Source organism: Asanoa sp. NPDC049475 (genome assembly GCF_040676915.1).
GTDB lineage: Bacteria > Actinomycetota > Actinomycetes > Mycobacteriales > Micromonosporaceae > Asanoa.
In genome coordinates this window covers 282,556-339,658 of sequence record NZ_JBFAPY010000009.1, presented here as the reverse complement: position 1 = coordinate 339,658, position 57,103 = coordinate 282,556, and the positions used below count along the sequence as shown (strand labels likewise).

Below are 57,103 nucleotides of genomic sequence, written 5' to 3'. Positions count from 1 at the left end.
ACTTCCCGCAGGCGTTGGCGCCGACGATCGCCGTCACCTTGCCGTCCGGGATGGTCACGTCGAGGTCGCTGACGACATCGCGGGCCTCGTACCCGAGGGTCAGCTCTTTCGTGGCCAGTCGGCTCATCCGCCAGCTCCTTGCCGGTTCGTGGTGGCCAGCAGCCACAGCAGATAGGGTGCGCCGACCGCACCGGTGACGACGCCGGTCGGCAGGGCGGTGGGGAGCAGGTGCACGGCCACCAGGTCGGCGGCCAGCAGCGTCGCGGCGCCGACGAGCGCGGCCGCGACGATGCCGCCGGTGGCCGGGCCGAGCAACCGGTTGGCGATCGGCCCGGCGATCAGGGCGACGAACACGATCGGGCCGGCCACGGACACCGCGAGGGCGACCAGCACCAGCGCGGTGCCGAGCAGGGCGGCCCGGCTGAGCTCGGCCCGGGTGCCGAGCGTGCGGGCCGTGTCGTCGCCGAGATCGAGAGCGCGCAGCGGGCGTTGCAGCAACACGGCCACCGGCAGCAGCACCAGCAGGCCGCCGAAGAGCAGGCGTAGCTCCGTGTCGCTGGCCTGGCCGACCGAGCCGGTCAGCCAGTGCATCGCCTGACGGGCCTCGAACAGCCGGGCGTGCGAGAGCACGAAGCCGATCAGGCCGTCGAAGAAGGCCGCGATGCCGATGCCGATCAGGATGAACCGGTAGCCGGTGACGCCGTCCTTCCAGGCCAGCACGTACATCAGCGAGGCCGCGAGCACGGCGCCGCCGAGAGCCAGGCCGCTGACCACGAGGCCGCCGGTGCCCATCAGCACGATGGCGACGACCGCGGCCAGGCCGGCACCGGAGGTGACGCCGACGAAGTCGGGCGAGGCGAGCGGGTTGCGCAGCACCTGCTGGAAGATCGTGCCGGAGGCGCCGAGCGCGAGGCCGACACCGAGGCCCGACATCGCGGTCGGCAGGCGAAGCTCGCGGACCACGAAGTCGACGCCGGCGTTGTCGGACAGGCGCAGCACGGAGGCGATCACGTCGAACGGACCGATCCGGAAGCTGCCGATCATCATGGTGACGACGAAGAGGGCGCACACCAGCACGGCCAGGGCGGTGAGCACTGTGGTCGCGCGCGCCGCCCGCCGCCGGCGGTTGCCCCGCAGCGCCTTGGCCACGTCGATGGTCGGTGCCTCTACTTTGGACAGCGTTGTGGTCACTCAGACCTCCGACAGCCGGGCATAGCGCACGATCGCGACGAACGCCGGCGCGCAGACGACGCCGAGGACCACACCGACCTGCACCTCGTCCGGTTGGGCGACGACCCGGCCGAGCACGTCGGCCAGCAGCAGCACGATCGGGGCGAGCAGCATCGAGTACGGCAGGATCCAGCGGTAGTCCGGACCGCAGATGAACCGGGCCACGTGCGGCACGACGAGCCCGACGAACACGATCGGCCCGCAGGCGGCGGTGGCCGCGCCGGCGAGCACCGCGACGACGGCGAACGCCGCGACCCGGGTGCGACCGACGTGCTGGCCGAGGCCGCGGGCCAGGTCCTCGCCGAGCGCGAGACCGTTGAGCGCACGGCCGAAGCCGAGCGCGGCGGCCAGCCCGACGAGCAGGAACGGCGCGACCCCGGTCAGGATCGGCGCGTAGCGACCGGCCAGTGAGCCGACCTGCCAGAACCGCAGCTCGTTGAGGGCGGTCACGTTGGTCATGATGATGCCGCTGGTGACCGAGGCCAGGCCGGCGGTGACGGCCGCGCCGGCCAGGGCCAGCTTGACCGGGGTGGCCCCCTCGCGGCCGAGCGAGGCGATGGCGTAGACCAGGAAGAGCGCGGCGATCGCGCCGGCGAAGGCGAACCAGACGTAGACGCCGACGCCGCGCACGCCGAGCACGGTGATGGCGAAGACCACGAAGGCGGCGGCCCCGGAGTTGATGCCCATGATGCCCGCGTCCGCGAGCGGGTTGCGGGTCACGCCCTGCAGGATCGCCCCGGCCACGCCGAGCGCCGCGCCGACCAGGATGCCCAACAGGGTGCGGGGGACCCGCAGCTCGAGCGTGATGGTGCTGCTGATCGAACCGTCGTCGTCGAAGCTGCGCAAAGCGTGCAGCACCTCGGACAGGCCGATGTCGCGCGAACCCTGCGTCACGCTCAGGAACGCGACCGCGGCGAGCACCGCGCACAGCGCGACGAGCCCCGGCCCGAGGGCGGAGGCTCGCCGCGCGACGCGCGTGGTCGCTGGTGGGCTAACCACCGACATTCGGATCCGCGGCCTTGACCGCCTCGGTCAGCTTGTCGAGCTCGGTGGCGAAGTCGCCGTACGTGTGCAGCCAGAACGCCGGCCAGGACACGGTCGCGCCGGCCTTGGCGGCCTTGAGCTTGAACCAGGTCGGCTGCTTCTTACCCCACTCGGCGTTGGCCGTCGCGGTGAAGGAACGGCCGTCCCACAGGATCAGGTCCGGCTGGTACTTGTCGGCGTTCTCCCAGCTGAGGTTCTCCCAGTACGGGAAGCTCGGGTCGGGACTGGCCGGGTCGAGCACGTCCAGGCCGAAGCTCTGGAGGTCGAGCAGCTCGGGCGCGTACTCCGGGTTGGCGACGTAGAGCTTGTCGTCCGCCGGCGACATGGCCGCGACGCTCAGACCGGGCTTGGCCGTCACCGCGTCCTTGAACGCGGTGACCGACTCCTCGAAGCGCTTCTTGTTGGCGGCGATCTCCGGCTTGTCGACGTCGGCGCCGAGGCTCTTCGCCAGCGCCTCGTAGCCCTCCGCCAGCTCCACGATGGACTTGCCCTGGGAGACGCCGGTGACCGGGGCGAGCTCGGCGAGCTTCTTGCTCTTCTCGTCGACGCCCTCCTCCATGCCGCTGTGCGCCTTCTCCGCCGGCCACCAGTCACCGACGATCAGGTCCGGGGCGAGCGACGCTGCCTTCTCCACATCGATCTTGCCCCACTCCTCGCCGAGGATCGTGATGCCGGACAGGTCCAGGTTCTTCAGGTTGGGGTCGGTCTTGACCGACTCGTCCGAGTAGATCCCGACCGGCTTGATGCCGAACGACATCAGCGCCGCGGCCTCGCCGGCGTGCGCGATGATCCTGGTAGGAGCCTTGTCCGCCTTGACGACCTGGCCGGACCCGCCGGTGAACGACCACGGGCCCGCGGCGGCGGCGGGAGCGGTGCCGCCACTGTCGGTGTTGTTGCCACAACCCGCGATGGCGGCGCTGAGCACCGCCACCGCGAGGATCGGACGCCACGCGCGCATGAGGGGTCTTCCGTTCTCTGGATCCGACCAGGCTCCAGCGGCCCGATGGTTAGGTTAGGCTAACCATCGGCGCGCTGCTTGGCTAGTCGGTGAGATCAGATTGATGCCCTCTGATCAGCGCTTCTACGGCCGCACGTTCTCGTTGCGGGCGAACAGGTTGTCCGGGTCGTACTCCCGCTTGACCGCCGCGAGCCGCTCGTAGGTCGCCGGCGGGTAGATGCCGGCGACGTCCTCGTCGGTCGCGGTCGACAGGAAGTTCCCGTAGAGGCCGGCGGTGTGTGGTGCGAGCCTGGCCCAGATCGCCTCGAACCCCGGCCGGGCAGCGTCGACCACCGCCTGCGGACCGCCGGTCGTCGTCACGAACATGAGTTCCGCCTGGCGGTGCGCGTATGCGGTGGCATCGTTCGCAACCCTCGCGACCGCGGCGCCGACGTGCCGCACGGCGATGAACGGAGTGTGCTCCGCGGCGGCCACGTCGGTGAGGATCCCCAGCACCTCGGGCACCTCGGCCCGGTCGACGAAAGCGCTGCGGGTCACCAATCCGAAGCCCGGCGGCGGGACCATGCCGTCCACCAGGATGTCCGCGTACGGCTTGAGTGCGACATCGTCGTCGACCACCGTGCCGAGCGCGCGGATCGGGTCGAGCGCGGCGGCGGTCTCCTTCTCGTCGTCGCCGTCGAAGACGAACTGGACCTCGACCGGGGCCTTGGGTCCGCCGGCCATCGGGTTGGCGAGGTTGACGACCGTGGTGAGCTTCTCCGGCGCGGTGCGCATGTAGTCCGCCCAACCCCGCAAGACCGTCGCCGCCTCCTGGGCCAGGAAGGTGATCCGGCCGTGGAAGACGTCGGTGGTCGGGTGGGCCACGAAGTCGAACGCGGTCACGATCCCGAAGTTGCCACCGCCACCCCGGACCGCCCAGAAGAGGTCGGGATGCTCCTCTTCGGACGCGTGCACGACCTCGCCGTCAGCGGTGACCACCTCGACGCGGACGACGCTGTCGAGGGCCAGGCCGTATTCCCTGACCTTCCAGCCGATGCCGCCGGTCAGCGTCAGTCCGCCGACGCCGACGTCCTTGGTGTCGCCCGCCGAGATCGCCAACCCGTGCGGTGCCAGCGCGTCCGCGACCGGTCCCCACGTCGCGCCACCTCCGATCCGCACGAGGCGGCGTCCACTGTCGACGACCTCGACGTCCGCGAGGTCGCTCAGGTCGATCACGACACCGCCGTCGTTGGTGCCGAAACCCGGAAAGCCGTGCCCGCCACCGCGTACGGACAGCACCTTGCCCTTCGCGAACCGGACCGCGGCCCGCACGTCCTCGACGCTCTTCGGTCGCAGCACCTGCGCGGGACTGCCCGACGCCAGCACCGTGCGGCTCGCCGACTCGTACTCCGTCGATCCAGGCTCGATGATGTCGCCACCGAAGTCGCGGCGCAGGCTCTCGATCGCTGAGCTCATGATTTTCTTCCTCCTACAGCCGGTTACAGCCTTCCGACGTCGTAGGCCGGCGACTTGTCAGGTGGCCGCCTACCCCGACCTGGCGGCACTACGCTGACGACCCATGATCGAGATGGACGGCGGCGCGCTGCTGCGCACGGGGACCTCGGGCACAGGGATCCCGCCGGTCGTCATGCTGCACGGTGGCCCCGGCGTCCCCGACCACATAGCGCCGCTCGCGGACCTCATCGGCGATCTGTGCGTGGTGCACCGCTACGACCAGCGCGGCACCGGCGGGTCGAGCTGGGTGAACGAGCGCGGCCGCATGCGGGCCTGGGACTGGGCACGCGCGTAGGCCATCGCGCTGCGGCAGATCAACTACGCGATGACCGCCGAGATCAACGCCGCGAAGCGGGCCGGGCCGAGGAGCCCGAGCGGTTCGCCACGTCGTTCCGGGCGGCGGTGGCGCGTCAGCTCAGGTAGTGGTCGCGAACCTGAGCGGCGTGGCCCTCGGAGAGGGTGTCACCGACCAACGGCGTGAAGTGCGGCGCGCTGGTGATGGTCTGCTTGGCATGCGGGACGCGGATACCGTCGGCCGCGACGTCGGCGTCCTTGAGGTCGACGAGGTGCATCGAGCGCAGCAGCCGCCCGCTGACCACCGCGGCCACGCCCCACGGCATACCGAACTCGGCCGGATACCGGTAGATGGCCCGTATCTTGCCGGTCGGGCGGTTGTCGCGGTCTCTGAGATCGCGACCGATCATGGGTTCCGCGGACACGGTCATCGTGGCCTCCCAACGCCGGGATGGAGTCCACCCAGCCTTACCGCCGAGGCCCCGACCCCGCATCGGTGCTGACACCCATCCGCCGCGACCCGCCCACCGACCTTCATGGCCACGGCGTCGGTGCTGGCACCCAGCTGGACCGGCGGCCGCGGGCGTGGTTCAGCCTCCGCTGTTGCGGTGTCGGCTCCGCATCGGTGCTGGCACCTCGCCTCGCCCGCGGCCGCTGGCGTAGTTCAGCTTCGTCGTTCCGGCGTCGGCTGCACATCCGTGCTGGCACCCAGACGCGCCGGCGGCAGGCGCAGCCGCACCTCGGTGCCGCCGCCTGGAGCGCCTCCCACCGTCAGGTCGGCGCTCGCCAGCAACGCCCGTTCGCGCATGCCGCGGATCCCGGCTCCTTCCGGTGCGCCGCGCAGACCGCGGCCGTCGTCGCGGACCAGCAGTTCCACGCCGCCGTCAGAGCCCCGGAGGGTCAGCTCGACCTGCTCCGCTCGGGCGTGTCGGGCGATGTTGGTCAGGCCCTCCTGCGCCACCCGGTAGACCACCAGCTCGGCCTCCTCGTCCAGGTCCGGCAGGTCCGGGCCGATCCGGGCGCGGACGTTCAGGCCGCGGGTCGAGTGCTCCGTCGCCAGCGCCCGCAGGGCGCTGGTCAGGCCGAGCTCGTGCAGGACCCCCGGGCGCAGGCGGCGGGCGATGCGGCGGATCTCGTCGAGGCTGTTGCGGGTCGTCTCCTGCACGTCGACCAGTTCCGCGCGGACCTGCGGCGGCGCGTGGTCGGCGACCCTCTTCAGCTCCAGCAGCACCGCCGTCAGGCTCTGGCCCACCTCGTCGTGCAGCTCCTGCGCGATCCGCCGCCGCTCCGCCTCCTGCGCCGACAGCGCCCGGCCGGCGGTCGTCGCGCGTTCGGCCTCCAGGCGTTCCAGCATCGTGTTGAAGGTGCGGATCAGGGTCGCGATGCCCGAGTTGCCCGCCACCGCCAGCCGGCGGCCCGGACGCAGCAGGTCGACCGTCGCCATCGTGCGGGTCAGCCGCGACAACGGTGCCAGGCCGAGCCGCAGCAGTGCGGCGTTGGTCACCAACATGGCCGCCAGGCCCGCGAAGACCACCGCGACCTCGCCAGGGCGCGCCGCGGTGGAGACGGTGGCCGGGGTGAACAGCAGCAGAGCGGTCGCCAGGGACAGCACGGCCGCGTTCAGCAGGAAGATCCGCCAGAACAGGGACACCTGACGAGCTTGCGGGTACGCCGGGCGTGCCGTCCAACCCCGCTCGCGAAATGGGTGTTGCCACCCATAGTCGGAACGCTGTTGATCATCTTTTATGGGTACGGCCATCGCGCGGTGGGCCTGACGAGCCCCCATCTGGAGAATGGAACCGGTGAGCGTCGAAACGATCTTGATTTTCGTCCTTGCCGCGGTCGCGGTGGTCGTGCTGGTCCGGTGGGTCGCCGAGCGCACCGGCCTCCCGGCGGCCGCGCTGCTGCCGCTCATCGGCATCGCGTACTCCGTGCTGCCCGGGCCGAACATCAGCCTCGACCCGCAGATCATCCTGACGTTCGTCATCCCCCCGCTGCTCTACGGCGCGGCCCTGGACTCGTCGCTGATGGCCATCCGCCGCAACCTGCGGATCGTGGTCAGCCTCTCGGTGCTGCTGGTGCTGACCACAGCCCTGGTGATCGGCGTCGGGTTCGCGTGGTTCGTCGCCGGCGCGACCCTGGCCGCCGGCATCGCGGTCGGCGCCGCGATCGCCCCGCCCGACCCGGTCGCCGCGCTCGGCGTCGGGCGCAAGGTCGGGCTTCCGCCCCGCGTGCTCACGATCATCCAGGGCGAGGGCCTGCTCAACGACGCGACGGCGCTGACCATCCTGTCCGTCGCGGTGGCCGCGGCCGTCGGTGACGGCTTCTCCTGGGGCTCGGCGGTCGGCCAGTTCGTGTTCGCCGCGGCAGGTGGCGTCCTGGTCGGCGTCGCGGTCGCCTACCTGGTCCGGCTGCTGCGCCGGCTGCGCGAGGACCCGCTGACCGCCAACGCCATCTCGCTGGCCACCCCGTTCGGCGCGTACCTGCTGGCCGAGGAGATCCACGTCTCCGGCGTACTCGCGGTGGTGGTCGCGGGTCTGATCATCGGTCATCACGCACCGACCTCCTCGGGCGCGAGCCGCCTGCAGACCACCGCGGTCTGGCGCCTGGTCGAGTTCCTGCTCGAAGGCTTCGTCTTCCTGCTGATCGGCCAGCAACTGCCCCGGGTCGTCCGCGGACTCGAGCAGTACGCGGTGTCGACCATCCTCATCGCGGTCGCGATCAGCGTCGGCGTGGTGCTGCTGCTGCGCCCCCTGTGGCTGTTGCTCACCCAGTCGCTGCCCAGCTCCCTGCACACCCGGCTGATCAGCGACGAGGGCGACGAGCCAGAACGCGAGCCCCGGCGTGGCCTGGCCGGCCGCGAGGTGGTGGCCCTGAGCTGGGCCGGCACCCGCGGCGTGATCAGCCTGGCCGCCATCTTCGCGCTGCCGCTGACCACCGACTCGGGCGCGCCGTTCCCCGACCGAGACCTGCTGCTGTTCTGCACGTTCATCGTGGTGCTCGTCACACTGGTCGGCCAGGGACTGACTTTCGCGCCGCTGATGCGGATGCTCGGCTTGCGGGCCAACCGGGCCGACCAGGCCCGGCTGCGCAACGAGGCCCGGTCGGCCTCGGTCGCGGCGGCCCTGGAACGGCTCGACGAGCTGGAGGAGCAGGGCGACGAGGACGAGCTCCGCGCGATCGAGGCCACCCGCGCCCAGTTGCGCGCCCGCCTGACCCGCTATCAGGGCCGGCTCGACCTGCTCCGGGACGCGGACTCGGCCGACGTGCCGGTCTCGCAGCGTTACGAGGCCGCGTTGCGGGTGCGCCGGGCGGCGATCGACGCCCAGCGTGAGGAGGTGGTCCGCTGGCGGGACGCCGGCCAACTTCCCGACGAGGGCCTGCGCGTCCTGCAACGCGAGCTCGACCACGAGGAAGGCCTGCTCCCCGATCGGCGATAGACCTAGAAATAACGCAGCCACACGTACCCCCAGGCGACCACGACCGTCACCGCGGTGGTGACGATGCCGTACTTCGTGAACTCCCAGAACGAGATCGGCTGGCCGTGCTGGGCGGCGATGCCGATGACCACGACGTTGGCGCTAGCCGCGACCGCGGTGCCGTTGCCGCCGAGGTCCGCGCCGAGGGCGAACGATCACCACAGCGACTCGCCGGTCTGCGGGTCGGGCGCGCGGGCCACCAGGTCCTCGACCACGGGCGCCATCGTGGCCACGTACGGGATGTTGTCGAAGAACGCGCCCAGGATCGCCGAGCCGAACACCAGCGCGGTGGCGGCGACGAAGTAGTCGTCACCGATCGCGTCGACCGCCCAGCCGCCCAGCGCGTGGATGACCCCGGTCTCGACGAGCCCGCCGACCATCACGAACAGTCCCATGAAGAAGACCAGCGTCGTCCACTCGACCTCGGCCAGGTAGTCGGCCGCGCTCACGCCGGACACCAGCACCATCAGGCCGGCGCCGAGCAGGGCGATGATGGCCGGCTCCAGGTGCAGCACGCTGTGCAGGGCGAAGCCGACGGTGACCAGCAGCAGCACGGCCAGACAGCGGGCCAGCAGGGCCTTGTCCTTGATAGCGGCGTTGCCGTTGAGTCGCATCACCGCCTCCGCCCGGTCGGGATTGTGCACAAAGGACTTACGGAACATGAAGCGGGCCATGACGACGAACAACACGAAGAGCACGACCACGATCGGGCTCATGTGGACGATGAAGTCGTTGAAGGTCAGGCCCGCCCGGGTACCGACGTCGTCGCCCGGCAGCAGGCCGAGCGCGGCCATCAGCCCGGCGGCACCGAGCACGACGGCGACGCGATGGATCCGTTCGGTGGCGATGAGGACGAACGCGATCGAGAAGATGACGATCGCCGCGACGGGCGCGTACCCGTTCACGGCGGCCCGGTGGGTGTGTTGGCCATGCGACACGATCGCCCGCGGCGCGGCTCCCCGAACATCGGTGCGGCCACCCACAAAAGGGGGTGCGCGACCCTAGGGTTCGATGAGGCCGACCCGGATCGCGTAGCGGGTCAGCTCGAGGCGGTCCCGCAGACCGAGCTTCTGGAGCAGGTTGGCGCGGTGCCGCTCGACGGTCTTCACGCTGATGTAGAGCAGATCGGCGATCTGGCGGGACGAGTGCCCCTCGGCGACCAGCTTGAGCACCTCCTCCTCGCGGTCGGTGATCGCCCGGGCCGGCACGCCCTCGCCGTCCCTGACCCGGTCGAGGTAGTGCCGCACCAGCGCGTTGACGGCGCCCGGATAGAGGAACGGCTCGCCCCGCATCGCGGCCCGGCAGGCGGCCAGCAGGTCGCGGTCGGCGACGGACTTCAGCACGTATCCGGACGCGCCCACCTTGAGCGCCTCGAAGAAGTACTGCTCGTTGTCGTACATCGTCAGGATCAGGATCCGCAGGTCCGGCATCGAGCGTGACAACTCGCGCGCCGCCTGCAGCCCGGTCAGCCGCGGCATCGCGATGTCCAGGACGGCGAGGTCCGGTCGCTCCCGCTGCGCCAGGCTGATCGCCTCGGCGCCGTCGGCGGCCTCGGCCACCACCGTCAGGTCGGGCTCGGCGTCGAGGATCAGCCGCACGCCGCGGCGCACCAGCGCGTGGTCGTCGGCCAGCAGGATCCTGGTCTCGGCCATTCTCAGCGACCTCCCGCGTCGCAGGGCACCCGCAGGCGCACGTCGGCGCCGCCACCCACGGCGGAACCCAGGCTCAGGGCGGCACCGATGAGCAGCGCGCGCTCCCGCATGCCACGGATCCCGGCGCCTTCCGGCGCGTGCCCGAAACCCTTGCCGTCGTCGGTGATCCGCAGCCGCACCTCGTCAGGGCGCCGGCGCAGGCACACCTCGATGGTACGGGCGCCGCTGTGCCGGGCCGCGTCCGTCAGCGCCTCCTGCGCGACCCGGTAGAGCACCAGCTCCCGGTCGTCGCCCAGGTCCGGCAGGTCGGGGTCGATGTGGTGGCGCACCTGGAGGTCGCCGGTGGAGAACTCCGTCGCCAACGACCGGATGGCGCTCTCCAGCCCCAGCCCGGCGAGCACACCGGGGCGCAGGCGGCGAGCGATGCGGCGGATCTCGTCGAGGCTGTTGCGGGTGGTCTCCTGCACTTCGGCGAGCTCCGCCCGGACCCCGGCCGGTGCCTGGTCGCCGACCCGCTTGAGCTCCAGCAGCACGGCGGTCAGCGGTCTTCCATGGTGCGGGTGAGCCGGGACAGCGGCGCCAGCCCGACCCGGAGCAGCACCCCGTTGGCGACCAGCATCGCGACCAGCCCGACCGAGAGCACCACGGCCTCTGGTGAGCAGCACGGGGGTGGAGACCGTCACCGGACCGGCCAGCACCAGCGTTGTGGCCACGGTGAGCACGGCGGCGTTGAGCAGGAAGATCCGCCAGAAGAGGGACACACCGCCAGCCTGGGGTCATCGCGCGTCGGCGTCCATCCGGGCTGGCACCCATTGGGTGTCGACACGGATAGCGTCCACGCGGCGCGCCGGGCGATGGTGGGAGGCCCCGGCGGAAGGAATGTCCCGGGCCTCGACCCCCGGCGACGAGCTCGTGGTGGCGGGATCCCGCGCCGCCGTCGACGAGGTCGCCCGCGCCTTGTCGAACCGTTGCTGACCCCGCGGTGTCGTTTCCGTACAAGACCGGTGGTCGGGGTTCTTCCTAGCATGATCCGAGTACGCCGCCTGACTCATTGGGGGAGAACCAACATGCGTGATCTGGTCTACACGGGCTTCATGTCGCTCGACGGTGTCATCGACTCGCCGGGTGGTGGCCCGGGTGAGGAGCACCGCAGCGGTGGCTGGGTGTGGAAGGACCTCGAGTTCGTTCCCGAGGCCTGGTCGATCAAGGGTGAGGAGCTCGCGGACACGACGGCGCTGATGTTCGGACGCCGCAGCTACGAGTCGTTCGCCCAGACGTGGCCGCAGTCGCAGGACCACGCCGACTACAAGGAGCTGCCGAAGTACGTCGTCTCGACCACGCTGTCCGACGACGCGCTGGTGGACGGCTGGGGTCCGATCACGATCCTGCGCTCGACCGACGACATCGCGGCGCTCAAGGAGACCGAGGGTGGCGCGATCTTCATCCACGGCAGCGCGGACCTCGCGCGGCGGCTGGCGGACGCGGGCCTGATCGACCGATACCACCTGCTGGTGTTCCCGGTGCTGCTCGGCGGCGGCAAGAGCCTGTTCAGCGGCACCGACAAGGACAAGCAGATGCTGAAGCTGCGCGACTCGCACGCCTACTCGAACGGCATCCTCAAGCTGATCTACGACGTCGGCTGAGGCTGGTCCAGCGCGAGGGCGATCGCGCCGCCGGTGCCGGCGTGCAACTGCCCGGGCGTGCGGCCGACGTAGCGGCGCAGTGCCCGGCTCAGGTGGGGCTCGTCGAAGTAGTCGAGCTTCGTGACGACGTCGGCCACCATGGTGCCGGCGGCCAGCAGGAACGATGCCTCCCGGGCACGCTCGATCTGCCGCACCGCGCCCTGGGTGAGCCCGGTCGCGGTGCGGAACCGGCGTTCGAGGGTGCGGGTCGAGACGTCCGGGTCGTGACCGCGGCGGACGTCGGTGACGAGCGGGTCGCGCACCACGGCCCCGGCGCGGACGAGGCGGGCGACCAGGGCCTCGGCGTCGTCAGGACCAGGGGTCTCCCAGCGGACGCCGTCGAGCCAGAAGGCGCGGTGGGTCGCGCCGGGAAGCTGGGTGCCGCCGTCGACGAGGCCCGGGGTGGGAACCGCCCGCAACGACGTGCCCACCGCGAACTCGATGCCGACGAAGCTGGCGCCCTCCGGCACGGGCGCGGTGCCGGTCCTGGTCTCGGGGCCGGTGACCGTCGCGTACGCGAGGCCCTCCTGCTCCCAGAAAACGAGCCCCCAGCACGGGGTCGCGACCGACGTCATCTCCGTGACCAGGCCGCTCGTGCAGGTCCACACGGAGTCGACCCACGAGGAGTCGGACGCGCGTGTTTCGAACCGCAGACCCACCTGAGCAGGATAGATAGTCAGCCGGCGAAGCGGGGGGCGGGCCGGCCGCGCACGCCGGGGTCGAGCAGCAGCACCTGGCCGGCCAGCCACCGGGACCGTCACGTCGTCGGGGGAACCATTCGTGGCCCTCGTCGGACTCATCCGCGCCGAGTGCGAATTTGTGGCGGCGCATGAAAAAGGGCCAGCGCGGCGCTGGCCCCTTTCCTGGGCTTACAGGACGACGACCGACCGGAGTACGTCACCGTGGTGCATCTTGTCGAACGCCGCCTCGACGTCGGCGAGGCCGATCTCCTCGCTGACGAACGCGTCGAGGTCCAGGCGGCCCTGCCGGTAGAGGTCGACCAGCATGGGGAAGTCGCGGCTGGGCAGGCAGTCGCCGTACCAGCTGGACTTGAGCGCCCCACCGCGGCCGAAGACGTCGATGAGCGGCAGTTCGGGGACCTTCATGTCCGGGGTCGGCACGCCGACGAGGACCACGGTGCCGGCCAGGTCGCGGGCGTAGAAGGCCTGCTTCCAGGTCTCGGGCCGGCCGACCGCCTCGACGACGACGTCGGCGCCGTCGGCACCCTCGTACGTCTGGGCGCAGATGGCCTTGATCTCGTCCACCGGGTCTTTCGTCGAGGAGTCGATCGTGTGGGTAGCGCCAAGCTCCCTGGCCTTGGCCAGCTTCTTCGCGTCGATGTCGACCGCGATGATCGGGCTCGCCCCGGCCAGCGCGGCCCCGGCGATCGCGGCCGCGCCGACACCGCCACAACCGATCACGGCGATGCTCCTGCCCCGCGTGATCGCACCGGTGTTGATGGCGGCGCCGATCCCGGCCATGACGCCACAACCGAGCAACCCGACCGCCGCGGGTCGCGCCTCAGGGTCGACCTTGGTGCACTGCCCGGCGGCCACGAGGGTCTTCTCGGCCAGTGATCCGATGCCGAGTGCGGGGGTGAGCGCGGTGCCGTCCTCGAGCGTCATCTTCTGCTTGGCGTTGTGGGTCGCGAAGCAGTAGTGCAGATCGCCGCGCTTGCAGGCCCGACACTGACCGCAAACCGCACGCCAGTTGAGCACCACGAAGTCCCCGGGCGCCACCTCGGTGACATCTTCGCCGACGGACTCGACGATGCCCGCCGACTCATGGCCGAGCAGGAAGGGAAAGTCGTCGTTGATGCCGCCCTCGCGATAGTGCAGATCGGTGTGGCAAACCCCGCAGGACAACACCTTCACCACGGCCTCACCGGGACCGGGATCGGGCACGTTGATCGTAACGATCTCAACCGGCGCGCCCTTCTTACGAGCCACCACACCCTGAACCTGCTGCATGCCGCTGCTCCTACCTGCTCGTCGACCCGGCCGCTTCATTGAACAGGATTTCTCCTACCAGGTGCGACAGCCGCGAGTCAGCTGTCGCCCGCACAGCGATGTCGCGACGGGCGACCAGTGTGTACGGCGCACCCCACCACAGGTTCGGGTCGCAGCTGTGGTTTCCCTCCGGCAGCGGCGCACTGGTGAAGAGGCCTTGGCCCGAGATCGACTCCGAGCGCTCCAGTCGATCAACGTGCCGTTCGCCATCAGGTTTCCGGGCCAGACGTCCCCGTGTACGAAGACCGAGGGACCGTCAGGCGCCCCGGAGATCAGCTCGTCGGCGCGGGCCAGCAGCGGCGTGGTCGGCATCCGCCCCGAGCGACGCTCCAGGGCGAAGTCGTCAACCGCGATGGGTCGGGTCCGCGGCGGCAGGTCGTCCGACGGGGTCAGCGAGATCCGATGGACCCGTGCGATCGCCGCTCCGGCGGCGCCGATCGGAGCCGGCCACCCGCTGGACCCGGCAACGACAGTCTCGACGCTGACCGGCACGCCGGCGATCACCGACGCGCCGAGCAGTCGTGGAGCCGGCAGCGAGTGCCGCTCGGCCATCAGCAGTGCGGCCACATTGGTGGCGATCATGTCGCCGTCGATCCGTGGGGTCGGCGCCCGAAGGACCACCTCGACCAGACCCGCGCGAGCCGAGACCCGCAGCAACCACGGACCCTCGCCTGAGTGGAGCGTGAGCACACCGACGACCCGGGCGGCGCGGTCGACACACGTCGCCGCCCAGGCCAGCGTTTCCTTACCCATCCCGCACAGTCAGCCACCGTGGCAGACGCGACGGGACAAGTCCAGGCCCGCGCTAGTGTCGGCTGTCCACCCGGCACGGCACCTGCTGGTGCCGGAAGGCACCGGCTTCGCGCCCGTTGACGTGCACCGTCAGTCGACCCGACCGGAACCGCTCCTCAGCCGACCGACCCGGCTGCACCGTCAGCAGCCGGCCGTTGCCGAACCGGACCGTGATGTTCACCCGGCCCGTGTTACGCACCGTCACCGTGCTCCACCGGTCGCCGCACCGCGCCGGGGTGAACGAGACCTGCCACGACGGCGCAGCCGGCGCCTTCCAGACCAGCTCCTGGCACACCCGGCCGCCCGCGAAGCGCACGTTGTCGACCAGCGCCACCGTGCCGTTGTTGTACGTGCCCTGCCCGACCGCGAACGCGACCACCCGAGCGTGCGGGTTCGCGGCGCGGATCTGGGCCAGCGTCCGGTTGTTCGCATAGGACCCGCCGCCCTCCGAGACCATGCCCGGGATCGTGGCGCCGGTCCAGAACTTGCCGGCGTCGACGTCCCAGGTGGCGGTCTGGCCATGCGAAGGGTTGCCGATGATCTGGTAGTACGGCTCGTAGACGATCGCGCCGTCCTCGGAGCCGTTGTTGGTCAGGTCGAGGAACAACCGATACGCCGGCAGCGCGGCGTCGTTGCCCGCGGGGATCCTCGCCGTCCCGTCCAGCTTGGTCAGCTCGTAGCTCAGCGCCGACACGTCCGAGAGCCGCACTCGCGTCGGCAGGTTGTAGCGGTACTGCACCGCCGAGTCCTGCACCGGCGTCGCGACCTGAGCCCCGTTCGGCACGACCTTGACCGTGCCGCCGGCCTTGGTCGTCCAGCCCCGCGTGTTCGTCAGCGTCGACGTCGAACACCGGTTCGCCGGTGGGGCCGCCGACGCCGGCGCGGCCGACACCACCGCCAACCCACCCGTCACCACCAGGGCGGCGACCACACCACCCAGCGCACGCTTCAACAAGAGAACTCCTCGGTCGTCCGGCGATCGCATCCCGGCGGGAACGCGACGGGGCGGCAGTGCACCACCCTGCTGGGTCCAACGGCCGATCCACGGCCGTCGAACGGTCACCCACCCAGACGGGGGTAGCCCGACCGGGGGCGTATCTCACGTTCGTGGAGCCCGCCCGCCTAAGTCCTAAATGCCCCTCTTGCGCCTACCCTGGGCGTGTGCTGGTGCTGGTGGGGGTCCACGCCGTGATGGCTGTGGTCGCACCTGGGCTGGTTCGGTGGCTCGGGCGCCGTGCGCTCTACGTCGTCGCGCTCGCGCCCCTCGCCACGCTCTGCTGGGCGCTCGCGCGGACGAACGACACCGTCACCGAGTCGTACACCTGGGTCGCCCAACTCGGCATAGACCTCGACCTGCGGATGGCCACCCTCAACTGGCTGCTGGCCGTGCTCGTCGCCGGCATCGGCGCGATCGTGCTGGCCTACAGCGTCCGCTACTTCCCAGAAGGCCAGCAAGGGCTCGGCCGGTACGCCGCCGTCTTCGTGGCCTTCGCAGGTGCCATGTTCGGGCTGGTGGTCGCCGACAACCTCTTCCTGCTGTACGTCTTCTGGGAGCTCACCACCGTCTTCTCGTACCTGTTGATCGCGCAGGACCCGACCCGCCGCGCGAACCGCTGGGCCGCCACCCAGGCGCTGCTGGTCACCACCCTCGGCGGCCTGGCCATGCTCGCCGGCTTCGTGATCCTGGGCCAGGCAGCCGGCACGTACCGGTGGTCCGAGATCGAGGCGAACCCCCCGCGAGGCGGGCATCTCGCGGCGGCGGTCGTGCTGATCCTGCTCGGCGCGCTCAGCAAGTCGGCGATCTTCCCGTTCAGCTTCTGGCTGCCCTCCGCCATGGCGGCACCGACGCCGGTCAGCGCCTACCTGCACGCCGCCGCGATGGTCAAGGCCGGCGTCTTCCTCGTCGCGCTGCTCGGGCCGACCCTCGGCGCCGACCCGCCCTGGCGGCCCCTGCTGCTGGCCACCGGCGTGCTCACGATGCTCCTCGCCGGCTGGACGGCGCTCCGCCAGCACGACCTCAAACTCATGCTCGCGTACGGGACGGTCAGCCAACTCGGCCTGCTGACGGCGGTCTTCGGTGGCAGCAGCCGCAACGCGGGCCTGGCCGGAGCGGCCATGCTGCTCGCCCACGCCCTGTTCAAGTCGACGCTGTTCCTCGTCGTCGGGATCATCGACGTCACCACCGGCACGCGTGACCTGCGGGAGCTCAGCGGTCTTGGCAGAAGACAGCCCGCGCTGGCCGCGATCGCGATCCTGGCGGGCGCGTCGATGGCCGGGCTGCCACCGTTCATGGGCTTCGTCGGCAAGGAGGCCGCGTTCGACGCGTTCCTGCACGGCCACCGCACGGGGGACCTCGCCGTGCTGGCCGGGCTCGTGATCGGCTCGACGCTGACCGTCGCGTACACGTTGCGGTTCCTCTGGGGTGCCTTCGCCGACAAGGAGGGAAAGACCACGACGGCACCCCCGATCGCCCCCGACTGGTTGGTATGGCCGGGAATCCTCGCGGTCGCCGGGCTCGCCGTCGGCGCGGCCGCCAAACCGCTCGGCGGAAGCCTCGACCGCTACGCCGACCTGTTCCCGGCAGAAGGCGCCGCGTACCACCTCGCGGTCTGGCACGGCTTCACCGGTCCGCTCGGCCTGTCCGTCCTGGTGCTGGTGGCCGGCGGGGCGCTCTTCTACTACCGGCACCGGCTTCCGCGCCTGGGCCTGCCGTTCGACGGCAGCGCCGTGTACCAGCGCGTGATGAACGGCCTCGACCGGCTCGCGGTCGAGCTGACCGGTGCCACCCAGCGCGGCTCGCTCCCGTTCTACCTCGGGGTGATCCTGCTGGCGCTGGTCGCCGGCCTGGGCGGGATCCTGATCGGGCCCGCGCCGTGGCCCGACGACGCCCGCGCCTGGGACACCTCGCTGCAGGTGGTCGTCGCGGTCGGGATCGTCGTCGCGGCCGTCGCCGCGGTGCGGGCGCTGCGCCGGCTGACCGCGATGGTGCTGGTCGGCCTCTCCGGCTACGGCGTCGCGGTGCTGTTCATCCTGCACGGCGCCCCCGACCTCGCGCTTACCCAGTTCCTGGTCGAGACCGCGACGATCGTGATGGTCGTGCTCGTGCTGCGCCGGCTGCCGGCCAAGTTCTCGGAACGGACGATCCGCACCAGCCGCCTCGGCCGGATCGCGCTCGGCATCGCGGTCGGGGTGGTCGCGGCGGGCATGACGTTCGTGGCCGTCGGCGCCCGCGAGGCGACCCCGGTCTCCGCCATCTTCCCGGAGCTCGCGGTCTCGTTCGGCGGCGGCGACAACGTGGTCAACGTCGTCCTGGTAGACATCCGCGCCTGGGACACGATGGGCGAGATCTCGGTGCTGGTCGTCGCGGCCACCGGCGTGGCGAGCCTGATCTTCCGGCGCACGGAGGCGCTCCAACGCCGGCGGGGCGTGCCCGGGCCGGCCGGCGGGCCACCGGGGTGGTTGGGCGCCGGCCCGAGTGGACAGTCGATCATCCTGCAGGTCGTCACCCGCCTGATCTTCCACGCCATCGTCCTGTTCTCGGTCTTCCTGCTGTTCTCCGGGCACAACGCGCCCGGCGGCGGGTTCGCCGGCGGACTGGTGGCCGGGCTCGCGCTGACGGTCCGCTACCTCGCGGGCGGGCAGGCGGAGCTCACCGCCGCCGCGCCGATCGATGCCGGCATGGTGCTCGGCGCCGGGCTGATCGTCTCGGTCGGCACCGGCGTGCTGGCCATGCTGGCCGGCGGCCAGGTGCTGCAGACCGCGATCGTCGACAAGCATCTGCCGGTGCTCGGCGACCTGCACCTAGTCACCTCGATCTTCTTCGACATCGGCGTCTACCTGGTCGTCGTCGGCCTGATGCTCGACATTCTGCGCAGCTTGGGCGCCGAGATCGACCGGCAGGAGGTGGCCGCCGGATGAGCCCGAACCTCACGTACGTCGTCGTGGTCGGGGTGCTCTTCGCCGCCGGGGTGATCCTGCTGCTCGAACGCACCCTGACCCGGGTGCTGATGGGCGTGGTGCTGCTCGCCAACGGCGTCAACGTGCTGATCCTGGCCGGCGGCCGCTACGGCGGCCCGCCGATCGTCGGCACCACACCTGACGACGAGATGAGCGACCCGCTGCCCCAGGCGATGATCCTTACCGCGATCGTGATCACGCTGGGGCTGACCGCGTTCCTCCTGGCGCTGGCCTACCGGAGCTGGCGGCTGGTCGGGCAGGACGAGGTGCAGGACGACATCGAGGACCGCCGGATCATCGAGCTCGCCGAACGGGACGAAGGCCCCGAGGTCGAGGACGTCGACGACGAGGGTACGTCGTGACGGCGCTCGTGCCGCTCCCCGTGGTGATCCCGCTGCTGGGTGCCGCGGTGACGCTCACACTGACCCGCTTCCCGCAGGCGCAACGGCTGGTCAGCCTGGCGGCGCTGAGCGCCGTGCTCGGCGTGGCGATCGCGCTGCTCGTGGTCGTCTGCGTCGACGGCACGCAGGTGGTCGCCGTCGGCGCGTGGCCCGTGCCGATCGGCATCGTGCTGGTGGCCGACCAGTTCTCCGCGCTCATGCTGGTCGTCTCGGCGGCCGTCACGCTGTGCGTGCTCGTCTACTCGATCGGCCAGGGTCTCGCCGACGGGAGCGAGGACACCCCACTGTCGATCTACCATCCCAGCTACCTGGTGCTGACCGCCGGCGTCACCACGGCGTTCCTGTCCGGCGACCTGTTCAACCTGTACGTCGGTTTCGAGATCCTGCTGGTGGCCAGCTACGTGCTGATCACCGTGGGCGGCACCGAGGACCGGATCCGGGCCGGCACCACGTACGTCGTGGTCAGTCTGCTCTCGTCGGTGTTGTTCCTGACCGGGGTCGGCCTGGTCTACGCCGCGGCCGGCACCCTCAACCTGGCCCAGCTCGCCGGTCGCCTGGACGCGCTGCCCGACGGCCTGCGGCTGATGCTCAACTGCGTCCTGCTGCTCGCGTTCGGCATCAAGGCGGCTGTGTTCCCGCTCTCGGCGTGGCTGCCGGACAGCTATCCCACCGCGCTCGCGCCGGTCACCGCCGTGTTCGCCGGCCTGCTGACCAAGGTCGGCCTGTACGCCATCATCCGCGTCGAGACGCTGCTCTTCCCCGGCGGACCGACCCGCGACCTGCTGCTGGTGCTCGCGCTGCTCACGATGCTGGTCGGCATCCTGGGCGCCATCGCACAGTCCGACGTCAAGCGGCTGCTCTCGTTCACGCTGGTCAGCCACATCGGCTACATGCTGTTCGGGATCGGCCTGGCCAACGAGCTCGGCGTGTCCTCCGCGATCTTCTACGTCGTGCACCACATCACGATCCAGACGACGCTGTTCCTGGTCGTCGGCCTGGTCGAACGGTACGGCGGCGCGACCGCCCTGGACCGGCTCGGCGGCCTGGCCGCGCTCTCGCCGCTGCTGGGGGTGCTGTTCTTCGTGCCGGCGATGAACCTGGCCGGCATACCGCCCTTCTCCGGCTTCCTCGGCAAGCTGGGCCTGATCGAGGCGGGCGCTTCCGCGGGAGGCGGGCTGCGCTGGGCGCTCGTCGCCGGTGCGTTGGCGACCAGCCTGCTCACGCTGTACGCCGTCGCCCGGGTCTGGAACCTGGCCTTCTGGCGCAAGCCGGTGACGACGCGCGCCGAGGCCGCGCAGACCGAGGGCGGCCCCGCCTTGCCCAGGCTCATGGTCGGCTCGACGATCGCGCTGGTCGTGCTGGGCGTCGCGCTGACCGGCATCGCCGGCCCGCTGTTCGACCTCACCGGTGACGCCGCGGCCGACCTGCTGGAGCGCGCACCCTACGTTGACGCGGTCCGTGGTGAGGGCATCCGATGACCCGCCGCGACAACACGATCGTCGCGCTGCTCGGGCTCACGCTCGTCTGGATCCTGCTGTGGGGCACGTTCTCCTGGGCGAACCTGCTCGGTGGCCTCGGCGTCGCCGCCGTCGTGCTGATCGCCTTCCCGTTGCCGCCGGTCGAGTTCGGCGGGCGGCTGCGCCCGGTCGCGCTGGCCCGGTTCGTCTACTGGTTCGCCTACGACCTGGTGCTGGCCAGCGTCCAGGTGGCCGCGCTGGCCTGCCGCCCCGGAGACCCACCCCACAGCGCGATCATCGGTGTACGCCTGCGCGTCAACACCGACCTCAACCTGACGCTGACGGCCGAGGCGATCTCGCTCGTACCCGGGAGCCTGATCCTCGAGGTGGACCGGTCCGTCGGTGTGCTCTACGTGCACGTGCTCGACGTGAGCGACCGCGCCCAGGCCGAGCGCTTCCGGCGCCACGCGCTGGCAGTGGAACGGCGGATCGTCGAAGCGATCGGCTCGCCGGACGAGGTGCGCCTCGTCGGCCAATCGGAAAGGTGAGGCCCATGACCGCTGTCTCCATCGCCGTGACCGTCATCCTCTCGGCCGCCGCGCTGCTCGCCCTCGTCCGCGCGGTCCGTGGACCGTCCATCCTGGACCGCGTCGTCGCCACCGACGTGCTGCTGGCCATCATCGTGGCCGGGGTCGCCACGGAGGCGGCATACACGCTGGACGCGACGGCCCTGCCGGTGCTGGTGGTGCTGTCGATCCTCGGCTTCACCGGCTCGGTCGGCGTGGCCCGCTTCGTGCGGACCGATCGGTGAGCGCCCTAGACGTCGCGGCCTCGGCGTGCCTGATCGCCGGGGCGCTGTTCAGCCTGGCGGCCGGGATCGGGCTGACGAGGTTCCCGGACGTCCTGTCGCGCATGCACGCGGCGACCAAGCCGCAGGTCCTCGGCCTGCTGCTGGTGCTGCTCGGATGCGCGCTGCGCTTCCGCAACACGGTCGACATCACGACGCTGGTGCTGATCGGAGTGTTCGCACTGACCACGGCTCCGGTGGCCGCGCACATGATCGGGCGGGTCGCGTACCGGTCGGGCGAGCACCGCGCGGACCTGCTGGTGATCGACGAGATCGCGGACCACGAACCCAGGTGAGTGGCGGGGCCGGCGTACCGTGGCGGGGTGTTGCGAAGTTGGCGCTTGACCGGCCTGGCCCTGGCCATCGGCGTGTTCGCGGTGGGCGCGTCACTCGCGGGCGGCTCGACCGCGGTGGCCGTGGTCGAGATCGTCGTGTTCGCGGCCCTGGCCTTCGTGTGGTCGCCGCTGGCCTTTCCCCGCTCCGGCGGAGCGGCGGACGCACGGCAACGCAGCAGGCTGGACGGGCGGCCGGTGATCTATTGGCGTCCGGGGTGCACCTACTGCCAGCGGCTGCGGCTCCGACTCGGTCGTCAGGGGCGCCGGGCGCACTGGGTCAACATCTGGGCCGATCCGGAGGGTGCGGCGGCGGTTCGGGCGATCACCGGCGGCAACGAGACCGTTCCGACCGTCGAGGTCGACGGCCAGTCACACGTCAACCCCGATCCGTCCTGGGTGCGTGACCGGCTCCGCGCGTAGGTTGACACTGCCATAGCTACCCGCTATCTATTAGCGGTGCAGGACGTGGTGTTGGCCATGCTGGCCAAGGAGCCGGCGTACGGGTATGACCTGCGCGCCCGCATGCGGGACGCGCTCGGCCCGCTCGGCGAGGCGATGAACGCGGGGCAGATCTACGTCGCGCTGGCCCGCCTGGCCAAGGCCGGGCTCGTGACCTCGGAGCACGACGAGGGCCTGCCGGACCGGCCCGACCGCCGGGTCTACGCCCTGACGCCGGCGGGGGAGCAGCGGGTCGCGGGCTGGCTGGCCGAGGTGAGCTGGCCGAAGCCGGACCTCGCGGAGTTCCACCTCAAGCTCGTGGCCGCCGCGGCCGGCCGGTTGGCCGATCCCGTGGCGCTGGTCGACGCGCAACGGCGCGAGGTCATGCGCCGGCTGCGCGACGCCCAACGCGCGGCGCTGGACCGGTCGGTCGACCCGGTCGCGGGTCTGCTGCTGGAGGGCGTCGTGCTGCGGCTGCGGGCCGATCTGGAATGGCTCGAGGCGTGCGAGCGGACGTGGTCGTCATGATGGCGCTGCGGGCCCGCGGGCTGACCAAACGGTACGGTTCGCACAACACGCTGGTGCGCGCCGTCGACGAGGTCGACCTGGACGTCCCCACCGGGCAGACGTTGGCGATCATGGGTCCGAGCGGCTGCGGCAAGTCCACGCTGCTGCACCTGCTCGGCGGGCTGCAACGCCCGACCGAGGGCCAGGTGTGGCTGGGCGAGCACCGGATCGACACGATGAGCGAACGTTCACTGGCCCGACTGCGCCGCGACGACGTGGGTTTCGTCTTCCAGTCGTTCCACCTCATGGACGAGCTCACGGCGGTGGAGAACGTCGAGCTGGCCGCGCTGCTGGCCGGCCGGTCGCCGGGCCGGGCGCGCAGGCGGGCGATGTATCTCCTCGACCGGGTCGGCCTCGCCGACCGCGCCGCGCACCTGCCCTCGGCCCTGTCCGGCGGGCAGCGCCAGCGGGTCGCGATCGCCCGCGCGCTGAGCAACGAGCCACTGGTCGTGCTGGCCGACGAGCCCACCGGCAACCTCGACAGCGCGGCCACGCTCGAGGTGCTGCGGCTGTTCGACGAGCTGCACTCCAGGGGTCAGACGCTCGTGGTGGTCACCCACGACGCCCGCATCGCCGCGGTCGCGGACCGGGTGATCGCGATGCGCGACGGCAGCTTCGCTGACGACACCAGGCTCGTTGGCACCGTCTACGACGGGCGTCGTTGACGTGGTCGGTCGCCTCCTGCTGGTCTGCCGGCTGTTGGTCCGGGACCTGCGCCGCCGCCGGGCCGAGACGGTGCTGCTCCTGGTCGCCGTCAGCGCCGCGACCGCCACGCTGACCGTCGGTCTCACCCTGAACGACGTGGCCGCCCGGCCGTACGAGCAGACCCGCGCCGCCACCGCCGGCCCGGACGTGGTCATGACGCCCCGGGCCACCGGCCAGGCCGCGCTGGACTCGCTCGCGCCCCGCGCGACCGCCGCCGGGGTCGCCGACCACAGTGGACCATTTCCGATCGCCTACCTGACGATGACCGCGGGCGGGGTCACCGCGCACGTCGTCGTCGAGGGCCGGGACACCGCGCCGGTCTCGGTGAACCGGCCGGCGGTGACCGACGGCACCTGGGTGCGACCGGGCGGTGTCGTGGTCGAGCGGGCGTTCGCCGACGCCCTGGGCATCCGCACCGGCGACCCGGTCAGCATCGACGGCGTTTCGCTGCGGGTGACCGGGACGGCGGTCACCGCCGCGCGGGCGACCTACCCGTACGCCGGCTGGCACTACGCGGGCAGCATCCTGGTCGAGCGCGGCGGCCTGGTCTGGGTCGACGCCGGTGACCTGGCCACGCTGGCGGGCGGCCAGCCGCTGTCGTACACGCTCAACCTCAAGCTCACCGACCCGGCCGCCGTCGCGGGCTATCGCGTCGGCGACCAACTCACGACGTGGCAGGAGATCGACACCCTCAACAGCCGGCTGTACGGCGACGCGCGTACGACGCTGCTCGTCGGAAGCTGGCTGCTCAGCGGCCTGGCCCTGGCGGGCGTCGCGGCGATCGTCGCGGGCCGGATCATCGGTCAGCGCCGCCGGGTGGGCCTCCTCAAAGCGGTCGGAGCCGGACCGACCATGATCGCGGCCGTCCACCTGGCCGAGTACCTGGTGATCGGGCTGGCCGCCGCCGGCACGGGCCTCGCGGCGGGCTGGCTCCTCACACCCGTGCTGATCCGCCCGAGCGCCGGCCTGATCGGCTCGATCAACGCCGGGCCACCCGCGCTGCGCACGGTGGTCGTGGTGACGGCCTTCGCGCTGGCCATCGCGGTCGCGGCGACCGTGGTGCCGGTGGTCCGCGCGGCGGCCACGAGCACGGTCCACGCCCTGGCCGACGCGGCCACGCCCCCGCGGCGCCGACGATGGCGCATCCGGCTGTCCCGTCGCCTCCCCGCGGCCCTGTTGATCGGGGTCCGGATCAACGCCCGCCGGCCGCGCCGAGCCCGCCTGGTCGCGGTGAACACCCTGATCACCACGACGGCGATCGTCGGGACCCTCATGCTCAACATCAGGCCGGAGCCGGACTTCGACCTGGGCTTCACGGACCTCGCCAACCCCCGGGCCGAGCGGCAGGACCAGGCGCTGCTGGTCGTCATGGTCGTGCTGACGATCCTGGCGCTCATCAACGCCATCGTGAGCACCTGGACCGCGGTCCTGGACGCCCGGCACCCGCTGGCGGTCGCCCGAACGCTGGGTGCCACGCCAGCCCAGGCGGTACTGGGCCTGGCGGTGGCCCAACTCCTTCCGGCGCTGCCCGGCGTGGCCGCGGGAATCCCGGCGGGCATCGGCCTGCTGATGCTCGTCAGCCGTGACGCCGTGCGGGAACCACCCGTGTCGTGGCTGCTCGCCACGGCTTTCGGAGTGCTGTTCGCCCTGGCGGCCCTGACCGCCATCCCCGCGTTGCTGGCCACCCGCCGCACGGTCGTGGACGGCCTCCGCTCGACACCGGGCTGATCTGCGGCTGTTATCTAGGCGTAAGCGCGGACGAGTCGTAGGGCCGCGTTCCGGTCGCCCGGTGCCGCAGTGGACCAGACCAGGTGTCGGCATAGCCTGACGGGGTGTCGCTCACCCTGAACGAGGCCCGCGCCCGGGCCGCCATGCTCTCCGACGTCTCCTATGACCTCACCCTCGACGTCACCTCCCCGGACGACTTCCGCAGCCAGGTCGCCGTGCGCTTCCACACCAGCGGCGGCGACACCTTTCTCGAGCTCCACCAGGCCACATCGATCGATGTGAAGCTCGATGGCAGGACCATAGCGCCGCCGTACGACAAGAAACGGATCCAACTGGAAGGCCTGGCCCCGGGCACCCACGAGGTCGTCGTCGACGCGCGGCTGCGCTACGTCACCGACGGCGAAGGCATGCACACCTTCACCGACCCGGTGGACGGCGAACGCTACGTCGGCGCCTATCTCGGCCTCGACATCACCCAGCGCCTGTTCGCCTGCTTCGACCAGCTCGACCTCAAGGCGCCGATCACGGTGACCGTCCTGGCCGATCCAGAGTGGACGGTCTTGTCGAACGGGCGGCTCACGAAGGCCGATCAGGGCCGGTTCGAGTTCGCCACCACGCCGAAGATCCCGTGCGACCTGCTGGCGGTCGCGGCCGGCCCGTACCACTCCGTCGAATGGGAGCACCGCGGCCTGCCGATGGGCTGGCACGCGCGACGCTCACTGGCGAAGGAGCTGGACCGCGACGCCGCCGAGCTCCGCCGGGTCACCGAGGTCTGCTTCGACCACTACGCCGAGATCTTCACCGAGCCGTTCCCGTTCGACTCGTACGACCAGGTCTTCGTGCCCGACCTCAACTGGGGCGCGATGGAATGCCCCGGCTGCGTCACGTGGAACGAGCTCATGCTGCCGCGCGGCCGCGTCACCGACGACAACCGCCGCCGCCGCGCGATGGTGGTCGCGCACGAGATGTCGCACATGTGGTTCGCCGACCTGGTCTCCCCGGTGTGGTGGGAGGACGCCTGGCTCAACGAGTCGTTCGCCGACTACATGGGCTTCGAGGTCGCCGAGTTCACGGCCGGGTACGCCGGCACCCGCGTCTCGTTCGAGGCCGCCTACAAGCCGGGCGCGTACCTCGCCGACCGCCGCCGGTCCACCCACCCGGTGGCGCCGAACGCGCAGGACGTGCCCGACGTCGACACCGGAACCACGATCTTCGACCGCATCTCGTACGGCAAGGGCAACGCCGCCCTCCGCCAGCTGGTGACCTGGCTGGGTCGAACCGACTTCCTGGCCGGCGTCAACGCGCACCTGACCCGACACCGGTTCGCCAACGCGACGCTGGAGGACCTGCTGTCGGCGCTCGACGCCGCCTCGCCGCGGGACGTGCGCGCCTGGGCCGAGGTGTGGCTGCGCCGGTCCGGCCACGACACGGTCCGGGTCACGCGGGAAGGCGACATCCCGGTGCTGACCCGCGACGGCGTCCGGCCGCACCGCTTCACCGTCGCCGCGTACACCCCGTCCTTGGAGCCCGTCGGCGAACGACTGGTGGACCTGACCGACGAGCCGGTGGAGCTGCCCGAGTGGGCCGGCCTGGTCGTGGTGCCCAACGCGCACGGCGAGACCTTCGCGAGGATCGAGCTCGACCCCTTGTCGTACGACGTCATCGTGCGCGACCTGGCCGCCATCGAAGATCCGCTGGTGCGGGCGGTGCTGTGGGCGGCGCTGCTCGACCAGGTGCCGCCCGCGGCGCACCTCGACCTGCTGGCCCGCCAGCTCCCGCGCGAGACCTCGTCCACCCTGGTCGCCGCCGCCCTCGACCGCACGCTCAAGGACATGGTGCGCCGGGCACTGCCGCCCGCGGACGTGCCGGCCGCGCTCGAGGTGGTCGCCGCGGCGTGCGCGCCGGGCGGTGAGCTGGACGAGCAGCGCGCCGTCGCCCTGGCCAACGGCCTGGCCTGGAGCACGAGCGACAGCGCGTTGTTGCGGCGTTGGCTGGCGGCGGACGCCACCGACCAGGGTCTCGCGCTCGATCCGGCCCTGCGCTGGGCGGTCGTGCGCCGGCTGGCCGAGCTCGGCGGCATCGACGCGGCGGAGATCGAAGCCGAACGGCTGCGCGACGGCACGGCGGACGGCGACCTGGGCGCGATCACCGCGCTGGCGGCGCGCCCGACCGCCGAGGCGAAAGCGGCGGCCTGGTCGGCGATGACGCAGGACCCCGACGTCTCCGTCAGCCGGTTCCGGGCGCTGGCCGAGGGTCTCTGGACGCTGTCGCAGCGCGAGCTGGTCACGCCGTACGTCGCCGCCTACGTGACGGCCGCACCGGCGCTGGCCCGACGTGGCTCGGCGTTCGCCGCCGCGGTCGGCAGGGCGTTCCCGGCTTTCCCGCTGACACCCGAGGAGCTGACGCTGGTACGCGACGCCCTGCGCGAGGACGTCCCCGCGGTGCTGCGCCGGGAATGGGAGGACGAGCTCGACGACCGCGCGTGACGGACGCTGGTGACTACCGGCATGGAGAGTCTCTAAACCCGCTCCTGCTGGCCGGTTTCCTGGTCCTGGTCACCGGCCACGTGACTTTGCTGGTCTACGACACGTTCGCCGACCGTTGACGGCGCGTTGTGCCGTAATGTCCAGAAAATGCGCGCGGTAGACGCTCGGTGGCGGGCCATGACGGTCGCCCTGATCGCGGCGTTCATGACCCTCCTCGACGTCAGCATCGTCAACGTCGCGCTGCCGTCGATCCAGACCGACCTGGGCCTCAGCTCAGGCGGCCTGCAGTGGGTGCTCTCCGGGTACGCGCTCGCCTTCGGCCTGGTGCTCGTGCCCGCGGGACGCTTCGGCGACGCGCACGGCCGGCGCCGGCTGTTCGTCGTCGGGTTGGCCGGCTTCACCGCGGCCAGCGCGGCCGCCGGGCTGGCCGACAGCGAGCTGTGGCTGATCTGCGCGCGCCTCGTCCAGGGCGCGTCGGCCGGCGTGGTCAACCCGCAGGTCTCCGGCCTCGTCCAGCAGATGTTCAAGCCAGCCGAGCGCGGCAAGCCGTTCGGGGCGCTCGGTGCGACGATCGGCATCTCCACCGCCCTCGGCCCGCTGCTCGGCGGCGCGATCATCGCCATCGCGGGCAACGAGGCCGGCTGGCGCTGGATCTTCTACATCAACATCCCGGTCGGCATCGTCGCGATCGTGCTCGGCACGCGGTGGATCCCCGGCCACACCGGCGAGGAGGCACCCCGGCGGGGCGTCGACCCGATCGGCGTCGCGCTGCTCGGCGCGGGGGTCGCGTTGGTGCTGCTGCCGCTCGTACAGGAGCGGCAGTGGCACGGTCCGATCGTCTGGATCCTGATCCTGGCCGGGCTGGCGGTGCTCGGCCTGTTCGTCGGCTGGGAGCGTCTGCAGATGCACCGCCGCGCGTCGCCCCTGGTCGACCTGCGGCTGTTCCAACGGCGTTCGTTCGCGCTGGGATCGTTGCTGGCCCTGGCCTACTTCGCCGGCTTCACCACGACCTTCTTCATCTTCACGCTGTTCCTCCAGAACGGACTGCGCTATTCGGCCCTGGAGGCGGGCCTGACGGTGACCCCGTTCGCCCTAGGCTCGGCGTCGGGCGCGCTGCTCGGCGGCCGGATCGTCAACCGCTACGGCCGGGCCCTGGTCGTCACGGGCCTGTGCATGGTGATCGGCGGCCTGTCCCTGGTGCTCCTGGCGCTGCACTTCGTCCAGGGCCGTGGCGCGGGCTTCGCGACCGCGCTGCCCCTGCTCTGCGCCGGCATCGGCAGCGGCCTGGTCATCAGCCCGAACCAGAACCTCACGCTGAGCCAGGTGCCGGTGGCCGAAGCGGGCAGCGCCGGCGGTGTCCTCCAGACCGGCCAACGCATCGGCTCGGCCATCGGCATCGCGGCGATCGGCGCGGTCTTCTTCAGCCGCCTGGCCACCACAGGCGGCAACTTCGAAGAGGCCTTCCGAACCGGCCTGTACGTGACGATCGGCTTCATGGTGCTCGCACTGGCGGCCGCGACCACGGACGTGATCGCCGGTCACCGCGAACGCGTCACGCAACGCGCGGAGTGATCGCGTCGTCCGGCATGGCGCGTCGTCATCCGGGTATGCGGCTCGGAAAACCCCTCGAGGGAGGACCACATGGCCGGGCCAGAAGAAGGCCAGGAGAAGACGTCGAAGACCGATGCCATTCTGTTGAAGTCCGTGCTCAAGGACCTCAAGAGCCTCAAAGCCGGCGAGGACCTCGACCAGCCGCAGGCCAAGCAGGGGCCGCCTCGCAAAAAGGACGGCCCGGACAAGAGCGCCTGACTAGGCACGTCCGTACGTTAATCGGAGTCGGCCCGCACCCCGCAGATCACGTTCATCAGCTTGGACTTCGCGGGGCCGTTGTCGCCGGGTAGTCCCAGAACCTTCGCTGTCCAACGTGGAGGTTCAGGTCCAGCACGAACCTGCCGAGCAGCGCACCGATGACCGTGCCGGAGCCGCCGGCCAGCGCGGTGCCGCCGATGTTCGGTTCAGGCCGCAAGGCGTTAGGGCGCAACGCGGCGGGAGGGGCCGCGTTCGGTCAGGCCGCAACGCGGTGGGCGCCGCGACGCGGCGGGGCCGCTTTGCGGGGGTCAGGCTGGTGCTGGTCCCCGGCCGAAGCGGAAGGTCACGTCCGGCATGCGGCGCAGGCTGCGGATGCCCCAGGCCGCGCAGATGCCGACGAACAGGATCGTGAGCGCGGTGCTGAACACCCCGCGCGACAGGATGGCGAAGTCGACGCCCATGTGCAGGAAGCCGATGCTCATCCCGGCGTCGATCAGCCGGCCGAGGCCCCACAGCGCCGCTGTCTGGGCGAAGACCCGGTTCAGGCCGGAGTGATCGCGCAGTTGCACCGGCAGCGCGACGAAGTCGCGGGCCAGGCGTTGGGTGATGGGCCGGCCGAGCAGCGCGCTGCCGAGGAACAGGGCCGCCATGAAGAGCGAGCCGATCACCGGCTGCACGAAGTAGACCAGGGCGCTGGACAGCGCCAGCGCGACGCTCGCGCGAGCGCACAGCGAGCCGGCACAGACCAGCAGTGTGCCCGGCAGGTGGCGGCCGGAGATCCAGCGGATCGCCACCGTGATCGTGCACCAGCCGAGGACCGACAGCAGCGCCGGCAGGAGGCCGGCGGTGTGCAACAGGATGTAGAGCAGGCTGGTGGGGACCAGAACCGTTTCGGCGAACAGCCTCGCCGCACGGACCAGGGCCGGCTTGATGGCGCCGACCTCTATGACGTGCGGGGCTGCGTCTGCGGCTTCCTTACAGAGAGTCATAGTTCCCGGGGGGATCGGGGGCAGGAGCCTCACCGTAACCCAGGTTCCTGAGGCTGGCGAGAGGGGAACTCGCATCTTGACGCGGCCCTGACCAGGCGCGGGACGGTCTCGGCCCGTCTGGGCGTTTCAGCACGCTCCGTAAGCCGAGACCCGCTGCCGATACTCTCGGTGACGGACCCGCGACGTGTCGTCGATCAGGCGCAGGCGGTCTTGTCCTCGCCGCCGCTGATGGCCAGTGCCTGGAGCTCCTCGGTCTTCGTGGTGAAGACCTTCGTGGCCGCCTCGCCCATCTCGACGGCCTCCCTGCACGCCGCCTCGGTCCCGTCGGAACCGCCGGCGGTGGCACTCGGCGCCGCCGCGGACGACGACGGCGCCGCCGCGTCGGCCTTCCCGCCGTCGGACCCGCACGCCGCGGCACCCAGCACGACCAGACCCATCATCACCGCGCCGACAAGGCGTCGCATGACCGCTCGCCAGATATTGATGATCAAAATCGGGGAATGCTAACGCGTCGCCAGAACGCCTTCCTCGGCCGCCCAGCGGGCGCGAAGGGTGGCCAGCTCGGTGCGGTACCGCTCGGCGTTTCCGACCTTGACGTCCTCGTACCCGCGAACCTGGTCGGGCAGCTCGGCGATCTCCACGGCCAGGGCATGGCGAGCCGGAGTGAGCCCGGCGACCAGGTCCGCCACGACCGCCTCGTACTCGGCCAGCAAGGAACGCTCCAGCCGGCGGACCCGGGCGTAGCCGAACACGTCGAACGGCGTGCCGCGAACCGGCCTCAGCGCGCGCAGGGCCACGAACGCCGGCCGGAACCAGCGGCCCAGGGTCAGCTTTCGGCGCATGCCGAGGGCTCGGAACACCGGAGGATGCAGCTTGTACGCGTAGCGCGCGCCCGCACCGAACTCCGCGGCGACCGCCTCGTCGAGGGCGGGGTCGAGGCTGAGCCGGGCCACCTCGTACTCGTCCTTGTAGGCCATCAGCCGGTGGAGCTGCCGGGCCACGGCCCGGGTCAGCCCGCCGTCGGTGCCCAGGGCCGTCTCCCGTTCGCGCACGCGGGCGACCTGGTCGACGTACCGCCGCGCGTACCCGGCGTTCTGGTAGGCGATCAGCTCCGCCACCCGGATCCTCAGCAGCCGGGCGAGCTCGGGGTCGGAGGCCGTGTCGACCCGCGCGACGAGGTCGGCCACGGCGGGGTCGGGTGCGGGCTCGACGCGGGGTGCCGGTGCCAACGCGGCGCGCACCGCGTCCGGGTCGGCGACGACCGCGCGCCCCCAGCCGAACGCCGCCAGCGACGAGTCCGCGTTCCGGGTGTTCTCGCGGACGGCCCGCTCCAGCGACGCCCGGGAGACCGGCAGCAGGCCGCGCTGCCAGGCGGCGCCCAGCACGATCAGGTTGGCCGGCATGCCGTCGCCGAAGAGCCGCTCGGCCAGCGACTCGGCGTCGAGGTAGACGTTGCGGTCCTGGTCGGTGCGCGCGTCGATGGCGCCGACCAACGCCTCCAGCTCCGGGAACCGCTGCGCCGGCGAGATGACCATGGCGCCGGTCGGCACCGCGCTGGTCGAGACCACGGCGACCGTACGCTCCGCGGAGAGCACGGCCAGGTTGTCGGGCGCCGTCGCGCCGAGCAGGTCGAGCGCGAGGTAGACGTCCGCGCCGCCGCGCGCGGCCCGGTTGGAGCGCGGCCGGTCGTCCGCGTGGATGCGCACGTCGGAGACCACCGGGCCGCCCTTCTGGGCCAGGCCGGTCTGGTCGAGACCACGCACGTGCCGCCCGTCCAGGTGCGCCGCCGTGCTGAGCAGCCGGGCCGCGGTGACCACGCCGGTGCCGCCGATGCCGACGAACCGGATCGTCGCGTCCGAAGACACCGGCGCGGTGGGATCCGCGACGGCCGGGGGCGCCAAAGGCCGGCGGGCGACCGGCGCGGCGACTGTCACGTCGACGAAGGCCGGGCAGTCGCCGTGCACGCACGAGTAGTCGGCGTTGCAGGACGACTGGTGGATCTGGGTCTTGCGGCCGAACTCCGTGTCCACCGGCCGCACCGACAGGCACTGGGACTTGTGACCGCAGTCGCCGCAGCCCTCGCACACCCGCTCGTTGATCATGATCCGCCGGGTCGGCGTGGGCAGGTCGCCGCGGCCGCGCAGCCGCCGCTTCTCCGCGGCGCACTGCTGGTCGTGCACGAGCACGGTGACACCGGGCGTCGCGGCGAGCTCCTCCTGGGCGCGCATCAGGTCGGTGCGGTCGCGCACCTCGGCGATGCTGGCCAGGCGTACGCCCCGGTAGCGCTGGGGTTCGTCGGTGGTGACGATCACCCGGCGGACGCCCTCGGCCGCCAGCCACCGGGTCAGGTCCGGCACCGACAGCGCCGGCCGCACCTCCTGGCCGCCGGTCATCGCGACCGCCGAGTTGTAGAGCAGCTTGTACGTGATGTTGGTGCCGGCCGCCACCGACGCCCGCACGGCAAGCGAGCCGGAATGGTGGAACGTGCCATCGCCCATGTTCTGGAAGATGTGCCCGGCCTCGACGAACGGCGCCTGCCCGATCCACTGCGCACCCTCGCCGCCCATCTGGGTCGCACTGACCACCTGGTCGCGCCGCTCCGGGTGCAGGAGCACCATCGTGTGGCAGCCGATGCCGGCACCGACGAGGGCGTCCTGCGGCGCGGCGGTCGAGAGGTTGTGCGGGCAGCCCGAGCAGTAGAACGGCGAACGCGAAGCCAGCATCGGCAGCGCGGTGCGGACCGTCCGCTGACGCACCGGTGCCGCGTCGGGCAGCATGCCGAGCCGCCGCAGCCGGGCGGCGACGGCCGTCGCGATCGTGTCGCTGTCGAGCCCGCCGCCGGTCGGCAGCAGGGGAGCGCCGCTCTCGTCCCGCTTCCCCCGCACGACGGGACGCCGCTCCAGGTCGTACAACAGGTCTCTGATCCCGGTCTCGACGAACGGCCCCTTCTCCTCGACGACCAGGATCTCCTCGAGCCCCTGTGCGAACCCGCGGATCGCGTCGGGCTCCAGCGGCCACACGACGTCGAGCTTGAGCAGGCGGATGCCCCGCCCGGCGTCGGCCAGCCCGAGGCGGCGCAGCGCGTCCCGGAGCTCCAGATAGGCCGAGCCCGACGCGACCAGCCCGATCCGGTCGTCCGGCGAGCTGTGCACGACGCGGTTGAGTCCGTTGTTCCGCAGGTAGCCGAGCAGCAGCGCCAACCGCGGCCCCTGCAGCGTCGCCTCCTTGTCGAGCGACGCCTGGCCGAGCACGTCGGCGCTGGGCCGGTGCACGTAGGGCCGGCCCTCGTGCAGCACCGTCGGCGCGACCGGCTTGACCCGGTCGGGACCCGCGATCACCGACTCGACCGCGTCGGCCACCTGCGTCGTCAGCTTCAGCGCCGCCCAGAGCCCGCTGGCCCGCGACGCGCCGATCGCGTGGCGCCCGAGGTCGAGGATCTCCTGCACGTCCGACGGCTGGAAGACGGGCATGCCCAGCGCGGCGAGCAGGGTCTCGCTCGCGGACGGCAGCGTCGACGACTTGTTGGTCGGGTCGTCGCCGCACAGTGCGAGCAGGCCGCCGAGCGGATGCGCGCCGGTGAAGTTGCCGTGCCGCAACGCGTCCGCGGCCCGGTCGACGCCGGGGGCTTTGCCGTACCAGACGCCGAGCACGCCCTGCCGGCGTGGATTGGGCAGCAGCGGCGCGAGCTGGCTGCCCCAGACCGCCGTCGCGCCGAGCTCCTCGTTCTGCGCGGACTCGTGCACCACGTCGAGGTCGGTCCACTGTTTGCGGACGCGGGCGAGCTCCTGGTCGAAGCCACCCAACGGCGAGCCCGGATAGCCCGACACCAGGGCGGCCGTGTCGAGAGTGGCGGCGGCGTCCGCGCGAAGCTGGTCGGCGACCAACCGGACCATGGCCTGGGTGCCGGACAGAACTTCGGCAACCGGTGGATCGGATTTCACGTCACCATTCCTAGCCCATAGCCGAGCGCGATGCTATTTGAGTAAACGTTAACTACGAAAAGATGAAGATAAATCAATGAGCGTTCCGCCCCGCGGAATTCTACGGGAATCGGGGTACGCGACGCGATTAGCGACTCTACGTTTCAGAAGTGATCGAACCTCTTTCGTACGACGTGCGCGGCACCGGCCCTGGCCTCGTTCTCGTGCACGGCACGGGCAGCACCGGAGCGAAGAGCTGGGGCACGGTGCTGGACGGTCTCGCGGCCCGGCACACGGTCGTCCTGCCGAGCCTGCCGGGCTCCGGAGACACTCCGCCGGCGGCGTCGTTGGACGTGGCCGACCTCGCCGACCGGGTGGTCGCCACCGCCCTCGCCGCCGGGCTGGACACGTTCGCGCTCGGCGGCGCGTCGCTCGGCGCCCCGATCGCGATCACCGGGGCCGCCCGGCATCCTTCGCGGGTCACGAGGCTGGTCAGCGTCGTCGGCTTCGCCCGGGCGCGGCCGACCCTGCGGCTCAACCTGGAGCTCTGGGGTGCCATGTTCGCGCGCGGCGACGCCGACCTGGGCAAGCTGCTGGTCGGGATGTCGTTCGGCGAGGAGTTCCTGGCGAGGCTGACCGACGAGCAGATCGGCCAGTACGCGGCGGTGCTGACCGCGGACCCGGCCCCGGGCACCGTGGCCCAGACGGACCTCGGCGGGCGCCTCGACGTGCGGGCGGACCTCGGCCGGGTCACGGCACCGACGTTGGTGGTCGTCGCCGCGGGGGACCGGTGCGTGGCGCCGGTCCACTCACGAGAGATCGCCGACGGCATCGCCGGCGCCCGGTTGGTCGAGGTGCCCGGCGGACACGCGGCCCGCTTCGAGGATCCAGAGCGGACACTGTCGGTCATGCTCGACTTCCTGCGTGGGGACGGACAGTGACCACAGTGCTCTGACCCCTTACCGATTCACCGCGCCGTGATCTTGGCGTAATCGTACCGTGATCGGCGGATCGCAGATTGGCTCTCACCTATTCATCGGTGCAAGGAGAGCCAATGGCGCCCACCCCGCCGACCGATGCCGAGCTGGATGTGTTCATCCGGACCCGGCTTGCCTCCCTCGGAATCGACCTCGACCAGTTGCCGCCGGGCACCGCCGACGACCCGGAGACCGGCGCGCCCGGACGCGACTCCGTGCTGGCCTCGCTGCGGTCCTTCGTCCGGGGCACGATCACCGCGATCGCCGCCTACCAGTTGCCCGCGCCGGCCGGCACCGACCCCGTTGTCGCCCGCGCGCTGTCGCAGCAGCCCGCGCCGCTGCTCTACCCGTCGATCAGCACCGAGTGGAGCAAGTGATGAGCGTGGAGCCCGCGGACCGTACCGTCGACCGCCGGGCCTTCCTGGCCCGCACCGCGGCCCTGGCGGCCGTCACCACCGCGGGTGCGGTCGCACTGCCCGCCGTGGCCCGCGCGACCGGCGCCAGGAAGCCAGGTCTCGACAACCCGAACGCGTTCGTACGGCCGGAGTCGTTCGACGACCCGACCGAGCTCACCATCGCCGAGGCCGCGTGGCTCATCCGGGAGCGGCGGCTGCGGCCGGAGGAACTGCTCGAGGCCTACCTGGCGCGGATCGCCGCGTTCGACGGCACGTACAAGGCGTTCAACTTGGTCCTGGCGGAGCAGGCGCGGTCGGCTGTCGGCCGGCGGCCCGGTCGCGGTGCGCTGGAAGGCATCCCACTGGCCATCAAGGACAACTACTACACCGCCGGGGTGCACACCACCGCGAACTCCTTCCTGTTCAAGGACTTCGTGCCGCCGTTCGACGCCACGGCTGTGGCGCGGCTCAAGGCGGCCGGCGGGATCGTGGTAGGCAAGACGCAGATGGGTCCGCTGGCCACCACGCGGGCGACCACTCCGGACGGTGTGGTCACCACGGTCAACGCGTGGACGCCGACCAACCCGAACCAGGACCCCGGCGGCTCGTCGACCGGCACCGCCACCGCGGTCGCCGGCCGGATGGTGACCTCGGGCATCGGCACCCAGACGGGCGGATCGATCACCGCGCCGTCCAACGCGCAGAACCTGACCGGCATCAAGCCGACGATGGGCCGGGTGTCGCTGCACGGGATCATCCCGCTGACGTACACCCGTGACCATCCCGGCCCGCTGGCGCGCGACGCCAAGGACGCCGCGATCATGTTGACGGCGATGGCGGGCGAGGACCCGGAGGACCCGCGTACGCAGGGCCTGCCGGACGTGCCGAACCTGATCGACGCGGCCACGCCGGTCCGCCACCGCGGCTCGGTCAAGCTGCGGTGGAACACCCGGATCGGCGTGCCGCCGGGTTTCGCGACCGGCACGTCGGCGACCGCCCTGGCCCGCCAGGCGTTCCTGGCCGCGCTGGCCGCGATTCCCGGCGCCACCGTGGTCGAGGTGCCGCTGCCGGACGAGTGGAACCTGCTCACCGGCAACACCTTCAACAACGTGCGGCTGCCCGAGCGCAGCGAGCCGTTCATGCCGTACCTGCGTGACGACCTGCGCGGTTTCGGCGTCTCGTTGACAGGGTGGCTGCAGGGCGCGCTGTTCGGCGGCAACGAATTCCTGACCGGGCAGCGGGCCAAGGTGCTGCTGCTGGAGCGGGTGCTGGACCAGATCTTCGACAAGTGCGACGTCGTGCTCCAGACGGGCCCGGTCCCGTTCGACATCATCGGCCTGCCGGAGATCGCCTTCCCGATCGGCTTCACGGCCGCCGGTGTGCCGATCGGCACGATCCTGGGCGGTCTGCCGTATGCGGAGGACCGGCTCTTCTCGGTCGTGGCGGCGTACCAGGCGGTCACCGACTGGCACACGCGGCGTCCGGCCGACCCGCCGGCCGGGGCCGCCGCGGTCCGTGGGGCGGCACTGCGGCTCACCGCCGACCAGGTGGCCGAGCTGTCCCAGTAACGGCGGCCGGACCGGGTCTCCACGCGGAGGCCCGGTCCGGTTGTACACTGACCGACATCGATGCGTCCCGCGTGCTCTACACCGGGCCCTTCCACCTGGCGCTGCGGAAGGCGATCCGCGACCGTGGGCTGACCCTCGACCGGGTGCGGGCGCATCTCGCGCGGCGCGGCGTCTCCATCGCACTCTCCAGCCTCAGCGACTGGCAGACCGGACGGTGCCGTCCCGGCAATGAGTCCACAGTGGCCGCTCTCGAAGACGTGCTCTCGCTGCCGCCCGGGGCGCTTTCCCGGTTGTCGTGCGTGCGGAAAGGCCTCGCGGACATCGGTCCCGTCGCCGAGCTGCTCGACGCCGTGGCCGACTCCCGTGCCGACGACCTCGAGCTGGTCAGCGTCCAACAGCGGGTCGACGTCGACGACGAGGGGCGGTTCGCGGCGCTCTGGGTCCGCACCGCGATCCGGGCGCTGCGGGACGGCGTCGACCGCTACGTGGCCCGCTTGTACGGCGACCGCGGTTGCGACCCGCACCTCGTGCGCACCCAGGCAGTGCGCAACTGCCGCCTGGGCCGCCGGCTCGTGCACGGGTCCGCACCGGCGATGGTCTACGAGCTCGTCTTCGAGGAGGCCCTGCGGGCCGGCGACACCTGGGTGTTCGAGAGCCGGCTGGTCGACCCGGGCGCGGCCCGGTGCTCCGAGTTCGCGTTCGGTTTCCGCTATCCGGCCGAGCAGTGCCTGCTGGAGGTGCAGTTCCACCCCGCCGCGCTGCCGGCCGGCACGCACGCGTTCGCCCAGTTCGACCTGGCCGACCAGCGGCACGTGATCGGCGGGCTGGCGCTGAGCCGGCACCACGCCGTGCACCTCATCGCGTCCGGCGTGGACTCCGGCGTGCTGGGGATCGCCTGGGACTGGCGCTGACGGGCGCGGCACCATACGGACCGGCGTGCGACCGGTCAAGGCGCGGAATTCCGACGGTTGCCGCCGCGCCGGGTCCGGTGCGACAAAGACCGGCAGAGCGACCGTCCCCGCTCGTCGAAGGAGTGAGCCACGCCCATGACCTCACGAAGAATCGCGGCCCTGGCTTTTGTCCTGGTGCTCGGCGCCGCCGCGCCCGCTCAGGCTTCCGAAGGCCGCTCCCAGCTGCCGTTGATCGAGGCCGCGACGGTGGTCCGCGCGGCCGCCTCCCCGTCCTCCGGCCTCGCGTCCATCGTCATCGAGGAGAAGTCGGTGACCGTGTGGTGGAAGGGCGCCGTGCCGGCTTCGGTGGCCACCGCCATCGCGCGGGCCAGGACCATCGCGCCGGTACGCGTAGCGAGCGCCGCGCACTCCAAGGTGGAGCTGCTGGCCGCGTCCGCGACGCTGGAGGCGCGACTGCGCTCAGACCCCGGTTTCCACGGCATCAAGGCGCGACCCGACGGCTCGGGCCTGATCGTCAAGGTGGACGCCGTCCGTGCCCGTACCCTCGCGGCGGTCGACGTGCCGGTCACCCTCAGCGTCGAGGACCGGCTGACGCCCGTGTCGCGCGGTGACGACACCACGCCATGGTCGGGCGGTGCCCGCATCATCAACACGAGCATCGGCGCCGGCTGCACCGCCGGCTACGGCGTCAACACTCCGAGCGGCCCGGCCGTCCTGACCGCCGGCCACTGTGGCGAGCCGGGCAACCGGATCACCGACGGCGCCGGCGAGCTCATCGGCACCATCGGCGGCGACGACAACACGTACGACGTGCTGGTCATCCCGAGCAACGCGGTGAGCAACCGCATCTACGTGGGCGGCGGCAACAGCAACCAGCAGCTCACGGTCACCGGCGGCGGTGCGCCCTTCGTCGGTGAGCGGCTGTGCCAGTCGGGCTACACCAGCGCGAACACGGTCGGCGGGCAGATCTGCAACCTCCAGGTCCGGTTCGAGGGCACGGACTCCCAGCGGCTGTGGGAGGCCACGCAGCTCGACGGCCAGATCGCCGCGCGTCCCGGCGACAGCGGCGGCCCGGTCTACCTGGACCGCGGCGACGGCACCGTGACCGCGCGCGGCACCACCACGCGGGTCGCGGGATCCGGCCTGGGCTTCGCCGGTTTCGAGAAGGCGCAGCAGCGGTTCGGCGTCTCGATCCCGGGCGGGGGTCGCACCGGCCAGGTGGTCAGCGCGGCGACGAACAAGTGCCTGGACATCAACGCCAGCGGTACGGCCGACGGCACGAAGATCCATATCTGGGGCTGCAACGGCACGGGCGCGCAGCGCTGGACGATCGGCGCGGACGGCACGATCCGCGGCCTCGGCAAGTGCCTGGACGTGCGCTCGAGCGGCACCGCCAACGGCACGGTCGTGCAACTCTGGGGCTGCAACGGCACGGGCGCCCAGGTCTGGCGATCGGGCACCAACGGCTCGCTGGTCAACCCACAGTCGGGCCGCTGCCTCGACGTGGCGGGGGGCGGCACAGCCGACGGCACCCAGATCCAGATCTGGGACTGCGCAGGCGTAGCCAACCAGCGCTGGACCCTGCCGGCCTGAGGGCGAGCGGGCCGCCGGTCGCACCGACCGGTGGCCCTGCCTACACTCGATGATCGTGGACGCCTTGGATCCGAAGGCGATCGCGGCGAAGCTGATGGGCGAGCCGATCGCCGGTGCCGACGACGCGCGGGTGGCAGACGCCATGCGCCGCTTCGACCGGCACTCGCGCGAGCGCGAAGGCCTGCGCCGGCACACGGAGCCGCCGCCCGACGATCCACCGGGGACGGTCGACTGAACGTGCCCTGGCCACAGCTGCGCGGTGCGGGACCTGTGGGGCACGGACTTCGCTGACGCCATGCTCGACGACGCCGGACCTCACCCGGTCCACCGCGGACGAGACGCCATTGTGGCCTGAGGCGACATCGCAGCATTAGCGGAGAAGCTGCTGGCCGCGCCGGGCTTGCGGAGCCGCGCACTGCGCCCGCCCGAGGAGTGCCGGCGGGCGAAATCCTCGCGCGAGGAGCCTCCAACCCTTGGCGCAAACCCCACCTTTTGGCGCTTTTCAGAGCGCAACGGGCCCTTTCTGCACCTCCTGTCCCGCGTGTCCGTAACACAACTCCAGTCCCACAAGCGGCAAAAGTGAAGTTCACCGATCAAAAGGGAACAAACTTCGCAGACGGGTTAGTGTCGGTCATGGCTCGACTTTCGTCGGGCAAAAGGGGCACTGGGCAAGGGAAGGTACATCGAATCATGTCGAAGAAGTTCTTGGGCAAGGTCATCGCTACCGCCGCGCTCGGCGGTGCGGCGCTGCTCATCGCGCCCGGCGTCGCGATGGCGGACGAGCCCGGCAGCCACGACTGGCCGCAGGCGTGCGCGGCCGCGGGTGGCGAGCACGGCAAGCCGGGCGACGAGGCCAAGCCGGGTGCCGAGGCCAAGCCGGGCGACGAAGCCAAGGGCAAGCCCGAATCGGCCAAGGCCGACGAGCACGGCAAGCCGGGCGGTGGCGAGGACGCGAAGGAGTGCGACGCTCCCAAGGGTTGGGTCGACGGCGGCGCTGGTGGCAGCAGCACCGACGTCAAGCTCTTCACCGCGGGCGGCACCCTGCTGGGCGCGGCGTCGCTCGGTGGGCTCGTTCTCCTGCGTCGTCGCCGGACCGATGGCTCGCTGGCCTGATTTCACGACGGGGAAAACCGGCGGCCGCCACGACAAACTGTGGCGCGCCGCCGGCGCCGTCCTCGTCGCCGTGACAGCCCTGGCCGGAGCGGGCCTGGTCGGCGCGTCCTTCAGCGAGACGCCCACCCCGCCGCAGCCGGCCGCCGCGGACGCACCGATGTTCGATCCCGTCCCGGCACCGACCGGCAGTGCGACCGCCCAGGCCACCAAGACCGCCGAACCCGCCCAGCTCGCGCGCTCGGAGCCCGCTTCGATCCACATCAGCCGGATCGGCGTGAAGGCCAAGATCATGAATCTCGGCCTCAACGAGGACGACACGCTCCAGGTCCCGCCGTTGGACAAGGCCGAGATGGCCGGGTGGTACTCCCTGGGCGCCTCGCCCGGCGAGATCGGCAACGCGGTGGTCGTCGGACACGTGACGACCAAGGAGAACACCGCGGTCTTCTTCCGCCTGGGCGAGCTGCGCAAGAACGACACAATCATGATCAAGCGCAAGGACGGCAGTCGGGTGAACTTCATCGTCGACGGCGTCAAGGCGTACCCGAAGAACAAGTTCCCCACCGACCTCGTGTACGGCCCGAACGAGCGAGCCGGTCTGCGCCTGGTCACGTGCGGCGGCAAGTTCGACGCGAAGGCCCACAACTATCTCGACAACGTCATCGTCTTCGCGACCATTTCCTGAGGGTTTTCTGTCTCCGATGGCTGGGTAGCTCTTGTCTGCGATGAACGAGGAGCGGCGTCTCAACGACCGATACCGGCTCGAGCGCCGGATCGCGATCGGCGGTGCCTCCGAGGTGTGGCGCGGTCGCGACGAGACGCTCGGCCGGCCGGTCGCGGTCAAGGTGATCGCCGGGGACGCCGCGTCACCCGACGAGGTGGTGCTGGCGGAAGCCCGGTCCGTGGCGGCGCTGGGTCACCCGAACATCGCCGAGGTGTTCGACATCGGCGTCTGGAGCGTCCCCGAGGGCCCGGAGATGCGCTACATCGTCATGGAGCTCGCCGAGGGTGAGACGCTCGCCAAGCACCTGCGGGCCGGCGCCCTCGACTGGCAGATCGCGGTGCGGGTCTGCGCCGAGGTCAGCGCCGCGCTCGCCGCCGCGCACCTGGCCGGGCTCGTGCACCGGGACGTCAAACCGGCGAACGTCGTGCTGACCCCGTACGGCGTCAAGGTCCTCGACTTCGGCATCTCCATCACGGCGGGCAGCACCGACGGCCACTCCGACGGCGCGATCGTCGGCACGCCGGCGTTCATCGCACCCGAGCGCTTCCGCGGCCTGCCGGCGGCCCCCGCCAGCGACATGTACGCGCTCGGCGTCCTGCTCTTCCTCTGCCTCTCCGGACGGCTTCCGTTCCCACCGCTGCTCATGTCAGGACGCCGGGTCGCGGCCCCGCCGGTAGTGCCACCGCAACTGCCGGTGATCCCGGGCCTGCCGGCGGAGGTCGCCGACATCTGCCTGTCCTGTTTGGACCCAGACCCGGCGGCCCGCCCGAGCAGCTTCGCGGCCGCCCTGCTGCTGGCCGAAGCGGTCGACGCCCGGGTGCACCTCCCGCCGCTGGCCGCACCGCCACCGGCCGACGAGCCGACCGAGCCACCGTCCCCCTGGACCCGCGCGGCGGCGGAGGCCCCGACGGACCTGGCGGAAGCCGAGGCGGAAACCCAAGCCGCGAACCCGTCCGAAGGGCCGGACTGGGTCTCGGCCAACGAGCGAGCCGGAGCCGAAAGTCCGGCAGGGGCCAACGGCCGTGTGGTGGCCGTGGATCGGCCGGCTACGAACGATCGAGCCGACAGCGAAAGCCCGGTGACGGCCAACGACCGCGCGGCGGCGATCGACCGACCAGAGACCGGCGTCGTCGGTCGGCACCGTGCTTAGGTCGCCTCACATTTGCGCGAGCGCTCTCGTCGGATGGGGGTAGGCATCAACCCCACGGCACAGGAGTGCGCACCATGGAAGCTCGTTTGAACATGTTCGGTAGCCCGGTCGCGGCCAAGGCGTTCAAGTACCTCTCGTCCGCCGGCAAGGCGGCTGCCGACTCGACCCTGCCCGCCGCGACGCAGGAGCTCGTCCGCCTGCGGGCCAGTCAGATCAACGGCTGTGGGGTCTGCGTCGACATGCATACGAAAGACGCCGCGGCCGCCGGTGAGACCGCCCTCCGGCTGCACCTGGTCGCCGCCTGGCGCGAGGCCACCGTGTTCACCGACGCCGAGCGGGCCGCGCTCGAGCTCGCCGAGCAGGGCACCCGCATCGCCGACGCCGGCGGTGGGGTCACGGACGAGGCCTGGGCCAACGCGGCCAAGCACTACGACGACGACCAGCTGGCGTCCCTCGTGCTGACGATCGCCATCATCAACACCTTCAACCGGGTGAACGTCATCACCCAGCAGCCCGCCGGCGACTACCAGCCCGGCCAGTGGGGCTGACCGTCACTGGCGGCGGGGCGCCACCGGCGCCGAGAGGCCCGCGCTGAGCAGCCGGTCGTCCACCTCCTGGAGCGACAGCTTCAACGCACCGAGAGCCACGGAGTCCGCGCCGAGCGTTGAGGCGCGGACTTCCGGCAACCGGATGCACAGCCGGGCGAGCTCGTTGCGCAGCGGGTCCAGCACGAGGTCCGCCGACCGCGAGAAGCCGCCGCCGAAGACGACCACCTGCGGGTCCAGGGTGAGCACGAGCGCCGCGGCCCCCACCGCCAGGTCCTTGACGTAGCGGTTGACCGCCGCTCGCGCCGCCCGATTCCCGTCGCGGGCGGCGTTGAAGACCCACGCCGCCGCGTCGTCCGGGCTCACCGTCGACGGGACGCCCGCGCAGTTCTGCAGGTGCGCCGGCGCGTTGAGCCACTTCACCTGCTTCAGCGCACCGATCTCGCCCGCGGCGCCACCAAAACCCCGGCGCAGGACCCCATCGATGATCAAGCCGGCGCCGGTACGCATGCCGCCGAGGATGTAGACGATGTCGTCCGCGTCGCGGGCCGCGCCTTTCCAACGCTCGGCCAACGCCGCCAACTTACAGTCGTTCTCGACAAGGATCGGGCAGGTGAACCGGGCGCCGAGATGGCTGGCCAGGTTGACCTGCTGCCAACCAGGTAGGGGGGTGAAGAAGCTGGTCTGACCCGACGCGTCCACCGCACCGGTGACCGCGACCGTCACCGCCCAGATGTCGCCGAACGACTTGCCGGCCTCCGACACGCACGCGTTGATCACGCTGTCGAGCTCGGCCAGCCGCTCGTCGGGTCCCGCATCGGGCGAGACGGCGTGCCGCACCGTGCGCAGGATGTTGCCGTCGAGATCGGCCAGCAGAGCCAGTATCTTGTGCGCACCTACGTCGACGCCGAGCACGTGGCCGGCGTCCGCCCGGAACTGATAGCGGCGTGCCGGCCGCCCGACCGCGCTGCTGGCCCCGGGCTCGAGCACGCTGGCCCAGCCGTCCGTTACCAGCCCCTGAGCGATGACGTCGACGGCTGGCCGGGACAGTCCCGTGCGCTGCGACAGCTCGGTGACGGTGGACGGCGGGTGCTGACGCAGCGCACGCACGATGCTCAGCGAGTTGAGCTCGCGCAGCCGCGACAGGTCCGCGCCGGTCGTCGCCAGTTCTGTCACGTTGTATCCCTTTTCCTGGGCGCGGCAGGCCGCGCTAATACGCTTTGACCTTTACAAAATAGCAACCTCACGAAATCGGGTACGCGGCCGACGACGGCAGGACCGCCCCGGTGAAGTCGGCCGCCCGTCCGTCGATCGTGTACTCGTAGCGACCGAGCCGCCGAACCTCCGGCCGCGACGACAGGTAGGACACCATGTCGTCGAGCTCGCCGGGCGTCAGCCAGCTCGGCGGGTCCGACACCGCGCGAAAGCGGCTCACGTCGGCCAGGTCGCGCAGCCACGCGAGCTGCTGGTCGGTGAGCAGGTTCAACCGGCTGCGGAAATAGATGACGTCGGGGTCGACCTCGGCCAACGGCTGGTGCCACAGGCGGTGCAGCGTGTTGACCACCGCGTTGCGGGCCATCGCGTCGGACGGGTCGTCGCTCGCGTAGTTCTGCCACATCGGCGCCACGTCAGGTCCGCTGCGCAGCCCGTCGAGGATCCCCAGCGACGGCAGCAGGATCGCGCCGCTGCCGAGCAGGTAGACGTCGTCGCCGGCGACCTGACGCACGAGGGCCAGGGCAGCCCGGTACGTCTGTTCGCGCTCGGCGTCGTCGAGACGTACCCCCGGCACCGCTCCGGCATTGATGAAGTCGAGCTTGAGATAGCGGAAACCCCACTCGTGGACGACCCGGTGGATCAGCGAGCCGAGATAGTCGAGGGTGTCAGGGCGCGACAGGTCCAGGGCGTGATATCCCGTGCCCCAGTTGTGCCCGGCGATCACCAGATCGCCCCGAGCGTCGCGCAGCAGAAGCGAACGCGGCACCGAAGCCGTGGGCAGCGCGATGAACGGCGCCAGCCACAGCCCCGCGACCATTCCGACGTCGGTGATCCGGTCGACCAGCGCCCGCATGCCCGACGGGAACTTGTGGTTGGGCTGCCAGTCGCCGACGAGCCGCTCCCAGCCGTCGTCGACCTGCACCACGTCGAACGGCAGCCCGCGCAGGTCGTTGATGTCCTTCGCGAGCTGTTGCTCGGTGATGGCCTCGTAGTACGCGTACCAGGAGCACCAGACGTTTCCCGCCCGGCGGGTGCTGCTGCCGAGCCGTGCCGACAGCTGCCGCGTGTACGCGGCGAACACCTCTTCCTCAGGGCCGTAGGCGGCGAACCACGGGGCAGCACCGCGCTCGTACCAGCCGGCCAAGGTGTCGCGGTCGGCGGTCAACCGCGGCGTGCCCAGGCCCAGCCCACCGAGCAGCAGCACGTTGCCGTCGCCGGTGTCGAGCGCGGCCACGGCCGACGAGTGGTGGCGCGCCGGGTCGTCCCAGACGTCGTCGTCGGCCGTGACGCGCCGTTGCGGGTTGGCGATGCGCAGCGGTGGCTCGCTCAGCCGCCGCCAACCGCAGGGGCTCCAGGAGTTCTGCCCGTGCCGGTAGAACAGGGCGTCGCCCAGTCCGTGCAACAGTGCGACGCGTCCAGGCGGGAGGATCAGACCCCCGTCGGCTGCTTGCGGGCTGCCGGTGCCGTCGTGTTCGAGGGCGAAGGTGCGCCCGGCCAGCTCGATCAGCAGTGCCATCGTTCTCCTCGGCGAGGTGAGAGGCGCGGCGGGGCGACCAGCCCCGCCGCACCGGGTCGGGCTACTTGAAAAGCGCGTTGACCTGGTCGTTGGCCTTCTTCAGCGCGGAGGCCGAGTCGGTCTGGCCGAGCACGGCCGACTGGATGGCGTCCTGCACGATCTGGCTGACTTCACTGCCGTGGTCGGTGATGGGCAGGAAGAACGTGCCGCCGGGCGCCGAGGCCTCGTCGATGAAGGCCTGCACGTCGCGTCCCTTGGCCTTGTGGGCGTCGAGCGCCTTCTCGCTGGCGTCCTTGATGGCAGGGAAGACCACGGCGTTGCCGCCGACGATGTTCTGGCAGTCGGGAGAGGCGAGGAACTTGACCCACTTCCAGGCCTCGTCCTTGTGCTCCGTGCCGGTCCAGATCGCGTCCGACAGGCCGTTGATCGCCGACTTGCGGCCCTGCGGGCCGGCCGGCAGCGGCGCGAAGGCGAACTTCACCTTCGCGGTGTCACCGAGGTAGCTGTTGATCATCCAGGAGCCGGTGATGGTGATGGCGCCCTTGCCCGCGTTCATCAGCGCGTCGTTCGCGAGCGTGGAGGCCTTGTCCAGCGCCGGGCTGTAGCCCTTGGCGATCAGCGACTTGTACCAGTCGATCACCTGGGCCAGCCGGGGGTCGTCGTACTTGTACTGCGTCCCCCACGGGTTCTTGTCGAGGTAGGTGAAGCCGAGCGAGGCCGCGAAGTTGCCCCAGCCGTTCTGACCTTGCGACCCGTCCTTGAACTCGGGCAGGAAGCCGAACGTCTTCACCTTCGACTTGTCGAACGCCGGGTCGAGGCCGTTGTGACCCGCGTTGTCCACCGTGGCCTTGGCAATGAGCTGTTCGAACGTACCGCCGTCGGTGGGGTTCCAGGTCAGGTCCTTCAGCGTGGCCGCGTCGACGCCCTGCGCCTTGAGGTGCTCGGTGTTGAAGACCAGGGCCATGGTGTCCCAGTCCTTCGGCAGGCCGTAGCGGGCGCCGTCCTTGACGAACAGGTCGGCCAGGCCGCCCTGGTACTGCGACAGGTCGACCTTGTCGGCGTCGACGTACGGCTGGAGGTCGAGGATCTGACCCGAGGTGACGAACTGCGGGTAGTAGGAGCCCTGGTTGGTCCACACGTCGGGCGCCTCGCCGGCGGCGAGCTGGGTGGTCAGGTTCTGCCAGTACTGGTCCCACGCCGACTGTGTGATCCGGACCGTAATGTTCGGGTTCGAGGTGTGGAAGGCATCGGCGCAGGCCTGGTACGAGGCCTTCTGGTTGTCGTCCCACAGCCAGTAGTCCAGCGTGACGGCGCCACCGGCCTCGTCGCCGGAGTCGCCGCTACCACAAGCGGCCAGGCCGGCGGCCATGGCCAAGGACAGCAGCGCTGCCCCGGCACGTGATCTGCGGATCATCTCGTCCTCTTCTCTGCGGGGGGAGTGGGGGTGGGTCACTTGCTACCGGTGAAGTTCAGGGACTGGACGAGCCGCTTGCCCATGAAGACCAGCAGGATCAGGACGGGCAGCACCGAGAGCGTCGAGGCGGCCATCAGGCCGGTCCAGTCGGGTGCGGTGTTGGGCGACTGCTGGCGGAACACGCCGAGTGCGACGGTGACGAGGCGGTTCTCCTCACCGCGGCCGACCAGCAGGGGCCACAGGAAGTCCTTCCAGGCCCAGACGATCGTCGTGAGCCCGATGGTGATCAGCGGGCCGCGGCTCATCGGCAGCGCGATGCGCCAGAAGATGCCCCACGGGCCGTTGCCGTCGAGGATGGCCGCCTCCTCCACGTCGCGCGGCAGCGACAGGAAGAACTGGCGCAGGAAGAACACCGCGAACGGCGTCATCAGGATCGTCGGCGCGACCATGCCGGCCATCGTGTTGATCAGGCCGAGGTCCTTGACCAGGATGAAGTTGGGCAGCAGCGTGAAGATCGGCGGGACCATCAGCGCGGCGATCAGGATCGCGAAGACCGGGTCGCGGCCCGGGAAGCGCAGCCGGGCGAAGGCGTATCCGGCCATCGCGCAGAACAGCGTCTGGAACCCGGCGATCAGCGCGCAGTAGATGACGGAGTTGAGCAGGTACCGGGCGAAGTCGATCTTCGCGCCGGAGCCGCCGGCCGCGCGGGCCTCGGCCTCCGTGGTCAGGCCGAGCACCCGGAGGAAGTTGACGAACGTCGGGTCGTGCGGCAACAGGCTGCCGTTGTCGGTGAACAGGTCGGCGGCCGGGGTGAGCGCGGTCCGGACCATCCACCAGAACGGGAACACCGTGACCACGACGAACGTGATCATCGCGATCCAGGCGAACACCCGACCGGCACTGAGCTTTCGACGAGTACGCATGCGTGCGGCCCCCTACGCCAGGTCCGACCGGGACGCGCGCAGCAGGCGCATCTGGATCGCGGTGAGCACGCCGAGGATCAGCGCGAGGCAGATCGCCGCCGCCGCGGCATAGCCCATGTGGAAGTAGCGGAACGCCTGCTCGTAGATGAAGTAGTAGATGACCCGGGTCGCCGAGACCGGGCCGCCGAACGTGGTGACCGCGATCGTGTCGAAGATCTGGAACGACCCGATCAGCGAGACCACGAGGACCAGCGCCAGGACCGGCCGCAGCAGCGGCAGCGTGATCCGGCGGAACATCCGCCACTCGTTGGCGCCGTCGATCGCGGCGCTCTCGTAGAGGTACTGCGGTATCTGGAGCATCCCGGCGTAGAGCAGCAGCGCCGTGTATCCGGTGTAGGCCCACGTGTTGATGGCCGCGACCGACGGCATCGCCCAGGCCGCGTCGGTGAGGAACCCGACCGGGCCGACGCCGAGCGAGGTCAGCAGATGGTTGACGAACCCCAGGTTGGTGTCCAACAGCCACATCCAGAGCAGACCCACGGTCACGTTGGGCACGAGCCACGGCAGCAGCAACGCCGCCCGCAGCACCGTCGACCGGGTCAGCCGGTGCATGAGCGACGCGACGCCCAGCGCGAGCAGCGTCTGCGAGCCGATGTTGAGGACGACGTACCAGACGGTGACGAGCAGCGAGTGCCAGAACTCGCCGTCGCGGGCGAGCTCCGTGTAGTTGTCGGCGCCCACGAACGAGGGCTGGTTGAGCATCGTGTAGTCGGTGACCGAGTACCAGGCGCCGCGGAGGGCCGGGTAGCCGTAGAAGACCGCGAAGCCCACCAGCACCGGCAACAGGAACCACCACGCCGCACGACGGTCGTCGCGCCGTTTCGTCGTTCTCATAGATCGCCTCTGATTTCGATCCTCGGCAAGCAGAGCTCGGTTGGCTCTTGCCAGCCGCCCCGTTCTCGAATAATGATGTAGACCTTCGGAATTTTGTCAACACCTCTTCGTATTACTTCAGAAGCTGCCGAGGAGGCCGCGATCATGATCCGTCGCGCCCTGCGCCTGTCCATAGCCCTGCTGGCGACCCTCGTCGTCGCGAGCGGCACGCCGGCCGTCGCCCATCCGCCGTCACATCCACGGTGGACGCAGCTCGCCTACGCTCCCGCGCCCGCCGACAACCCCCTCAAGGGCTTCCTGCCGTACGCCGGCGACTACGAGACGTTCCCGTACAGCATGGAGTGGTTCTACCTGCCCCTGCGCGACGTGATGACCGGCCCGAAGCAGTTCCGCTGGGACGCACTGGAGGCGCAGCTCGACGACATCGCGTCGCGCGGCCACCAGGCCGTGTTCCGCTTCTACCTCGACTACCCGGGCAAGCCGACGGGCATCCCGCAGTACCTGCTGGACCAAGGCCTGGTCACGCGCCCGTACCCCGACTTCGGCAACAACGGCGTCAGCGTCTCGCCGGACTACGCCGACCCGCGGCTCGTGTCAGCGCTGGAGAGCTTCATCACCGCCCTCGGCCGGCGCTACGACGGTGACCCGCGGATCGGCTTCATCACCCTCGGCCTGGTCGGCTTCTGGGGCGAATGGCACACCTGGCCGTACGACGGCTGGACCCAACCCGAGAACTGGATGCCCGGCACCGACGTGCTGACCCGGGTGCTCGGCCGCTACGAGGCCGCGTTCGACGAGACCCGCCTGCTGGCCCGCTATCCCAGCCCCGAGAACAGGACCCTCGGCATCGGCTACCACGACGACTCGTTCGCCTTCGAGACCCTGCCCAACCAGTCGTGGCATTTCGTGCAGCGCCTGATCGACCAGGGCGTGACCGAGAAGTGGCGCGAGGAGCCCATCGGCGGCGAGCTGCGCCCCGAGATCCAGTCGTGCCTGTGGGACGAGCCGGTCAGCTGCGGCCAGTACGAGGACTACGCGGACTCGGTCGCCCAGACCCACGCCTCCTGGCTCATCAACCACGCGGCGTTCGCGGGCGACGGCTACTCCGGCGACAACAAGGCCCGTGCCCTGGCGGCTTCCAACGCCCTGGGCTACGAGCTGACCGTCACCGAGGCCGCGCTGTCCGGCGACCGCGTCTCCGTCAAGGTGGCCAACCGCGGCGCCGCGCCGTTCTACTACGACTGGCCGGTCGAGCTCGCCGCCGTCGACAGCCGGGGCCACGTCGTCAGGCGCTGGCACACCCCGTGGTCCGTCGCGGGCATCCAGCCAGGCGCCGATCCCACCCTGCTGTCAGCCCGGATCGACACCCACGGCCTGCGGCGCGGCCGCTACGACATCGTCCTGCGCGTGCCCAACCCCCTGCGTAACGGCATCCCGTTGCGGTTCGCCAACACCGGCCAGGACAACCAGTCCGGCTGGCTGCACCTAGGTGCCGTCACGACCCGCTGACGGCACGCACCCCCCGCACCTGTTCCTAACTCCGTCCCGAAGGGAACACGGTTCATGGCATCACTACGCAAGCTGCTCGTCACCAGCGCCGCGGTGCTCACCCTGCTGCTGGCGTCGAGCACCGCGGTCGCCGCGCCGGCGGGCCCACCGTCCCGCCCGCCGGCCGGCCCTGGACCCGACACGAGCCTGGCCACCCACACCTACACCTACGCCGACGCTCCGCTCGGACAACCGCTCAAGGGCTTCGCGCCCTATCTCTTTCCCGGCGACAACCTGGGCGCGAAGTACCCCGGCGGCCTGGTCTGGAGCTACTTCGCCCTCAACGAGGTGATGAAGGACCCCACCAGCTGCTCGGTCTTCGACTGGAGCGTCTTCGAGAAGGCGCTCGACGAGGCGGCGGTCTGGGGCCGTCAGGTCGCGTTCCGGTTCTACGTCGAGTATCCCGGCGGCAGCGGAACGCACCCGGGCAACGGCATCCCGCCGTGTCTGAACGGCAGGATGGCGTTGCGTACCAACGGCTTCTGGGGCACCGTCAGCCCGGACTACGACGACCCTGACGTCATCGCCGCGCTCACCAGCTTCATCAACGCGTTCGCGGCCCGTTACGACCGGGCCGGCCCCGGGGGCACGGCGGACCCGCGCATCGGCTTCATGACGATGGGCCTGGTCGGCCTCTGGGGCGAATGGCACACCTGGCCCTACGACCGCGACACGGCCGACGGCTACCCGAACCTGATGCCCACCGACACCACCATCCGCACGCTGGTGGGCGCGTTCGACAGCGCCTTCAGCAACATCCAGCTCGAGGTCCGCTACCCACTGGCCGGCACCGAGAACGCGAACATCGGCTTCCACGACGACTCCTGGCCCTACAAGGAGTGGCGCGGCAACGCGTTGAAGGGGATGACCCTGCCGGTCTCGATGAACGGCTGGGACGACGCGTTCCTCCAACTGCAGCTCAACACCGGCACCGAGAACCGGTGGGTCACCCAGTCGATCGGCGGCGAGGCCAGACCTGAGATCCAGGGCAGCCTGTACGCCAACTGGCCGGGCGGCGGTGGACAGGTCGACGACGTGCTCGCCGCGACCGAGCTCACCCACATCAGTTGGATGATCAACCAGACCGGAGCCGGCGGCTACAGCACCGGCGACGCGAAGGTGGCCGCGGGTGTGCGCAAGATGGGCTACAACCTGCACATCCCGCAGGCCAACTTCAACAGCACCGCCTCGGGTACGTTCAAGGTCGGCGTCACCATGCAGAACAACGGCGTGGCGCCGTTCTACTACCCGTGGACGACGGTCATCGGCCTGCGCAACGCGTCCGGGGCGATCGTCAAGACCTGGGACACCAACTGGGACCTGCGGCAGGTGCAGCCGCTGAAGATCCGGGCGTTCCCCGACTGGAACGTGGGCGGCGACCCGACCTATCTCGACTTCGGCCGTCCAATCACCTTCTCCGCGAACGTCAGCACGGCCGGCGTGCCCGCGGGCTCGTACAGCCTCGTGTTGAAGGTCCGCAACCCCCTCGAGACCGTGACGCCCGAGGTGCTGCGCGCGCGTCCGGCCGCCAGCCGGCTGACCGACTGGATCATCGACCAGTGGCGCCCGGCCCTGCCGCTGTCGTTCGCCAACGCCAACCAGGGCACGGACGGCTGGGTCAACCTCGGGAGCATGACCACCGGCGGGTGTACGGGCGACTGCACCGCGCCCTCGGTGCCGTCGAACCTCGCGGTGTCCGGGGTGACGAACACGAGCGTCTCGCTGTCGTGGTCGGCGTCCACGGACAACGTGGGGGTGACCGGCTACCAGGTGTTGCGCGACGGCGTCCTGGCCGGCTCGCCGTCGGGGACCTCGTTCACCGACACTGGTCGTGCGCCGGGACAGACGTACCAGTACACGGTGCGTGCGGTCGACGCGGCGGGCAACCAGTCCGGTCTGTCGGCCGCGGTCTCGGGCACCACGAGCGGGTGTTCGGGTGACTGCACCGCGCCGAGCACCCCGACCCTGTCGTCGCCCGCGAAGACCGACACCACGGTCTCGTTGTCGTGGACGGCTGCCACGGACAACGTCGGGGTGACCGGTTACGAGGTGTTCCGGGGCTCGGCGTTGGTCGGCAGCCCCACCGGGACGACGTTCACCGACAGCGGTCTGACCGCGTCGACGGCGTACTCCTACACGGTGAAGGCGCGTGACGCGGCCGGCAACCGGTCCGCCGCCAGCAACACGGTCTCGGTGACCACCAACGCGGCGACACCGCCGCCGACCGGGCTGGTGCTGGACAACTTCGACGGGACGCCGGCCTACCCCTCCACGAACGACCTCGGCAAGTGGACCGGCGGGAACTGCTTCCTGGACGGTGGCGGTGCCGGTGTGGTCACGGGTGGGGCGTTGAGCCTGCGCTACAACAACTGTGGCTGGTTCGGTTCCGACGTCGGGGTCGACCTGACCTCGCGGACGTGTCTGGTCGTGCGGGTCAAGGGTGCGGCCGGTGGGGAGCAGGCTCACTTCAACCTAGGGCTCGGTGGGTCGACCAAGGTGTTCGGCGACTTCACTGTGGACGGTGGAGGCCACCCGGTCATCACGACCAGCTATCAGGACATCCGCATTCCCATGGCTGCCAACGGGATCAACCGCAACTCGCCGTCGCAGCTCGCGATGGGCTTCTGGTACGGCGGCAACTCGTCCATCTCCATCGACCACATCTCGTTCCAGTAGGGGAGAGCATCATGTTCGCTCGCACCCTGCGGGTGCTCACCGTGACCACGGTGCTGGCGGCGACGGTGGCGTTCGGCTCCGCGCCGGCCCAAGCCGCCACCGTCACCTACCAGGCCGACCTGGCCACCGCGTTCGCCAACCCGGAACGCGGCTACCACAACCGCTACGAGATCATCAACGACCCGGCGGTCAACGACTACGTCAACGCCGCCACCATTCCCGGGTTCAACCCCGACCTGCTCGACCGCACGTTCGCCCGCGCCAGGACGAACGGCAACACGCTGATCCACAGCTACGTCCACCTCGACAAGTACCGGACGCAGCCGCTGCCACAGGCACTGCTGGACAACCTGGCCTCCGGACTGGCGGCCGTGCGAGCAGCCGGCATGAAGGTCGTGCTGCGGCCCGCGTACACCTGGGACGGCTATGTCAGCGTCGACGAGGCGCAGATTCTGGGGCACATCAGCCAGCTCAACGCCGTCGTCACCGCCAACGCCGACGTGGTCCTGCACCTGGAGACCGGCTACCTCGGCGCCTGGGGCGAGTGGCACACCGGCGGGCTGACCAACCCGTCGTCGGTCGAGGAGGCGCCGGCCCGTTACCGCATCATGAAGCGGATCGCCGACACCACCCCGGTCACGATCCCGCTCGCGATGCGCTATCCCATCTACATCAAGGAGGTCGTCGACCCCACCTCGTGTGTCGTGCCCGGCGGCTGCGGCCTGACCCAGGCACAGAAGGACCGGATCGGCTTCCACAACGACTGCTTCCTGGCCGACTACAACGACATGGGCACCTACGACAACCCGTCCTGGATGGGCTGGTACTACATCGAGCAGAAGAAGCAGTGGATGTACGACCTGGCCACCTCGACCGGATTCAACAAGATGGTCGGAGGTGAGACCTGCGGCGCCGACGGCTACAACGACGCCGCGTGCGTCAACGCGCAGGAAGAGATGCGGAAGCTCAACTTCACCGAGATCAACGAGGACTACGCCGCCGTCAACACCGACAAGTGGAAGGCGGCCAACCTGGCGGCGGGCGGGAACGACCCGGCCGAGACCTGCTTCACGCGCATCAAGCGCAAGTTGGGCTATCGGCTCAGGCTGCTCGACGCGACGTTCCCGACGACCGTCGCTCCTGGCGGTGGTCTGAGCTTCACCGCGCACCTGTCGAACGACGGCTGGTCCGGGCTCGTCAAGACCCGCCCGGTCTACCTGGTGCTCGACAACGGGACCCAGCGCTACAACCTGCCGCTGTCGGGCGTCGACCCGCGCGCCTGGCTGGCCGGCGCGAGCACCGTCACCGCCAACGTCACGGTTCCCGGCGGTGTGGTGGCGGGCAGCTACAGGTTGGCGCTGTGGCTGCCGGATCCGGTCGCCTCGCTGCAGAGCCGACCGGCCTACTCGGTGCGGCTGGCGAACACCGGCACCTGGGACGCGACCAAGGGCTACAACGTCCTGGCGAACGCGGTCACCGTCGGGTCGTGCACCGGCGACTGCACGGCACCGTCGGTGCCGTCGGGTCTGACGGTGTCAGGGGTGACGAACACGAGCGTGTCACTGTCGTGGTCGGCTTCCTCTGACAACGTGGGTGTGACCGGATATCAGGTGCTGCGCAACGGCGTGCCGGCCGGTTCGCCGTCGGGCACGTCGTTCACGGACACCGGGCGTTCGCCGGGCCAGACGTACCAGTACCAGGTGCGTGCGGTGGACGCCGCGGGCAACCAGTCCGCACTGTCGACGACGGTGTCCGGGACCACGAGCGGGTGCTCGGGTGACTGCACCGCGCCGAGCGCGCCGACCCTGTCGTCGCCCGCCAGGACCGACACCTCGGTGACGCTGTCGTGGAGCGGTGCCACGGACGACGTCGGGGTGACCGGTTACGAGGTGTTCCGGGGGTCGACGCTGGTCGGCAGCCCGACCGGGACGTCGTTCACCGACACCGGGTTGACCGCGTCGACGGCGTATTCCTACACGGTTCGTGCCCGGGACGCCGCCGGCAACAGGTCGGCGGCCAGCAATGCGGTCGCCGTCACCACCGATGCGACCCCACCGCCGCCGACGGGGCTGGTGTTGGACAACTTCGACGGCACCCCGGCGTACCCGTCGGCGAACGATCTGGGTAAGTGGACCGGCGGGAACTGCTTCCTGGACGGTGGCGGTGCCGGTGTGGTCACGGGTGGGGCGTTGAGCCTGCGCTACAACAACTGTGGCTGGTTCGGTTCCGACGTCGGGGTCGACCTGACCTCGCGGACGTATCTGGTCGTGCGGATCAAGGGCGCGGCCGGTGGGGAACAGGCCCACTTCAACCTCGGCCTGGGCGGCTCGACCAAGGTGTTCGGCGACTTCACTGTGGACGGTGGGGGCCACCCGGTCATCACGACCAGCTATCAGGACATCCGGATCCCGATGGTCGCCAACGGGATCAACCGCAACTCGCCGTCGCAGCTCGCGATGGGCTTCTGGTACGGCGGCAACTCCACCATCTCCATCGACCACATCTCGTTCCAGTAGCTGTCTCGGCGCTGCCCGCGCCCCTTCGGAAGGCTGGCATGACAACCATCGTTTTCCTCGGCGCGGGCAGCGTCGTCTTCACCCACGAGCTGCTCGTCGACATCCTCGGCTTCCCCGAGCTGACCGACGCGCGGATCGTGCTGCACGACATCGACCCCGAGCGGCTCGCGACCGCTTCTGGGTTGGCTGGCCGCGTCGCCGACGCGTACGGCGTGCGGCCCACGATCGTCGCCACGCTCGACCGCCGGGCCGCTCTCGACGGCGCCGACTTCGTCGTCAACTCCATCCAGGTCGGCGGGTACGCGGCCACCCGAACCGACTTCGACGTGCCGGCCCGGTTCGGCCTGCGCCAGACGATCGGCGACACCATCGGCATCGGCGGCATCTTCCGCGGCCTGCGGACGTTCCCGGTGCTGGCCGGCATCGCCGCAGACATGGCCGCGCTGTGCCCGGACGCGTGGCTGCTCAACTACACGAACCCGATGGCCATGAACGTGACCTACCTGGCCACGATCGCGCCGGAGCTGCGCGTCCTGGGTCTGTGCCACTCGGTCCACTGGACCGTGCACGGCCTCTGTTCTCTCGTCGACGTGCCGTTCTCCGACGTGCGGTTCGCGAGCGCCGGCGTCAACCACCAGGCGTGGATCCTGCGCTGGGAACGGGACGGCGTCGACCTCTACCCGCTGCTCGACGCGGCCATCGCCGCCGACCCTGACCTGCGCCGGCGCGTGCGCGTCGAGCTGTACCGCCGGCTCGGCTACTACCCGACCGAGACCAGCGAGCACTCCGCCGAGTACGTGCCGTGGTACCTGCGCCACGACGCCGAGCTCGCGCGGCTGCGCATCCCGGTCGGGGAGTACCTGAAGGTCAGCGAGGCCAATCTGGCGTCGTACGCGGCGATGCGCGACGGTGCCGTCCCGGTCGACCTGTCGCGCGGGACGACCGAGTACGCGCCGCAGGTCATTCACAGCATGGTGACGGGCACGCCGCGCGAGATCGTCGCCAACGTCGCCAACCACGGCCTGATCGACAACCTGCCCACCGGGTTCGCGGTCGAGGTGCCGACGACCGTGGACGGCACGGGCGCTCGACCGTCGCCGGTCGGCTCGTTGCCGGTGCAGCTCGCCGCGGTCAACCGGCCCTACGTCAGCGTCG

The 57,103-nt window shown here is 70.8% G+C and carries 55 protein-coding genes (2 of these 55 running past the window's edge); 31 read left to right on the top strand and 24 right to left on the bottom strand.

The window, feature by feature from the left end:
• From AB0J88_RS33685 to AB0J88_RS33665, 5 genes are all read right to left on the bottom strand, one after another.
• A protein-coding gene (locus AB0J88_RS33685) for an ABC transporter ATP-binding protein (RefSeq protein WP_364361225.1) crosses the window boundary here: on the bottom strand, nt 1-127 show its beginning. It extends 647 nt beyond the left edge of the window; only the first 127 of its 774 coding nucleotides appear in the window; its start codon is at nt 125-127; its stop codon lies off the left edge, out of view.
• The gene (locus AB0J88_RS33680; protein ID WP_364361223.1) at nt 124-1,191 is read right to left on the bottom strand and encodes an iron ABC transporter permease; all 1,068 of its coding nucleotides are present in this window, start codon (nt 1,189-1,191) and stop codon (nt 124-126) included. The genes AB0J88_RS33685 and AB0J88_RS33680 overlap by 4 nt, the downstream gene beginning before the upstream one ends.
• Entirely contained in the window at nt 1,192-2,229 is a 1,038-nt protein-coding gene (locus AB0J88_RS33675) for an iron ABC transporter permease (RefSeq protein ID WP_364361221.1), read from the bottom strand.
• Nucleotides 2,222-3,232 carry an ABC transporter substrate-binding protein gene (locus AB0J88_RS33670; protein WP_364361219.1) on the bottom strand — a complete coding sequence of 337 codons (1,011 nt, stop codon included), beginning with the start codon at nt 3,230-3,232 and terminating at the stop codon, nt 2,222-2,224. Before AB0J88_RS33670 ends, AB0J88_RS33675 begins: the two co-directional genes overlap by 8 nt.
• 123 nt (nt 3,233-3,355) lie before the next feature.
• The gene (locus AB0J88_RS33665; RefSeq protein WP_364361217.1) at nt 3,356-4,687 is read right to left on the bottom strand and encodes an FAD-binding oxidoreductase; all 1,332 of its coding nucleotides are present in this window, start codon (nt 4,685-4,687) and stop codon (nt 3,356-3,358) included.
• 103 nt (nt 4,688-4,790) lie between these two features.
• On the opposite strand from AB0J88_RS33665, the gene AB0J88_RS33660 reads away from it, so the two are divergent.
• Entirely contained in the window at nt 4,791-5,021 is a 231-nt protein-coding gene (locus AB0J88_RS33660; RefSeq protein WP_364361215.1) for a hypothetical protein, read from the top strand.
• 115 nt (nt 5,022-5,136) lie between these two features.
• Here the strand turns inward: AB0J88_RS33660 and AB0J88_RS33655 are convergent, their stop codons facing one another.
• Nucleotides 5,137-5,451, bottom strand: a complete 315-nt coding sequence (locus AB0J88_RS33655) for a hypothetical protein (protein WP_364361213.1) — start codon at nt 5,449-5,451, stop codon at nt 5,137-5,139.
• 233 nt (nt 5,452-5,684) lie between these two features.
• Nucleotides 5,685-6,671, bottom strand: a complete 987-nt coding sequence (locus AB0J88_RS33650; protein ID WP_364361211.1) for a sensor histidine kinase — start codon at nt 6,669-6,671, stop codon at nt 5,685-5,687.
• Between the two features lie 142 nt (nt 6,672-6,813).
• Between AB0J88_RS33650 and AB0J88_RS33645 the strand changes: the two genes are divergently transcribed.
• Nucleotides 6,814-8,460, top strand: coding sequence for a Na+/H+ antiporter (locus AB0J88_RS33645; RefSeq protein WP_364361209.1), 1,647 nt, complete (start codon nt 6,814-6,816; stop codon nt 8,458-8,460).
• A 2-nt stretch (nt 8,461-8,462) separates the two neighbouring features.
• Here the strand turns inward: AB0J88_RS33645 and AB0J88_RS33640 are convergent, their stop codons facing one another.
• The 4 genes from AB0J88_RS33640 to AB0J88_RS33625 form a co-directional block, all read right to left on the bottom strand.
• Nucleotides 8,463-8,591, bottom strand: a complete 129-nt coding sequence (locus AB0J88_RS33640) for a hypothetical protein (protein WP_364361207.1) — start codon at nt 8,589-8,591, stop codon at nt 8,463-8,465.
• 63 nt (nt 8,592-8,654) lie between these two features.
• The gene (locus AB0J88_RS33635) at nt 8,655-9,404 is read right to left on the bottom strand and encodes an SLC13 family permease (RefSeq protein WP_364361205.1); all 750 of its coding nucleotides are present in this window, start codon (nt 9,402-9,404) and stop codon (nt 8,655-8,657) included.
• Between the two features lie 96 nt (nt 9,405-9,500).
• Nucleotides 9,501-10,151 (bottom strand): response regulator transcription factor, encoded by a 651-nt coding sequence (locus tag AB0J88_RS33630; RefSeq protein WP_364361203.1) that lies wholly within the window; start codon nt 10,149-10,151, stop codon nt 9,501-9,503.
• 2 nt (nt 10,152-10,153) lie between these two features.
• Complete coding sequence (locus AB0J88_RS33625) at nt 10,154-10,912, bottom strand: ATP-binding protein (RefSeq protein WP_364361201.1); 759 nt, start codon at nt 10,910-10,912, stop codon at nt 10,154-10,156.
• A gap of 306 nt (nt 10,913-11,218) precedes the next feature.
• On the opposite strand from AB0J88_RS33625, the gene AB0J88_RS33620 reads away from it, so the two are divergent.
• Nucleotides 11,219-11,794 (top strand): dihydrofolate reductase family protein, encoded by a 576-nt coding sequence (locus AB0J88_RS33620; RefSeq protein WP_364361199.1) that lies wholly within the window; start codon nt 11,219-11,221, stop codon nt 11,792-11,794.
• Here AB0J88_RS33620 and AB0J88_RS33615 read toward each other — a convergent pair.
• The 4 genes from AB0J88_RS33615 to AB0J88_RS33600 form a co-directional block, all read right to left on the bottom strand.
• Nucleotides 11,779-12,492 (bottom strand): helix-turn-helix domain-containing protein, encoded by a 714-nt coding sequence (locus AB0J88_RS33615; protein WP_364361197.1) that lies wholly within the window; start codon nt 12,490-12,492, stop codon nt 11,779-11,781. The two genes, AB0J88_RS33620 and AB0J88_RS33615, sit on opposite strands and share 16 nt — an antisense overlap.
• 210 nt (nt 12,493-12,702) lie before the next feature.
• The gene (locus tag AB0J88_RS33610) at nt 12,703-13,803 is read right to left on the bottom strand and encodes an S-(hydroxymethyl)mycothiol dehydrogenase (RefSeq protein WP_364361195.1); all 1,101 of its coding nucleotides are present in this window, start codon (nt 13,801-13,803) and stop codon (nt 12,703-12,705) included.
• A gap of 54 nt (nt 13,804-13,857) precedes the next feature.
• Complete coding sequence (locus tag AB0J88_RS33605) at nt 13,858-14,595, bottom strand: phosphotransferase (protein WP_364361193.1); 738 nt, start codon at nt 14,593-14,595, stop codon at nt 13,858-13,860.
• 52 nt (nt 14,596-14,647) lie between these two features.
• The gene (locus tag AB0J88_RS33600) at nt 14,648-15,589 is read right to left on the bottom strand and encodes a hypothetical protein (RefSeq protein ID WP_364361191.1); all 942 of its coding nucleotides are present in this window, start codon (nt 15,587-15,589) and stop codon (nt 14,648-14,650) included.
• Between the two features lie 206 nt (nt 15,590-15,795).
• Between AB0J88_RS33600 and AB0J88_RS33595 the strand changes: the two genes are divergently transcribed.
• The 14 genes from AB0J88_RS33595 to AB0J88_RS33530 all read left to right on the top strand — a co-directional run bounded on the left by AB0J88_RS33595 (nt 15,796) and on the right by AB0J88_RS33530 (nt 29,364).
• Nucleotides 15,796-18,552 (top strand): Na+/H+ antiporter subunit A, encoded by a 2,757-nt coding sequence (locus tag AB0J88_RS33595; protein ID WP_364361189.1) that lies wholly within the window; start codon nt 15,796-15,798, stop codon nt 18,550-18,552.
• Complete coding sequence (locus AB0J88_RS33590; protein ID WP_364361187.1) at nt 18,549-18,953, top strand: Na(+)/H(+) antiporter subunit C; 405 nt, start codon at nt 18,549-18,551, stop codon at nt 18,951-18,953. The genes AB0J88_RS33595 and AB0J88_RS33590 overlap by 4 nt, the downstream gene beginning before the upstream one ends.
• Nucleotides 18,950-20,470, top strand: a complete 1,521-nt coding sequence (locus tag AB0J88_RS33585; protein WP_364361185.1) for a Na+/H+ antiporter subunit D — start codon at nt 18,950-18,952, stop codon at nt 20,468-20,470. Before AB0J88_RS33590 ends, AB0J88_RS33585 begins: the two co-directional genes overlap by 4 nt.
• Nucleotides 20,467-20,997, top strand: coding sequence for a Na+/H+ antiporter subunit E (locus AB0J88_RS33580; RefSeq protein WP_364361183.1), 531 nt, complete (start codon nt 20,467-20,469; stop codon nt 20,995-20,997). Before AB0J88_RS33585 ends, AB0J88_RS33580 begins: the two co-directional genes overlap by 4 nt.
• A gap of 5 nt (nt 20,998-21,002) precedes the next feature.
• Nucleotides 21,003-21,260, top strand: a complete 258-nt coding sequence (locus tag AB0J88_RS33575; RefSeq protein ID WP_364361181.1) for a monovalent cation/H+ antiporter complex subunit F — start codon at nt 21,003-21,005, stop codon at nt 21,258-21,260.
• Entirely contained in the window at nt 21,257-21,592 is a 336-nt protein-coding gene (gene mnhG, locus AB0J88_RS33570; RefSeq protein WP_364361179.1) for a monovalent cation/H(+) antiporter subunit G, read from the top strand. The genes AB0J88_RS33575 and mnhG overlap by 4 nt, the downstream gene beginning before the upstream one ends.
• 27 nt (nt 21,593-21,619) lie before the next feature.
• Entirely contained in the window at nt 21,620-22,051 is a 432-nt protein-coding gene (locus AB0J88_RS33565) for a glutaredoxin domain-containing protein (RefSeq protein WP_364361177.1), read from the top strand.
• A 36-nt stretch (nt 22,052-22,087) separates the two neighbouring features.
• Nucleotides 22,088-22,597, top strand: coding sequence for a PadR family transcriptional regulator (locus tag AB0J88_RS33560; RefSeq protein ID WP_364361175.1), 510 nt, complete (start codon nt 22,088-22,090; stop codon nt 22,595-22,597).
• Nucleotides 22,573-23,301, top strand: a complete 729-nt coding sequence (locus AB0J88_RS33555) for an ABC transporter ATP-binding protein (protein ID WP_364361173.1) — start codon at nt 22,573-22,575, stop codon at nt 23,299-23,301. The genes AB0J88_RS33560 and AB0J88_RS33555 overlap by 25 nt, the downstream gene beginning before the upstream one ends.
• Nucleotide 23,302: 1 nt before the next feature.
• Complete coding sequence (locus tag AB0J88_RS33550; protein WP_364361171.1) at nt 23,303-25,069, top strand: FtsX-like permease family protein; 1,767 nt, start codon at nt 23,303-23,305, stop codon at nt 25,067-25,069.
• A gap of 104 nt (nt 25,070-25,173) precedes the next feature.
• On the top strand, nt 25,174-27,555 hold the full coding sequence (gene pepN, locus AB0J88_RS33545) for an aminopeptidase N (protein ID WP_364361169.1): 2,382 nt from the start codon (nt 25,174-25,176) through the stop codon (nt 27,553-27,555).
• Entirely contained in the window at nt 27,552-27,674 is a 123-nt protein-coding gene (locus AB0J88_RS33540) for a hypothetical protein (protein WP_364361167.1), read from the top strand. Before pepN ends, AB0J88_RS33540 begins: the two co-directional genes overlap by 4 nt.
• Before the next feature lie 28 nt (nt 27,675-27,702).
• The gene (locus AB0J88_RS33535) at nt 27,703-29,127 is read left to right on the top strand and encodes an MFS transporter (RefSeq protein ID WP_364361165.1); all 1,425 of its coding nucleotides are present in this window, start codon (nt 27,703-27,705) and stop codon (nt 29,125-29,127) included.
• Nucleotides 29,128-29,196: 69 nt separating this feature from the next.
• Nucleotides 29,197-29,364, top strand: coding sequence for a hypothetical protein (locus tag AB0J88_RS33530; protein WP_364361163.1), 168 nt, complete (start codon nt 29,197-29,199; stop codon nt 29,362-29,364).
• A gap of 55 nt (nt 29,365-29,419) precedes the next feature.
• Here the strand turns inward: AB0J88_RS33530 and AB0J88_RS33525 are convergent, their stop codons facing one another.
• The 4 genes from AB0J88_RS33525 to AB0J88_RS33510 form a co-directional block, all read right to left on the bottom strand.
• Nucleotides 29,420-29,581 (bottom strand): hypothetical protein, encoded by a 162-nt coding sequence (locus AB0J88_RS33525; RefSeq protein WP_364361161.1) that lies wholly within the window; start codon nt 29,579-29,581, stop codon nt 29,420-29,422.
• 91 nt (nt 29,582-29,672) lie between these two features.
• Nucleotides 29,673-30,353, bottom strand: a complete 681-nt coding sequence (locus tag AB0J88_RS33520) for a hypothetical protein (RefSeq protein WP_364361159.1) — start codon at nt 30,351-30,353, stop codon at nt 29,673-29,675.
• A gap of 194 nt (nt 30,354-30,547) precedes the next feature.
• On the bottom strand, nt 30,548-30,817 hold the full coding sequence (locus tag AB0J88_RS33515) for a hypothetical protein (RefSeq protein WP_364361157.1): 270 nt from the start codon (nt 30,815-30,817) through the stop codon (nt 30,548-30,550).
• Between the two features lie 39 nt (nt 30,818-30,856).
• Nucleotides 30,857-34,294, bottom strand: coding sequence for an indolepyruvate ferredoxin oxidoreductase family protein (locus AB0J88_RS33510; protein WP_364361155.1), 3,438 nt, complete (start codon nt 34,292-34,294; stop codon nt 30,857-30,859).
• Nucleotides 34,295-34,443: 149 nt separating this feature from the next.
• Here AB0J88_RS33510 and AB0J88_RS33505 point away from each other — a divergent pair, with 149 nt between their 5' ends.
• From AB0J88_RS33505 to AB0J88_RS33460, 10 genes are all read left to right on the top strand, one after another.
• On the top strand, nt 34,444-35,214 hold the full coding sequence (locus AB0J88_RS33505) for an alpha/beta hydrolase (protein ID WP_364361153.1): 771 nt from the start codon (nt 34,444-34,446) through the stop codon (nt 35,212-35,214).
• 113 nt (nt 35,215-35,327) lie between these two features.
• Nucleotides 35,328-35,627, top strand: a complete 300-nt coding sequence (locus tag AB0J88_RS33500) for a hypothetical protein (protein WP_364361151.1) — start codon at nt 35,328-35,330, stop codon at nt 35,625-35,627.
• Complete coding sequence (locus AB0J88_RS33495) at nt 35,627-37,213, top strand: amidase (protein ID WP_364361149.1); 1,587 nt, start codon at nt 35,627-35,629, stop codon at nt 37,211-37,213. Before AB0J88_RS33500 ends, AB0J88_RS33495 begins: the two co-directional genes overlap by 1 nt.
• A 71-nt stretch (nt 37,214-37,284) precedes the next feature.
• Nucleotides 37,285-38,124 carry a hypothetical protein gene (locus tag AB0J88_RS33490; RefSeq protein WP_364361147.1) on the top strand — a complete coding sequence of 280 codons (840 nt, stop codon included), beginning with the start codon at nt 37,285-37,287 and terminating at the stop codon, nt 38,122-38,124.
• A 135-nt stretch (nt 38,125-38,259) separates the two neighbouring features.
• On the top strand, nt 38,260-39,717 hold the full coding sequence (locus AB0J88_RS33485) for an RICIN domain-containing protein (RefSeq protein ID WP_364361145.1): 1,458 nt from the start codon (nt 38,260-38,262) through the stop codon (nt 39,715-39,717).
• 55 nt (nt 39,718-39,772) lie between these two features.
• Nucleotides 39,773-39,952 carry a hypothetical protein gene (locus AB0J88_RS33480; RefSeq protein ID WP_364361143.1) on the top strand — a complete coding sequence of 60 codons (180 nt, stop codon included), beginning with the start codon at nt 39,773-39,775 and terminating at the stop codon, nt 39,950-39,952.
• A gap of 455 nt (nt 39,953-40,407) precedes the next feature.
• Nucleotides 40,408-40,830: a hypothetical protein gene (locus AB0J88_RS33475; protein WP_364361141.1), complete on the top strand. Its 423-nt coding sequence runs from the start codon at nt 40,408-40,410 to the stop codon at nt 40,828-40,830.
• Nucleotides 40,814-41,512, top strand: coding sequence for a class F sortase (locus tag AB0J88_RS33470; RefSeq protein ID WP_364361294.1), 699 nt, complete (start codon nt 40,814-40,816; stop codon nt 41,510-41,512). The genes AB0J88_RS33475 and AB0J88_RS33470 overlap by 17 nt, the downstream gene beginning before the upstream one ends.
• Before the next feature lie 40 nt (nt 41,513-41,552).
• Entirely contained in the window at nt 41,553-42,701 is a 1,149-nt protein-coding gene (locus AB0J88_RS33465; protein WP_364361139.1) for a serine/threonine-protein kinase, read from the top strand.
• A 74-nt stretch (nt 42,702-42,775) separates the two neighbouring features.
• Nucleotides 42,776-43,249, top strand: coding sequence for a carboxymuconolactone decarboxylase family protein (locus AB0J88_RS33460; protein WP_364361137.1), 474 nt, complete (start codon nt 42,776-42,778; stop codon nt 43,247-43,249).
• Between the two features lie 3 nt (nt 43,250-43,252).
• Here the strand turns inward: AB0J88_RS33460 and AB0J88_RS33455 are convergent, their stop codons facing one another.
• From AB0J88_RS33455 to AB0J88_RS33435, 5 genes are all read right to left on the bottom strand, one after another.
• A complete protein-coding gene (locus AB0J88_RS33455) occupies nt 43,253-44,422 on the bottom strand; it encodes an ROK family protein (protein ID WP_364361135.1) in 1,170 nt (389 codons plus the stop codon).
• Nucleotides 44,423-44,489: 67 nt separating this feature from the next.
• Nucleotides 44,490-45,977, bottom strand: coding sequence for a glycoside hydrolase family 36 protein (locus tag AB0J88_RS33450; protein ID WP_364361133.1), 1,488 nt, complete (start codon nt 45,975-45,977; stop codon nt 44,490-44,492).
• Nucleotides 45,978-46,038: 61 nt separating this feature from the next.
• A complete protein-coding gene (locus AB0J88_RS33445) occupies nt 46,039-47,391 on the bottom strand; it encodes a sugar ABC transporter substrate-binding protein (RefSeq protein ID WP_364356729.1) in 1,353 nt (450 codons plus the stop codon).
• Nucleotides 47,392-47,426: 35 nt separating this feature from the next.
• Nucleotides 47,427-48,314 carry a carbohydrate ABC transporter permease gene (locus tag AB0J88_RS33440; RefSeq protein ID WP_364356732.1) on the bottom strand — a complete coding sequence of 296 codons (888 nt, stop codon included), beginning with the start codon at nt 48,312-48,314 and terminating at the stop codon, nt 47,427-47,429.
• 12 nt (nt 48,315-48,326) lie between these two features.
• Nucleotides 48,327-49,208, bottom strand: a complete 882-nt coding sequence (locus AB0J88_RS33435) for a sugar ABC transporter permease (protein ID WP_364356735.1) — start codon at nt 49,206-49,208, stop codon at nt 48,327-48,329.
• A gap of 144 nt (nt 49,209-49,352) precedes the next feature.
• On the opposite strand from AB0J88_RS33435, the gene AB0J88_RS33430 reads away from it, so the two are divergent.
• The 4 genes in view from AB0J88_RS33430 to melA are tightly spaced (at most 54 nt apart) and all read left to right on the top strand, a layout consistent with a single transcriptional unit that may run on beyond the window.
• On the top strand, nt 49,353-50,717 hold the full coding sequence (locus tag AB0J88_RS33430) for a DUF4832 domain-containing protein (protein ID WP_364356738.1): 1,365 nt from the start codon (nt 49,353-49,355) through the stop codon (nt 50,715-50,717).
• A gap of 54 nt (nt 50,718-50,771) precedes the next feature.
• A complete protein-coding gene (locus AB0J88_RS33425) occupies nt 50,772-53,432 on the top strand; it encodes a fibronectin type III domain-containing protein (RefSeq protein WP_364356741.1) in 2,661 nt (886 codons plus the stop codon).
• Between the two features lie 11 nt (nt 53,433-53,443).
• On the top strand, nt 53,444-55,948 hold the full coding sequence (locus AB0J88_RS33420; RefSeq protein ID WP_364356744.1) for a DUF4832 domain-containing protein: 2,505 nt from the start codon (nt 53,444-53,446) through the stop codon (nt 55,946-55,948).
• A 38-nt stretch (nt 55,949-55,986) separates the two neighbouring features.
• Nucleotides 55,987-57,103: the 5' portion of an alpha-galactosidase gene (melA, locus tag AB0J88_RS33415; protein WP_364356746.1), read on the top strand. Its footprint extends 170 nt past the window's final position; 1,117 of the gene's 1,287 nt are visible here — the first part of the coding sequence; it begins with the start codon at nt 55,987-55,989; its stop codon lies off the right edge, out of view.

What these genes read in the sequence shown, in the direction of transcription:
- AB0J88_RS33660 (WP_364361215.1), top strand. Translation starts at nt 4,791, where the DNA reads ATGATCGAGATGGACGGCGGCGCGCTGCTGCGCACGGGGACCTCGGGC.
- AB0J88_RS33440 (WP_364356732.1), bottom strand. Translation starts at nt 48,314, where the DNA reads ATGCGTACTCGTCGAAAGCTCAGTGCCGGTCGGGTGTTCGCCTGGATC.
- AB0J88_RS33450 (WP_364361133.1), bottom strand. Translation starts at nt 45,977, where the DNA reads ATGGCACTGCTGATCGAGCTGGCCGGGCGCACCTTCGCCCTCGAACAC.
- AB0J88_RS33515 (WP_364361157.1), bottom strand. Translation starts at nt 30,817, where the DNA reads ATGCGACGCCTTGTCGGCGCGGTGATGATGGGTCTGGTCGTGCTGGGT.
- AB0J88_RS33465 (WP_364361139.1), top strand. Translation starts at nt 41,553, where the DNA reads ATGAACGAGGAGCGGCGTCTCAACGACCGATACCGGCTCGAGCGCCGG.
- AB0J88_RS33605 (WP_364361193.1), bottom strand. Translation starts at nt 14,595, where the DNA reads ATGGGTAAGGAAACGCTGGCCTGGGCGGCGACGTGTGTCGACCGCGCC.
- AB0J88_RS33470 (WP_364361294.1), top strand. Translation starts at nt 40,814, where the DNA reads ATGGCTCGCTGGCCTGATTTCACGACGGGGAAAACCGGCGGCCGCCAC.
- AB0J88_RS33425 (WP_364356741.1), top strand. Translation starts at nt 50,772, where the DNA reads ATGGCATCACTACGCAAGCTGCTCGTCACCAGCGCCGCGGTGCTCACC.
- AB0J88_RS33535 (WP_364361165.1), top strand. Translation starts at nt 27,703, where the DNA reads ATGCGCGCGGTAGACGCTCGGTGGCGGGCCATGACGGTCGCCCTGATC.
- AB0J88_RS33665 (WP_364361217.1), bottom strand. Translation starts at nt 4,687, where the DNA reads ATGAGCTCAGCGATCGAGAGCCTGCGCCGCGACTTCGGTGGCGACATC.
- AB0J88_RS33445 (WP_364356729.1), bottom strand. Translation starts at nt 47,391, where the DNA reads ATGATCCGCAGATCACGTGCCGGGGCAGCGCTGCTGTCCTTGGCCATG.
- AB0J88_RS33620 (WP_364361199.1), top strand. Translation starts at nt 11,219, where the DNA reads ATGCGTGATCTGGTCTACACGGGCTTCATGTCGCTCGACGGTGTCATC.
- AB0J88_RS33610 (WP_364361195.1), bottom strand. Translation starts at nt 13,803, where the DNA reads ATGCAGCAGGTTCAGGGTGTGGTGGCTCGTAAGAAGGGCGCGCCGGTT.
- AB0J88_RS33520 (WP_364361159.1), bottom strand. Translation starts at nt 30,353, where the DNA reads ATGACTCTCTGTAAGGAAGCCGCAGACGCAGCCCCGCACGTCATAGAG.
- AB0J88_RS33435 (WP_364356735.1), bottom strand. Translation starts at nt 49,208, where the DNA reads ATGAGAACGACGAAACGGCGCGACGACCGTCGTGCGGCGTGGTGGTTC.
- AB0J88_RS33530 (WP_364361163.1), top strand. Translation starts at nt 29,197, where the DNA reads ATGGCCGGGCCAGAAGAAGGCCAGGAGAAGACGTCGAAGACCGATGCC.
- AB0J88_RS33630 (WP_364361203.1), bottom strand. Translation starts at nt 10,151, where the DNA reads ATGGCCGAGACCAGGATCCTGCTGGCCGACGACCACGCGCTGGTGCGC.
- AB0J88_RS33495 (WP_364361149.1), top strand. Translation starts at nt 35,627, where the DNA reads ATGAGCGTGGAGCCCGCGGACCGTACCGTCGACCGCCGGGCCTTCCTG.
- AB0J88_RS33580 (WP_364361183.1), top strand. Translation starts at nt 20,467, where the DNA reads ATGACCCGCCGCGACAACACGATCGTCGCGCTGCTCGGGCTCACGCTC.
- AB0J88_RS33485 (WP_364361145.1), top strand. Translation starts at nt 38,260, where the DNA reads ATGACCTCACGAAGAATCGCGGCCCTGGCTTTTGTCCTGGTGCTCGGC.
- AB0J88_RS33670 (WP_364361219.1), bottom strand. Translation starts at nt 3,232, where the DNA reads ATGCGCGCGTGGCGTCCGATCCTCGCGGTGGCGGTGCTCAGCGCCGCC.
- AB0J88_RS33500 (WP_364361151.1), top strand. Translation starts at nt 35,328, where the DNA reads ATGGCGCCCACCCCGCCGACCGATGCCGAGCTGGATGTGTTCATCCGG.
- AB0J88_RS33575 (WP_364361181.1), top strand. Translation starts at nt 21,003, where the DNA reads ATGACCGCTGTCTCCATCGCCGTGACCGTCATCCTCTCGGCCGCCGCG.
- AB0J88_RS33430 (WP_364356738.1), top strand. Translation starts at nt 49,353, where the DNA reads ATGATCCGTCGCGCCCTGCGCCTGTCCATAGCCCTGCTGGCGACCCTC.
- AB0J88_RS33645 (WP_364361209.1), top strand. Translation starts at nt 6,814, where the DNA reads ATGGAACCGGTGAGCGTCGAAACGATCTTGATTTTCGTCCTTGCCGCG.
- AB0J88_RS33420 (WP_364356744.1), top strand. Translation starts at nt 53,444, where the DNA reads ATGTTCGCTCGCACCCTGCGGGTGCTCACCGTGACCACGGTGCTGGCG.
- AB0J88_RS33590 (WP_364361187.1), top strand. Translation starts at nt 18,549, where the DNA reads ATGAGCCCGAACCTCACGTACGTCGTCGTGGTCGGGGTGCTCTTCGCC.
- AB0J88_RS33475 (WP_364361141.1), top strand. Translation starts at nt 40,408, where the DNA reads ATGTCGAAGAAGTTCTTGGGCAAGGTCATCGCTACCGCCGCGCTCGGC.
- AB0J88_RS33655 (WP_364361213.1), bottom strand. Translation starts at nt 5,451, where the DNA reads ATGACCGTGTCCGCGGAACCCATGATCGGTCGCGATCTCAGAGACCGC.
- AB0J88_RS33460 (WP_364361137.1), top strand. Translation starts at nt 42,776, where the DNA reads ATGGAAGCTCGTTTGAACATGTTCGGTAGCCCGGTCGCGGCCAAGGCG.